Annotated in this window: 50 protein-coding genes (1 of these 50 running past the window's edge); 31 read left to right on the top strand and 19 right to left on the bottom strand. The window is 67.7% G+C overall.

Going from position 1 to position 57,207, the window contains the following annotated elements:
• Positions 1–55 precede the first annotated feature (55 nt).
• The 3 genes from MBR110_RS23065 to trhA all read left to right on the top strand — a co-directional run bounded on the left by MBR110_RS23065 (position 56) and on the right by trhA (position 3,169).
• Positions 56–2,134, top strand: coding sequence for a carbon starvation CstA family protein (locus tag MBR110_RS23065; protein WP_011881068.1), 2,079 nt, complete (start codon positions 56–58; stop codon positions 2,132–2,134).
• Positions 2,135–2,146: 12 nt separating this feature from the next.
• Positions 2,147–2,353: a YbdD/YjiX family protein gene (locus MBR110_RS23060; protein WP_011881067.1), complete on the top strand. Its 207-nt coding sequence runs from the start codon at positions 2,147–2,149 to the stop codon at positions 2,351–2,353.
• A 195-nt stretch (positions 2,354–2,548) separates the two neighbouring features.
• Positions 2,549–3,169: a PAQR family membrane homeostasis protein TrhA gene (gene trhA, locus MBR110_RS23055; protein ID WP_011881066.1), complete on the top strand. Its 621-nt coding sequence runs from the start codon at positions 2,549–2,551 to the stop codon at positions 3,167–3,169.
• Positions 3,170–3,190: 21 nt separating this feature from the next.
• On the opposite strand, the gene MBR110_RS23050 is transcribed toward trhA, so the two are convergent.
• Both MBR110_RS23050 and MBR110_RS23045 read right to left on the bottom strand, forming a co-directional pair.
• Positions 3,191–3,622, bottom strand: coding sequence for a nuclear transport factor 2 family protein (locus MBR110_RS23050; protein WP_011881065.1), 432 nt, complete (start codon positions 3,620–3,622; stop codon positions 3,191–3,193).
• Between the two features lie 93 nt (positions 3,623–3,715).
• Complete coding sequence (locus MBR110_RS23045) at positions 3,716–4,069, bottom strand: DOPA 4,5-dioxygenase family protein (protein WP_045578374.1); 354 nt, start codon at positions 4,067–4,069, stop codon at positions 3,716–3,718.
• A gap of 489 nt (positions 4,070–4,558) precedes the next feature.
• Between MBR110_RS23045 and MBR110_RS23040 the strand changes: the two genes are divergently transcribed.
• A complete protein-coding gene (locus tag MBR110_RS23040) occupies positions 4,559–4,936 on the top strand; it encodes a hypothetical protein (protein WP_011881063.1) in 378 nt (125 codons plus the stop codon).
• A gap of 225 nt (positions 4,937–5,161) precedes the next feature.
• On the opposite strand, the gene hpnH is transcribed toward MBR110_RS23040, so the two are convergent.
• Together hpnH and ispH are read right to left on the bottom strand one after the other, a co-directional pair.
• Positions 5,162–6,322 carry an adenosyl-hopene transferase HpnH gene (hpnH, locus tag MBR110_RS23035; RefSeq protein WP_011881062.1) on the bottom strand — a complete coding sequence of 387 codons (1,161 nt, stop codon included), beginning with the start codon at positions 6,320–6,322 and terminating at the stop codon, positions 5,162–5,164.
• A 12-nt stretch (positions 6,323–6,334) separates the two neighbouring features.
• Entirely contained in the window at positions 6,335–7,276 is a 942-nt protein-coding gene (gene ispH / locus MBR110_RS23030) for a 4-hydroxy-3-methylbut-2-enyl diphosphate reductase (RefSeq protein WP_011881061.1), read from the bottom strand.
• A gap of 424 nt (positions 7,277–7,700) precedes the next feature.
• Here ispH and MBR110_RS23025 point away from each other — a divergent pair, with 424 nt between their 5' ends.
• The gene (locus MBR110_RS23025) at positions 7,701–8,888 is read left to right on the top strand and encodes a glycosyltransferase (protein WP_011881060.1); all 1,188 of its coding nucleotides are present in this window, start codon (positions 7,701–7,703) and stop codon (positions 8,886–8,888) included.
• Positions 8,889–9,006: 118 nt separating this feature from the next.
• On the opposite strand, the gene MBR110_RS23020 is transcribed toward MBR110_RS23025, so the two are convergent.
• Together MBR110_RS23020 and hpnA are read right to left on the bottom strand one after the other, a co-directional pair.
• On the bottom strand, positions 9,007–10,380 hold the full coding sequence (locus MBR110_RS23020; protein ID WP_181709354.1) for a phage tail protein: 1,374 nt from the start codon (positions 10,378–10,380) through the stop codon (positions 9,007–9,009).
• 108 nt (positions 10,381–10,488) lie between these two features.
• Entirely contained in the window at positions 10,489–11,496 is a 1,008-nt protein-coding gene (gene hpnA, locus MBR110_RS23015; RefSeq protein WP_011881058.1) for a hopanoid-associated sugar epimerase, read from the bottom strand.
• Positions 11,497–11,686: 190 nt separating this feature from the next.
• Here hpnA and MBR110_RS23010 point away from each other — a divergent pair, with 190 nt between their 5' ends.
• The 3 genes from MBR110_RS23010 to MBR110_RS23000 all read left to right on the top strand — a co-directional run bounded on the left by MBR110_RS23010 (position 11,687) and on the right by MBR110_RS23000 (position 14,377).
• A complete protein-coding gene (locus MBR110_RS23010; protein ID WP_011881057.1) occupies positions 11,687–11,983 on the top strand; it encodes an acylphosphatase in 297 nt (98 codons plus the stop codon).
• 12 nt (positions 11,984–11,995) lie between these two features.
• Positions 11,996–12,895, top strand: a complete 900-nt coding sequence (gene rarD, locus MBR110_RS23005; protein WP_011881056.1) for an EamA family transporter RarD — start codon at positions 11,996–11,998, stop codon at positions 12,893–12,895.
• A 357-nt stretch (positions 12,896–13,252) separates the two neighbouring features.
• Entirely contained in the window at positions 13,253–14,377 is a 1,125-nt protein-coding gene (locus MBR110_RS23000; protein ID WP_014724181.1) for an OpgC domain-containing protein, read from the top strand.
• 72 nt (positions 14,378–14,449) lie between these two features.
• Here MBR110_RS23000 and MBR110_RS22995 read toward each other — a convergent pair whose 3' ends face one another.
• Complete coding sequence (locus tag MBR110_RS22995) at positions 14,450–14,668, bottom strand: hypothetical protein (protein ID WP_014724180.1); 219 nt, start codon at positions 14,666–14,668, stop codon at positions 14,450–14,452.
• A gap of 118 nt (positions 14,669–14,786) precedes the next feature.
• The gene (locus MBR110_RS22990; protein WP_011881053.1) at positions 14,787–16,307 is read right to left on the bottom strand and encodes a peptide MFS transporter; all 1,521 of its coding nucleotides are present in this window, start codon (positions 16,305–16,307) and stop codon (positions 14,787–14,789) included.
• Positions 16,308–16,807: 500 nt separating this feature from the next.
• Here MBR110_RS22990 and MBR110_RS22985 point away from each other — a divergent pair, with 500 nt between their 5' ends.
• From MBR110_RS22985 to MBR110_RS22955, 7 genes are all read left to right on the top strand, one after another.
• Entirely contained in the window at positions 16,808–17,389 is a 582-nt protein-coding gene (locus MBR110_RS22985) for a cupin domain-containing protein (RefSeq protein WP_011881052.1), read from the top strand.
• Between the two features lie 178 nt (positions 17,390–17,567).
• A complete protein-coding gene (locus tag MBR110_RS22980; protein ID WP_060081269.1) occupies positions 17,568–19,181 on the top strand; it encodes a peptide ABC transporter substrate-binding protein in 1,614 nt (537 codons plus the stop codon).
• A gap of 11 nt (positions 19,182–19,192) precedes the next feature.
• Complete coding sequence (locus MBR110_RS22975) at positions 19,193–20,131, top strand: ABC transporter permease subunit (RefSeq protein WP_011881050.1); 939 nt, start codon at positions 19,193–19,195, stop codon at positions 20,129–20,131.
• Positions 20,132–20,144: 13 nt separating this feature from the next.
• A complete protein-coding gene (locus tag MBR110_RS22970; RefSeq protein WP_011881049.1) occupies positions 20,145–21,047 on the top strand; it encodes an ABC transporter permease in 903 nt (300 codons plus the stop codon).
• Position 21,048: 1 nt separating this feature from the next.
• Positions 21,049–22,041: an ABC transporter ATP-binding protein gene (locus MBR110_RS22965; protein WP_011881048.1), complete on the top strand. Its 993-nt coding sequence runs from the start codon at positions 21,049–21,051 to the stop codon at positions 22,039–22,041.
• A complete protein-coding gene (locus MBR110_RS22960; RefSeq protein ID WP_045577618.1) occupies positions 22,038–23,072 on the top strand; it encodes an ABC transporter ATP-binding protein in 1,035 nt (344 codons plus the stop codon). Before MBR110_RS22965 ends, MBR110_RS22960 begins: the two co-directional genes overlap by 4 nt.
• A 159-nt stretch (positions 23,073–23,231) precedes the next feature.
• Positions 23,232–24,710 (top strand): OprD family porin, encoded by a 1,479-nt coding sequence (locus MBR110_RS22955; protein WP_014724173.1) that lies wholly within the window; start codon positions 23,232–23,234, stop codon positions 24,708–24,710.
• 70 nt (positions 24,711–24,780) lie between these two features.
• Here MBR110_RS22955 and MBR110_RS22950 read toward each other — a convergent pair whose 3' ends face one another.
• The 4 genes from MBR110_RS22950 to MBR110_RS22935 all read right to left on the bottom strand — a co-directional run bounded on the left by MBR110_RS22950 (position 24,781) and on the right by MBR110_RS22935 (position 29,447).
• Complete coding sequence (locus tag MBR110_RS22950; protein WP_011881045.1) at positions 24,781–25,773, bottom strand: DedA family protein/thiosulfate sulfurtransferase GlpE; 993 nt, start codon at positions 25,771–25,773, stop codon at positions 24,781–24,783.
• 162 nt (positions 25,774–25,935) lie between these two features.
• A complete protein-coding gene (locus MBR110_RS22945) occupies positions 25,936–26,205 on the bottom strand; it encodes a hypothetical protein (RefSeq protein WP_011881044.1) in 270 nt (89 codons plus the stop codon).
• Positions 26,206–26,440: 235 nt separating this feature from the next.
• Entirely contained in the window at positions 26,441–28,750 is a 2,310-nt protein-coding gene (locus MBR110_RS22940; protein WP_059568477.1) for a phosphocholine-specific phospholipase C, read from the bottom strand.
• Positions 28,751–29,240: 490 nt separating this feature from the next.
• Positions 29,241–29,447, bottom strand: coding sequence for a hypothetical protein (locus MBR110_RS22935; protein WP_014724170.1), 207 nt, complete (start codon positions 29,445–29,447; stop codon positions 29,241–29,243).
• A gap of 27 nt (positions 29,448–29,474) precedes the next feature.
• On the opposite strand from MBR110_RS22935, the gene MBR110_RS22930 reads away from it, so the two are divergent.
• Positions 29,475–31,076, top strand: a complete 1,602-nt coding sequence (locus tag MBR110_RS22930) for a thioredoxin family protein (protein WP_011881040.1) — start codon at positions 29,475–29,477, stop codon at positions 31,074–31,076.
• Positions 31,077–31,142: 66 nt separating this feature from the next.
• Here MBR110_RS22930 and MBR110_RS22925 read toward each other — a convergent pair whose 3' ends face one another.
• Together MBR110_RS22925 and MBR110_RS22920 are read right to left on the bottom strand one after the other, a co-directional pair.
• Positions 31,143–31,424, bottom strand: coding sequence for a DUF4148 domain-containing protein (locus MBR110_RS22925; RefSeq protein WP_011881039.1), 282 nt, complete (start codon positions 31,422–31,424; stop codon positions 31,143–31,145).
• A gap of 462 nt (positions 31,425–31,886) precedes the next feature.
• Positions 31,887–33,290 (bottom strand): GntP family permease, encoded by a 1,404-nt coding sequence (locus tag MBR110_RS22920; protein WP_011881038.1) that lies wholly within the window; start codon positions 33,288–33,290, stop codon positions 31,887–31,889.
• A 316-nt stretch (positions 33,291–33,606) separates the two neighbouring features.
• Here MBR110_RS22920 and MBR110_RS22915 point away from each other — a divergent pair, with 316 nt between their 5' ends.
• The 5 genes from MBR110_RS22915 to MBR110_RS22900 all read left to right on the top strand — a co-directional run bounded on the left by MBR110_RS22915 (position 33,607) and on the right by MBR110_RS22900 (position 39,368).
• Positions 33,607–35,091, top strand: coding sequence for a sigma-54 interaction domain-containing protein (locus MBR110_RS22915; protein ID WP_045577621.1), 1,485 nt, complete (start codon positions 33,607–33,609; stop codon positions 35,089–35,091).
• Between the two features lie 66 nt (positions 35,092–35,157).
• Positions 35,158–35,694 (top strand): BON domain-containing protein, encoded by a 537-nt coding sequence (locus MBR110_RS22910; protein ID WP_045577622.1) that lies wholly within the window; start codon positions 35,158–35,160, stop codon positions 35,692–35,694.
• Between the two features lie 61 nt (positions 35,695–35,755).
• Positions 35,756–36,040, top strand: a complete 285-nt coding sequence (locus MBR110_RS32535) for a hypothetical protein (protein ID WP_309486113.1) — start codon at positions 35,756–35,758, stop codon at positions 36,038–36,040.
• A gap of 102 nt (positions 36,041–36,142) precedes the next feature.
• Positions 36,143–36,439, top strand: coding sequence for an H-NS histone family protein (locus MBR110_RS22905; protein ID WP_011881034.1), 297 nt, complete (start codon positions 36,143–36,145; stop codon positions 36,437–36,439).
• A gap of 571 nt (positions 36,440–37,010) precedes the next feature.
• Positions 37,011–39,368, top strand: coding sequence for a GNAT family N-acetyltransferase (locus tag MBR110_RS22900; protein ID WP_034193404.1), 2,358 nt, complete (start codon positions 37,011–37,013; stop codon positions 39,366–39,368).
• A gap of 715 nt (positions 39,369–40,083) precedes the next feature.
• Here MBR110_RS22900 and MBR110_RS22895 read toward each other — a convergent pair.
• Both MBR110_RS22895 and MBR110_RS22890 read right to left on the bottom strand, forming a co-directional pair.
• On the bottom strand, positions 40,084–40,635 hold the full coding sequence (locus MBR110_RS22895; protein ID WP_011881030.1) for a hypothetical protein: 552 nt from the start codon (positions 40,633–40,635) through the stop codon (positions 40,084–40,086).
• A 404-nt stretch (positions 40,636–41,039) separates the two neighbouring features.
• Positions 41,040–41,864, bottom strand: coding sequence for an IclR family transcriptional regulator (locus MBR110_RS22890; protein ID WP_034193403.1), 825 nt, complete (start codon positions 41,862–41,864; stop codon positions 41,040–41,042).
• Between the two features lie 438 nt (positions 41,865–42,302).
• On the opposite strand from MBR110_RS22890, the gene MBR110_RS22885 reads away from it, so the two are divergent.
• A complete protein-coding gene (locus MBR110_RS22885; RefSeq protein WP_011881028.1) occupies positions 42,303–43,151 on the top strand; it encodes an ureidoglycolate lyase in 849 nt (282 codons plus the stop codon).
• A 348-nt stretch (positions 43,152–43,499) separates the two neighbouring features.
• Here MBR110_RS22885 and prpR read toward each other — a convergent pair whose 3' ends face one another.
• Positions 43,500–45,482, bottom strand: coding sequence for a propionate catabolism operon regulatory protein PrpR (gene prpR, locus MBR110_RS22880; protein ID WP_011881027.1), 1,983 nt, complete (start codon positions 45,480–45,482; stop codon positions 43,500–43,502).
• Positions 45,483–45,653: 171 nt separating this feature from the next.
• On the opposite strand from prpR, the gene prpB reads away from it, so the two are divergent.
• From prpB to MBR110_RS22840, 8 genes are all read left to right on the top strand, one after another.
• Positions 45,654–46,547 carry a methylisocitrate lyase gene (gene prpB, locus MBR110_RS22875; protein ID WP_011881026.1) on the top strand — a complete coding sequence of 298 codons (894 nt, stop codon included), beginning with the start codon at positions 45,654–45,656 and terminating at the stop codon, positions 46,545–46,547.
• A gap of 48 nt (positions 46,548–46,595) precedes the next feature.
• Positions 46,596–47,768 (top strand): bifunctional 2-methylcitrate synthase/citrate synthase, encoded by a 1,173-nt coding sequence (gene prpC / locus MBR110_RS22870; RefSeq protein WP_011881025.1) that lies wholly within the window; start codon positions 46,596–46,598, stop codon positions 47,766–47,768.
• 81 nt (positions 47,769–47,849) lie between these two features.
• The gene (gene acnD / locus MBR110_RS22865; protein ID WP_011881024.1) at positions 47,850–50,444 is read left to right on the top strand and encodes a Fe/S-dependent 2-methylisocitrate dehydratase AcnD; all 2,595 of its coding nucleotides are present in this window, start codon (positions 47,850–47,852) and stop codon (positions 50,442–50,444) included.
• Between the two features lie 26 nt (positions 50,445–50,470).
• Positions 50,471–51,661 carry a 2-methylaconitate cis-trans isomerase PrpF gene (gene prpF, locus MBR110_RS22860; RefSeq protein ID WP_059462702.1) on the top strand — a complete coding sequence of 397 codons (1,191 nt, stop codon included), beginning with the start codon at positions 50,471–50,473 and terminating at the stop codon, positions 51,659–51,661.
• Complete coding sequence (locus MBR110_RS22855; RefSeq protein WP_131929034.1) at positions 51,577–52,041, top strand: hypothetical protein; 465 nt, start codon at positions 51,577–51,579, stop codon at positions 52,039–52,041. Before prpF ends, MBR110_RS22855 begins: the two co-directional genes overlap by 85 nt.
• A 39-nt stretch (positions 52,042–52,080) precedes the next feature.
• Positions 52,081–52,530, top strand: coding sequence for a response regulator transcription factor (locus MBR110_RS22850; RefSeq protein WP_011881022.1), 450 nt, complete (start codon positions 52,081–52,083; stop codon positions 52,528–52,530).
• Positions 52,531–52,695: 165 nt separating this feature from the next.
• Positions 52,696–53,604 (top strand): hypothetical protein, encoded by a 909-nt coding sequence (locus tag MBR110_RS22845; RefSeq protein WP_011881021.1) that lies wholly within the window; start codon positions 52,696–52,698, stop codon positions 53,602–53,604.
• 289 nt (positions 53,605–53,893) lie between these two features.
• Positions 53,894–54,955 (top strand): CaiB/BaiF CoA transferase family protein, encoded by a 1,062-nt coding sequence (locus MBR110_RS22840; protein ID WP_014724158.1) that lies wholly within the window; start codon positions 53,894–53,896, stop codon positions 54,953–54,955.
• Here MBR110_RS22840 and MBR110_RS22835 read toward each other — a convergent pair.
• The gene (locus tag MBR110_RS22835; RefSeq protein WP_148278570.1) at positions 54,934–55,230 is read right to left on the bottom strand and encodes a hypothetical protein; all 297 of its coding nucleotides are present in this window, start codon (positions 55,228–55,230) and stop codon (positions 54,934–54,936) included. The two genes, MBR110_RS22840 and MBR110_RS22835, sit on opposite strands and share 22 nt — an antisense overlap.
• The gene (locus tag MBR110_RS22830) at positions 55,227–55,670 is read right to left on the bottom strand and encodes a PaaI family thioesterase (protein WP_014724157.1); all 444 of its coding nucleotides are present in this window, start codon (positions 55,668–55,670) and stop codon (positions 55,227–55,229) included. Before MBR110_RS22830 ends, MBR110_RS22835 begins: the two co-directional genes overlap by 4 nt.
• Before the next feature lie 259 nt (positions 55,671–55,929).
• On the opposite strand from MBR110_RS22830, the gene MBR110_RS22825 reads away from it, so the two are divergent.
• On the top strand, positions 55,930–57,207 hold the 5' portion of the coding sequence (locus tag MBR110_RS22825) for a methyl-accepting chemotaxis protein (RefSeq protein WP_059475311.1). The gene runs 357 nt beyond the window's last position; 1,278 of the gene's 1,635 nt are visible here — the first part of the coding sequence; its start codon is at positions 55,930–55,932; its stop codon lies off the right edge, out of view.

Here is a 57,207-nt window from a genome sequence, read left to right as displayed (position 1 = left end):
CGGTCACACCTCTCGCCGAATCCACTTAAAACCACATAGGAGACGAGGAACCGCCATGAATCGGGCTTCCAGTACCTTGCTATGGACCGCGGTCGCGCTGCTCGGCGCCTTCGCGTTCGGCACGATCGCACTTGCGCACGGCGAACGCGTCAGCGCGCTGTGGATCGTGATCGCAGCAGTCTGTGTCTATCTGATCGCATATCGCTTCTACAGCCGTTTCATCGCCAGCAAGGTGATGCAGCTCGACGGGCTGCGGATGACGCCGGCCGTCAAATACAACGACGGCCTCGACTACGTACCGACCAACAAATACGTGCTGTTCGGCCATCACTTCGCCGCGATCGCCGGCGCCGGGCCGCTCGTCGGGCCGGTGCTCGCCGCGCAGATGGGCTACACGCCGGGGATGCTGTGGATCCTGGGCGGCGTCGTGTTCGCCGGCGCGGTGCAGGACTTCATCGTGCTGTTCATCTCGACGCGTCGCGACGGCCGCTCGCTCGGCGACCTCGTCAAGATGGAGCTCGGCACGGTGCCCGGCGTGATCGCGCTGTTCGGCGCGTTCCTGATCATGGTGATCATCCTCGCGGTGCTCGCGCTGATCGTCGTGAAGGCGCTGACGAATTCGCCGTGGGGCACGTTCACCGTCGCCGCGACGATTCCGATCGCGCTGTTCATGGGCATCTACACGCGCTACATCCGCCCGGGCCGCATCGGCGAAGTGTCGATCATCGGCTTCGTGCTGCTGATGGCGTCGATCGCGTTCGGTCAGGCCGTGCACGATTCGCCGACGCTCGCCGCATGGTTCACGTTCAGCGGCACGCAGCTCACCTGGATCCTGATCGGCTACGGCTTCATCGCGTCGGTGCTGCCGGTGTGGCTGCTGCTCGCGCCGCGTGACTACCTGTCGACGTTCCTGAAGATCGGCACGATCCTCGGCCTCGCGATCGGCATCCTGGTCGTCGCGCCGGAACTGAAGATGCCGGCGCTGACGAAGTTCGTCGACGGCACCGGCCCCGTCTGGTCGGGCAATCTGTTTCCGTTCCTGTTCATCACGATCGCGTGCGGCGCGGTGTCGGGCTTCCACGCGCTGATCTCGTCGGGCACGACGCCGAAGCTGATCGACAACGAAACCAACGCGCGCTTCATCGGCTATGGCGCGATGCTGATGGAATCGTTCGTCGCGATCATGGCGCTGGTCGCCGCATGCGTGATCGAGCCGGGCGTCTACTTCGCGATGAACGCGCCGGCGGCCGTGCTCGGCTCGACGCCGGAAGCGGTTGCCAACACCGTCACGCAATGGGGCTTCGTGCTGACGCCCGACATGCTCACGCAGACGGCGAAGGCCGTCGGCGAAACGACGATCATCGCCCGCGCGGGCGGCGCACCGACGCTGGCCGTCGGCATGGCGCACATCCTGCATCAGGTGATCGGCGGCGAAGCGATGATGGCGTTCTGGTATCACTTCGCGATCCTGTTCGAGGCGCTGTTCATCCTGACGGCCGTCGATGCAGGCACGCGCGCCGGCCGCTTCATGCTGCAGGATCTGCTCGGCACGTTCCACCCGGCGCTCAAGCGCACGGAATCGCTGCCGGCGAACCTGGTCGCCACCGCGCTGTGCGTGGCCGCGTGGGGCTACTTCCTGTATCAGGGCGTGGTCGATCCGCTCGGCGGCATCAACACGCTGTGGCCGCTGTTCGGCATCTCGAACCAGATGCTCGCCGCGATCGCGCTGGTGCTCGGCACCGTCGTGCTGTTCAAGATGAAGCGTGAGCGCTACGCATGGGTGACGATCGTGCCGACCGCATGGCTGCTGATCTGCACGCTCACGGCCGGCTGGCAGAAGATCTTCGACGCGAACCCGAAGGTCAGCTTCCTCGCGCATGCGGCCAAGCTGCAGGCGTCGGTGGACCAGGGCAAGGTGCTCGCGCCGGCGAAGTCGCTCGCGCAGATGAAGCGGATCATCTTCAACGACTACGTCGATGCGGCGCTGGCCGGGCTGTTCATCTTCGTCGTCGTGGCGATCGCGGTGTACGGGCTGCTCGCCGTGCTGCGCGCGCGCCGCGAGGCGAAGCCGAGCGTGCGCGAGACGCCGTACGAGCCGATGCCGGCCGCGCAGGCGCTCGGCAGCGGACGCTGACGGGAGGCCGCGATGTTCACCGATCTCGGCAGCGACCTGCGCAGCGCGGGCCGTTACCTCGGGCAGGCGTTGCGGCTGATGGTCGGGCTGCCCGACTACGACACCTACGTCGCGCACATGCGCGACACCCATCCGGACCGCGAGCCGATGACCTACGAGGAATTCTTCCGCGAGCGTCAGAACGCGCGATACGGGTCCGGGGCAGGGAAGTGTTGCTGAACCGGGCCGGCGCAGCCGGCCGGTAGCGGTCCGTGGACGGATCCGAAAGCGCCGCGAAGCGATTCGCGGCGCTTTTTCTTTGTGCGGACGGCGCGCGCGTACCGCGTCGTTTGACCGCGTTCGGCGCCGCGCGCGCGGCCGGCCGGTATCATAGGGCTCCGCCTTTTCCGATGAATCCGCGCAGGAGAATCCGTCGTGCATGCCGGTGAGCGTTTCAACAGTATTTCCCATCTCGTCGGCGCGGTGCTGTCGATCGCAGGGCTCGTCGCACTGGTGACGATGGGCGCGCTCGACCACGACCCGTACAAGATCGTGAGCTTCAGCGTGTACGGCGCGATGCTGATCCTGCTCTACGCGATTTCGACGCTGTACCACAGCGTACGCAAGCCGCGGCTCAAGGCGATCCTGCAGAAGTGCGATCACGCGGCCATCTACCTGCTGATCGCGGGCAGCTACACGCCGTTTACGCTCGTCACGCTGCGCGGCCCGTGGGGCTGGTCGCTGTTCGGCGTGAGCTGGGGGCTCGCCGCCTTCGGCATCGCGCAGGAACTGACGCTGGGGCGGCGCACGCGCATCGTGTCGATGGTGCTGTACGTGCTGATGGGCTGGCTCGCGCTCGTCGCGATCCGTCCGCTCGTGCATGCGCTGCCGCCGGTGGGCACCGTGTGGCTCGTGGCCGGCGGCATCATCTACAGCGTGGGCATCTACTTCTTCATCAACGACGAGCGCATTCGTCACGGGCACGGCATCTGGCATCTGTTCGTGCTGGCCGGCAGCCTGTGCCAGTTCGTCAGCGTCGCGATGTATGTCGCGTGAGCGCGACCGGGACGGCGTGCGTCACGCGCGCCCGTCCGCCGGCGCCGCGCTGCGCAGCGCGTTGAACCCGGCCCAGCCCCAGTAGACGCGATGATGCGCGATCAGCTCGTCGCGCAGGTCCATCACTTCGACGAGATCGACCTGATCGCCGTCCGGCGTGGCGCGCGGATATTCCCAGATCAGTTGGCGTCCGTTCGAAAAGAACTGGCCCGTGCGGTACCAGCGTCCAAGCCGGCTTCGCGGATCGCGCAGGCCGGCCGCGAAGAATGCGGCGATCGCCGTCTTGCCGTGGAGCACGCCTGACCCGTGCTCGGGCAGCGTGACGACGATCAGCGGCGTTTCGAGTATCGCGTCGGGCGCATACAGCGCCATCAGCGCGTCGAGGTCGCGCGCGACGACGGCGGCGTGCCAGTCGTGATGGATGCGCTGCGCGTGGGTATCGGTATCGGTCATCGCGGGCTGCTTCAGGTGTGGATAACGACGCGACTGTACCGATCCGCCGCCGCCGGATGTTTCACCGCGAGCCGAAACGTCGATGCGCCGCGCTCAGCCGGCCAGCGCTTCGAGGTTCAGCGAATGCGAGTGGCCGATCCACACCGCGCTGTCGCGATGGTCGCGCAGTTCGTCGTCGGTGTTCGGGTGTAGCAGGATGTCGAGCTTGCCGTGATTGAGCACGAGCCACGGCACGATCTCGTCGAAGCGCGCGGCACCGAACGCGATCTGGTACGACCACGCGGGATGCGGGCCGACGAGACGTTCATGAAAGCGGCCGAGCTCGACGCTCGCGCCGAACCGCTCGTCGATGACGGCGCGCAGCGCCCACGCGGCGTCGCGGCTCGCGGCGTCGAAGTAGACGTGGGCATGCCAGCTGACGATGGCGGCGGGGTCGATGATGGCCATGGTAGTGCTCGGGAAATGAATGCGCGCAGAGGTTGCGGGATGCGACCGGTGCGCAATTATCGCGCGACCTCGCCGCGCGGGTATCGTCGCCGCGCGCCGATTCGGCCCGGAAGATTGTCACGCATCAGACGCGGCGCGTTCGCTCGCTGAGGCGTTGCGCGGGCGTGCCGGTGCATCCGGCATCGCGCCGTCGCATACCGCACCGGCCCACCGGCGGAGGCAATCTCCACCGCAATAGATCGTTTCGGAAACTGCAAGAGCGCTCTGCGCGCCGGTTCGCAGTTCCGCGAAGACGCGATCATGTCATTGAACGCATTAAGGAAATGAGGGCCGGGCGGCAGCGGTAAGCGGCGTGGCGCGCGCTTCGATTTCGCCGCCGAAAATGTCCATTGCGAAATCGGCTATTCAAGCGCACGGCCGTGCGCAATACGATTATCGGGCCGCATCGACACCGATGATCGATGCGTACGCAACCATCTGGAGGCCAATATGCGATCCCTCGTTTCCCTTGCTGCTCTGTCCGTCACGCTTGCCGCGGTGCCGGCCGCGAGCTTTGCTCAATCCGTCAACACCGCGTGGCAGCCGAACGTCGTGCCGCTGACGTGGTCTGCGGCGCGTGCCGAGACCGACGTGCAATTGCAGCAGATGGCGCGCGCTGGCTTTTCGGCAACGATGGCCGGCAACCAGAACTATCCGCAGGCGATGCAGCGCGCGCTCGAACGCGTGAAGAACCCGGTGCCCGACCGCTCGCGCGAAGAGAAGATGGCGATGGAAGCGCGCGCCGCCAGCGCCGCGCGCAGCGGCCATCCGGTGCAGGCGTTCTTCGTGAAGACCGCGTACTACCTGAAGGGCGAGAACACGTTCTGACGCGCGCGGCGTGCGGCGTGCGGCGAGCGCCCAGCCCCCAGCGCCATTCAGCGGCCCGCTATGCGCCGCCGCGGCGCACGGGTCGGCGCTGCCGTCAGCGTGATGTGCCGCAGCGGCGCGTCGCCGCCGCGAGCATGCAAAAAAACGAGGGCGCCCCGGAGCAATCCGGGGCGCCCTCGTCGTGCGGGCGATGCGGGCCGGGCCCGCGTCGTTGCGAGCCGCTCGTCAGGCCGCCGTTGCCGGCTTCGCCGGCTTCTGCAGCTTGCCCTTGCCGGCGCGCTGGATTTCCTCGAGCTTGATCTCGACGTGGCGCGAGAACACGTACTCGGCCGGGCGCTGCTTCGCGATCGAGATGTCCGGCGCGAACGGGCCGTCCGTCTTGATGCCCTTCTGGCTGACGCGCAGCGCCTTCAGCGGATGCGCGATCGTGTCCATCACGGCGGTCGCTTCGAAGCCGCAGTGGACCATGCAGTCCGCGCACTTCTCGTAGTTGCCGACGCCGTAGTTGTCCCAGTTGGTGTCTTCCATCAGTTCCTTGAAGGTCTTCACGTAACCTTCGCCGACCAGATAGCACGGCTTCTGCCAGCCGAACACGGTACGCGCGGGGTTGCCCCACGGCGTGCACTTGTACGTCTGGTTGCCGGCCAGGAAGTCGAGGAACAGCGACGACTGGCTGAACGACCAGCGCTTGCCGCCTTCGCCGCGCTTCAGGATTTCGCGGAACAGGTTCTTCGTCTTGTCGCGGTTCAGGAAGTGCTGCTGATCCGGCGCGCGCTCGTATGCGTAGCCCGGCGACACGGTGATGCCGTCGACGCCGATCGGCCCCAGCGTATCGAAGAACTTCGCGACGCGCTCGGGGATCGCGTCGTTGAACAGCGTGCAGTTGATGTTCACGCGGAAGCCGCGGCGCTTCGCTTCCTTGATCGCCGCGACCGCCTTCTCGTACACGCCGTCCTGCGACACGGAATGGTCGTGCATCTCCTTGTCGCCGTCGAGGTGGACCGACCAGACGAAGTACGGATTCGGCTGGTAGTCGTCCATCTTCTTTTCCATCAGGAGCGCGTTCGTGCACAGGTACACGAATTTCTTGCGCTTCATGATGCCCTTGACGATTTCCGGCATCTCCTTGTGGAGCAGCGGCTCGCCGCCGGCGATCGACACGATCGGCGCGCCGCATTCGTCGACGGCGTGCAGGCATTCCTCGACCGACAGGCGCTGGTTCAGGATCGGGTCCGGATAGTCGATCTTGCCGCAGCCGTTACAGGCGAGGTTGCAGCGGAACAGCGGCTCGAGCATCAGCGCGAGCGGGTAGCGTTTGTTGCCGGACAGGTGTTGGCGCATGATGTATGCGCCGACGCGGACTTGCTGGAGCAGCGGAATAGACAAGAGTTGTCCTCCTTAAACTTCGCGGGCGACAGCTTGCATGAGCTTCGCCGGCAACTTGAACTCGACTTTTTCTTCACGGCCCGCCATCGTCGTGACATCGACGGGCCCCAGCGCGCGCAGCGCGCCGATCACATCCTCGACCATCTCTTCGGGCGCCGAGGCGCCGGCCGTCAGGCCGACCGTCTGCACGCCCGCGAACCATTCGGCCTTCACTTCCGAGCCGTCGGCGACCAGGTAGCTCGGCACGCCGCTTTCGGTGCCGATCTCGCGCAGCCGGTTCGAGTTCGAACTGTTCGTCGCCCCGACCACCAGCAGCACGTCGACCTGGGTGCTCAACTCGCGCACGGCGGCCTGGCGGTTCTGCGTCGCGTAGCAGATGTCGCGCGTGTCCGGGCCGACGATGTCGGTGAACCGGCGCTGCAGCGCTTCGATGATGCCGCGCGTGTCGTCGACCGACAGAGTGGTCTGCGTCACGTACGCGACCGGCGTATCGACCGGCAGCGTCAGCGTATCGACTTCGGCCTCGCTCTGCACGAGCACCACTTCGGCCGGGATCTGGCCGATCGTGCCTTCGACTTCCGGATGGCCCGCATGGCCGATCAGGATCAGACGACGGCCCGCCGCGACGTACTGGCGGCCCTGCACGTGCACCTTCGTGACGAGCGGGCAGGTGGCGTCGAGCACGTCGAGGCCGCGCGTTTCCGCGTCGCGTTCGACGGTCTGGGCGACACCGTGCGCGCTGAAGATCGCCACAGCGCCGTGCGGCACCTCGTCGAGTTCCTCAACGAACCGTGCCCCTTTATTACGCAGATTTTCGACGACATGCCGGTTATGCACGATCTCGTGACGCACATAGACCGGCGCGCCGTGCTGTTGCAGCGCGCGATCGACGATCTCGATCGCACGGACAACCCCCGCGCAAAAGCCGCGGGGCTGGGCAAGGATGACTCGCATAAGTGAGCGAACTCCGACGACAGACGCCGGGGTTCGAGGAGCTGGCACAGCTCGCTCGCCCCGGCTTGATGTTATGAAGGCAGGAAACGAACCGGCCAGGCCAGGCCCCGGAACCCCGAATTAATCGCGCATTTTAACCCTATCGCGCCGTCCTTGCTCTGGTGCCGTGTCGGCCGTGTTGCATCGGCCGCGAAGCCGCGTCGGCACTCGCGCGCGCGGAACCCGGTAAACTGCGCGGTTTCGCGGGCGGCCTGTCGGGCAGCCCGCCGTCGCGCTCATTTCAAGGCCATTCGATGACCGTCGATTCTCTTGCATATTGCCCTGCCGCCGGTGCGGTCATGGGTCGTTCAAATCCCGCTCCGGCTGCGCCCGGTCGGGCCGGCATGGCGGCCCGCCGCCCGGGCCTGCCGCAGGAGGCCCGCCGATGATGCTTGCAATTGCCTTTCTGGTGTCCGCGCTGTCGCTGGTGATCTGGCTCGTGCTGCTGGTCGCGCGCGGCGGCTTCTGGCGCGCGCGGCCCGCGCGGGTGCTGCCGCCCGAGGCGCGCGGCGCGGCCGCGGCCGCCGGCTGGCCGGCCGTCGTCGCGGTGGTGCCGGCGCGCAACGAGGCCGACGTGATCGCGCAGGCGGCGACGTCGCTGCTCGAGCAGGATTACCCGGGCGAGTTCCATCTGATCATCGTCGACGACCACAGCGACGACGGCACCGCCGACGCCGCCCGCGCCGCCGCGCTGGCGATCAACCGCGCGGAGCGCTTGACGGTGTTGAGCGCCAAGCCGCTGCCGTCCGGCTGGTCGGGCAAGGTTTGGGCGCAGTCGCAGGGCATCGCCGCGGTGCGCACGCTGGGCCTGCCGGCCGACTATCTGCTGCTGACGGACGCCGACATCGGCCATCCGCGCGACGCGGTCGCGCAGCTCGTCACGCGTGCGCAGGCCGAGCAGCGCGATCTGGTGTCGCTGATGGTGCGGCTGCGTTGCGATTCGTTCTGGGAGAAGGCGCTGATCCCGGCGTTCGTGTTCTTCTTCGCGAAGCTCTATCCGTTCTCATGGATCAACGATCCGCGCAACCGGACGGCCGGCGCCGCGGGCGGCTGCATGCTGGTCAAGCGCAGCGCGCTGGAGGAGGCGGGCGGCATCGAATCGATCCGCGGCGCGCTGATCGACGACTGCAGCCTCGCCGCGCAGATCAAGCATCGCGGCAGCGGCCGGCATCCGATCCGGCTCGATCTGGCCGAGCGCAGCGTGTCGCTGCGCCCGTACGACAGCTGGCGCGACATCTGGAACATGATCGCGCGCACGGCGTTCACGCAGCTCCACTATTCGCCGCTGCTGCTCGCGGGCACGCTGCTCGGGATGACGATCATCTACCTCGTGCCGCCCGTGGTCGCGCTCGCATACGGTGCGCGCGCGTGGCCGGCATGGCTCGCGTGGGCGTCGATGTGCACCGCGTATGCGCCGATGCTGCGCTACTACCGGCGCTCGCCGCTGTGGGCGCCCGCGCTGCCGCTGGTCGCGCTGTTCTACGTCGGTGCGACGTTCGCATCCGCATGGCGTTACTGGCGCGGCAAGGGCGGGCAGTGGAAGGCGCGCGTGCAGGCGCCGGTGGAGCGCTGAACGGCGCCCGCGCACGCCGGCCGGTCGCCGGTTCGTCGCACAGCAAAAAGCCCGATCGGCGTGCAGCCGATCGGGCTTTGTCGTTTGGCGCGAAGGGATTTGGCGCGGCCGCGCCCGCTTACCGCTGGGTCAGCAGCATGTACATCTGGATCACGACGTCCGGCGAGAACGTGAACGGCACCCAGCCGTAGCCGGTGTGGCGCGTGACCAGCAGGCGGTCGCCGTTCGACTGCTTCTGCACGACCATCATCGGATTCTTGGTCGTCACGAAGCGCCAGCCGGCCGGGATGCCCGCCGGCGGTTCCGGCTGCATCGACGCGCGCGCGTGCGCGAGCTCCTCGATCAGCTGGCCGACCTGCTCCGGGTGCAGCGTGATCGACTGGCCGTTGACGGTCAACGTCAGCTCGTTCTGCGACGGGCGCGCGATGTGCAGCGTCGCCTTGTCCGCAGGCGGGTTCGCTGCATCGACGGCCGGCTCGGCGGCGGGCGCCGCGATGACGGCGGTGCCCGCATCGGCCTCGGCAGCCGGCGCTTCATCGGCGCGCGGCGCCGGGGCCGGCTCGCCGACCGCTTCGGCGGCATCGGGCTGCGCGGCCGGCTCGGTTGCCGCTGCCGTCGCTGCCGCCGTCGCGGCGTCCTTCACGACGGCTTCGACCAGCGCTTCGGCCTCGGCCACCGCCTTCGCGTGCCGCTCGGCGGCCGCTTCGGCCTGCGCGATCGCGTCGGCGTGGCGCTGCTTGACCGCTTCGGCTTCCGCGATCGCATCCGCGTGGCGTTGCGCGGCGGCTTCGGCTTGCGCGATGGCTTCGGTGTGACGCTGCGTGATCGCGTCGGCCTGCGCGGCTGCCTCGGTGTGGCGCCGGGCGGCGGCTTCCGCTTGCGCGATTGCCTCGGTATGACGTCGCGCGAGCGCCTCGGCCTCGGCGATCGCGGCCGCGTGACGCTGCGTCGCTGCTTCGGCTTCGGCGGTCGCGTCCGCATGGCGCTTCGCGGCGGCTTCGGCCTCCGCGGCGGCGAGCGCGTGGCGCTGGGCGGCCGCGTCGGCTTCGGTCGCGGCTGCGTGGTGACGTTGCGCGGCCGCCTCGGCTTCGGCGATAGCGGCGGCATGGCGTTGCGACGCGGCTTCGGCGTCCGCGTGGCGCTGGGCGAGCGCTTCGGTCAGCGCGGTGGCTTCGGCGTGCCGCTGAACCGCCGCGTCGGCTTGCGCGGCGGCTTCGGTGTGACGCAGGGCGGCGGCTTCCGCCGCTTCGGTGGCGGCCGCGTGGCGCTGCTGCGCGGCTTGCGCATCGGCGGCGGCCGTCGTGTGGCGCTGTGCGGCGGCCTGGGCTTCCGCTTCCGCGGCGGCGTGACGTGCGGCCGCGGCCTGCGCCTCGGCCGCCGCGGCGCGCGCGAACGCTTCGGCGCTGCGTGCCGCCTGCTGCGCGGCGTGGTGATCGTGGAGGAGCCGATCGACGCCGGCGTTCAGCGAATCGATCTGATCGTTCAGGTTCATGCGTGTCTTCTCTGCGTAAGACCCGCGATTTTAACCGCTGCGCCGGTGCCGGTCCGCCGGTGGCGTGTAACAAAGTGCGCAAAGCGGCGTGTTGCACGCCGCTTTGTGCTACTTCAGATAGCCGGCCGAGCCGAACCAGTCGAGCGCGTCGCGCAGCCCTTCGCGGTACGGCCGCGCGCGGTAGCCCAGCTCGCGCTCGGCCTTCGCCGACGTGAAGTACATCTTGTTCTTCGACATCCGCAGCCCGTCGACGGTCACGAAAGGCTCCTTCTTCGTGAACTTCGCGACGGCCTCCGCGCCGAGCGCGAGCGGGTACAGCGGCCAGCGCGGCAGCGCGATCGTCGGCGCCTTGCGGCCGGTCATCCCGGCGATGTCGGCGAGCATCTGCTGCAGCGGCAGGTTCTCGCCGCCGAGGATGTAGCGCTCGCCGATCCGGCCGCGCTCGAGCGCGAGGAAGTGGCCGTGCGCGACGTCGTCGACGTGCACCAGGTTCAGGCCCGTATCGACGAACGCCGGAATCTTGCCGAGCGCCGCTTCGACGATGATGCGGCCGGTCGGCGTGGGCTTCACGTCGCGCGGGCCGATCGGCGTCGACGGGTTCACGATCACGGCCGGCAACCCTTCGTCGGCGATCATCCGCTCGACCGCGCGCTCGGCCAGCACCTTGCTGCGCTTGTACACGCCGATCGCCTGCTCGGCGGTGAGCGGCCGGTTCTCGTCGGACGGATCGCCGGCGCTCGTGACCTTCAGCGTCGCGACGCTGCTGGTGTACACGATGCGCTCCACGCCGGCGGCGCGCGCCGCGCGCATCGTCGCGACGGCGCCTTCCAGGTTCGCGCGTTCGATCTCGTGCGGGTCGGGCGCCCACAGCCGGTAGTCGGCCGCCACGTGCAGCAGGTAGCGCACGCCGCTCAGCGCGGCGCGCATCGACGCCTCGTCGCGCATGTCGCCGGTGACGATTTCGGCGTCGAGGTTCGCGACGTTGGTGCGCGGGCTGGTCGGGCGCACCAGCACGCGCACCGCATAGCCCTTCTGCTGCGCGATGCGCGCGACGGCCGAGCCGACGAAACCGGACGCGCCGGTGACGAGAACGAGATCGCGGGAGGTATCAGTCATGCGTTTCCTTCGGGGCCGCGCGAGCGCGCGGCGGTTGTGCGTCGGCGAGATTGTACGTGGTCGGCGCGCGCGGCGACGCGACCGCCGCGCATGCACCGCGCACCCACCGCGCACCCCGGCCGCGTGCGTGTGGGAAGCGCCCGACGCGACTACAATGCCGGGCTTGAATGCACCAAGGGAGCGCGCCGCGATGAGCCGAAATGAACTGGACGAACGAATCGAGACCTACTACGTGCGGGTGCGCGGCGTCGTGCAGGGCGTCGGCTTCCGTCACGCGACGGTGCGCGAGGCGCATGCGCTGAAGCTGCGCGGCTGGGTCGCGAATCTCGAGGACGGCAGCGTCGAGGCGATGATCCAGGGCCCCGGCGCGCAGATCGACCGGATGCTCGCCTGGCTGCGCCACGGGCCGCCGGCCGCGCGCGTGACCGAGGTGACGTTCGAGGAGCGCCACGTCGAACGGCGCTTCGAGCGCTTCCAGCAGCAGTAAGGCGAACCCGACATGACGGGGTATCCGGAAGCCGGGCGCGGCATTGCGCTGTCGGTGACGGCGTCGACGCTGTTTGCGCTGATGTCCGTCTACGCGAAACTGCTGGCGCCGCTCACCGGCCTCGACATCTTCGCGTGGCGGATCCTGTGGACCGCGCCCGGTGCGCTCGCGCTGATCGCGTTGCGCGGCCGCTGGCCCGCGCTCGTCGAGCTCGCGCGGCGCAGCGTGCGCGACTGGCGCCTGCTGATCGCGCTGCCGGTCAGCGCCGCGCTGCTCGGCGTGCAGCTGTGGCTGTTCCTGTGGGCGCCGTTGCACGGCCGCATGCTCGAGGTGTCGCTCGGCTATTTCCTGCTGCCGCTGACGATGGTGCTGGTCGGCCGCTTCTACTATCACGAGCGGCTCGATCCGCTGCAATGGGCGGCCGTCGCATGCGCGGCGCTCGGCGTCGCGCACGAAGTGTGGGCGACGCGCGCATTCGCGTGGCCGACGCTCGTCGTGGCGCTCGGCTATCCGCCGTACTTCGTGCTGCGCCGGCGGATCAACGCCGATTCGCTCGCCGCGTTCGCGCTCGAGATCGCGCTGCTGTGCCCGGTCGCGCTCGCGATGGTGTCGGCGAGCGCGACGCCGGTCGGCCGCCATCCGCTGGTGTGGGCCGCGCTGCTGCCGGGGCTCGGCGTGCTCAGCACACTCGCGCTGGCGAGCTACCTGAAGGCGAGCCGGATGCTGCCGATGGCGCTGTTCGGCATCCTCGGCTACGTCGAGCCCGTGCTGCTCGTTGCGGTGTCGCTGCTGCTGCTTGGCGAGACGCTGAACGCGTCGCAACTGGCGACGTACGCGCCGATCTGGGCCGCCGTCGCGCTGACCGCATGGCACAGCGCGATGCTGATGCGGCGTCTGCCGATGCGCGGCTGAGGGCGTTCGGCGCGCGCCCGCGTCGTGCGCCGCACCTGCTCCGACGCCCGTTGCCGTCCGCGAGCTGACAGCGCGCCGACATCGAGCTGGCGGCTCCGCCAGCTTCGCAGCGCCTGCGTCGCGGCTGTAATCGAACAGAAGATGCCGTTGCATTTTGTTACTTAGGGTATTCCCGCGACGGCCACTAGACTGGGTTCACCGTCTTCTCTTCGTATGCGGTTTTCCCATGAACGGTCATCTCCTTGCCTCGCCGGCCAGGCTGGCACGCCGCGGGCATACGCGCGGCGCCGCCGATCGCACCAGCCGCCTCGTTCCCTCTGCCGGCGCATGCCGCGCCTACGCGTCGCAGGTGTGCTCATGTCGGTGAGCGCGCCGCTCGTGTCCGCGGGGCTGCCGGCGCGCAGCGGCCGCCTGATCGAAGTCGACTTCTTCCGCGGCATCGTGCTGCTGATGATCGTCGTCGACCATATCGGCGCGAGCGTCCTGTCGCGCGTCACGCTCCACGCGTTCGCGCTCTGCGATGCGGCCGAAGTGTTCGTGTTCCTCGGCGGCTTCGCGACCGCGAGCGCGTACGGCGCGATTGCGGACCGGCACGGCCCGCGCGCCGCGCAGCGCCGCTTCGTGCGCCGCGCGATGCAGATCTACCGGGCGTTTCTCGCGACCTCGACGCTGATGCTGATCGTCTCGGCCGTGCTCGACCATTACGGGATCGACGCGCCGAACCTCGCGCTCGACGACGTCAGCGTGATGCTCGCGTCGCCGCTCACCGGCGCGGCCGAGCTGCTCACCTTCCAGCGCCAGCCGTATCTCGCGTCGGTGCTGCCGATGTACGTGCTGTTCGCGCTCGCGTCGCCGGTGCTGGTGCCGTTCGCGCGCCGCCATCCGTGGCTCACGGTCGCGTTCAGCGTCGCATCGTGGGGCGCGGCCGGCTGGCTCGGCCCCGAACTGCTGGATACCGATTCGTTTCGCTGGAGCTTCAACCCGTTCGCGTGGCAGCTGATGTTCGTGGCCGGCGTGCTCGCGCGCTGCCAGCCGTTCTACCGGCGCGTCGCGCTCGGACGCTGGGGCGCCGCGGCGACCGGCGTCGCGTGCGCGATCGTGCTCGGCTGTGCGAGCTACAAGCTGTTCTCGGGGCTGCCCGCACCGGAAGGGCTGCTCAAGCGCGACCTCGCGTTGTCGCGCGTCGTCAGCTTCGCGGCGATCGCATGGCTGATGGCCGATTGCGTGCGGCGCGGCTGGATCGAGCGGCTCGCGCGCGCGGTGCGGCCGGTAGTGGCGGTCGGCCGGCGCGGGCTCGTCTGCTTCGTCGCGGGCGCCGCCATTTCGCTCGTCATCGATTCGCTGCTGCATCCGGTCGCGAACGGCGCGCAACTGCGCCATCTCGGCGTGGGCCTCGCGGCCGACGCGTGCGCGGTGGGGCTGATGATGGCCGTGGCCGGTTCGGGGGCGTGGTTCGCGCGCCGGCGCGGGGCCGTGGCGTAGAGTGCGCGATGGGGCGTGGCGCTGCGCTGCGGTGAATGCGGGAGCGCAATCGGCGCAGCGCACCGAATGCGGTCAGTGCGCGGAGCCGATGCGCGAGCGCGGCACGGCAGGCGTGTCGTCGGTTTCGGCTTCAGGTGCGGCGTCGTCGCGCGCTTCGGACTTCGGGTCGTCCTGCTGCGCCAGCACCGCATCTGCTTCGGCTGCGGCCCGGGCGGCGCGCAGCGCGGTGCAGCGTTGCGCGTGCCGGATGTCCGACAGTATCCGCAACAGCCGAGTCGTTTTGCCTTTCATGATCCTCTCCCGCCGGTGCGCATCGTGTGAGCCGACGCGCCGTTGCAACCAGTGTAGGACGTGCCGGCCGCGCCGGCGGGAGAATGTGGCGCGCATGCCGCACGCCGAGGGATAGTACTTACTGCGCCGACGCCATCGCCTGCGCCTGCGCGTCCTGTTCGTCGCGGCGTTCGTCCGCGCAGCGCTGATGCTGACGCGACAGCCGGTTCATCATCGGCAGCAGCAGCAGCGCGAGCAGCATGCCGATCGCGGCGAGCCAGCCGAGCTTCTCGAACAGCGACAGGTACAGCGGCAGCGATTCGGTCGCCGGCAGCTCGTGCGACGGCATCTGCGCGAAGTTCGCGACGACGCTGCCGAGATACTGCGACACGCCCGTCGCGACGAAATACGCGCCCATCATGAAGCCGCTCATGCGCGCCGGCACGTAGCGCGCGATCATCGCGAGGCCGAGGCCGCTCACCAGCAGTTCGCCGAGCGAGTAGAGGCCGTAGCCCCACACCATGAACCACGACGACACGCGGCCGTCCACCGCGTAGCGGCCGCTGATCGTGAACACCAGATAGCCGGCGGCCACCGCGCCGAAGCCGAGCGCGTACTTCGCCGCGACCGGCAGGTCGCCGCCGCGCTTCGACACCGCGTTGTAGATCCACACGAGCACCGGGCTCAGCAGCATGATCCAGATCGGGTTCAGCGCCTGGAACTGCGCGGCGCTCCACGTGAACAGCGTCGTGCCGAACAGCATGAAACGCGGATCGACGTTGCGCAGCGCGAACAGCGTCAGCGACGTCGACATCTGCACGTAGAAGATGAAGAACAGGATCACCTGGCCGATCAGCACGAGCGCGGCGATCAGCCCCGCGCGCTCGGAGCGCTCCGACTTCGCGATCATGTACGCGAAGATCGCGAGGATCGCGAACGCCGCCGCCCACACGCTCGCCACCGCGAGCTGCTTGTGCTGCAGCACGTACAGCGTGAGCAGCGCGAGCGCGACGCCGCCGGCCGCCACCGCGCCGAGGCGCTTCCAGCGGATCGGCGCGTCGTCGGGCTGCGAGCCGACGTGCGCGAGCGTGCGGTGCATCAGCATGAAGTTCAGGATCGCGAGCAGCATGCCGGCGCCGCAGACCGCGAATGCGGTGTGCCAGCCCCAGTGATCCTTGATCCACGGCGTCGCGAGCATCGACACGGTCGAACCGATGTTGACGGCCATGTAGTAGATCGTGAACGCGCTGTCGATGCGCGCGTCGTCGCCTTCGTAGATGCGGCGCACGAGGTTCGCCGCGTTCGCCTTGAACAGCCCGTTGCCGACGACGATCACGCCGAGCGACGCGTACATGTAGGCGAGCGCGTCGTTCGGCATCGCGAGCATCAGGTAGCCGGCGCACAGCACGGCCGCGCCGATGATCATCGTGCGACGTGCGCCGAGCACCTTGTCGCCGATCCAGCCGCCGATCGACGGCGACGCATAGACGAGCGCGGTGAACGCGCCCCAGGTGAGGTTCGCGTGGCTGTCGGTGAAGCCGAGCCGGTCGACCATGAAGAGGACCAGGAGCGCGGCCATCCCGTAGTAGCCGAAGCGCTCCCACATTTCGATGAGAAAGACCGTCGTGAACGATCGGGTCTGTGAAACAGGTGCGTGCATGATCAATCTCGTTTTGATACGGACGACGCGGATCGCGCGTCGCTGGGGTCGAACTGGCGCCGCCGCACGAGGCCGGGTAGGCCGTGCAGCGGCGATGAAGCAGCCGGGCGGGTCAGCCCGGGCCGGGGCCGGACGCCGCCCGGGCGGGCGGCGCGCGGCCTCGACCGGCGCACGCGTTGTAACGTTTGCCGGTCCGGTGCGTCGGGTCTGCGCCACTCAGGGAAACTCCCGATATGGCAGCAGCTTTCAGGAAGATTTGTCTCATTATTTACTTGTAAGACTTGCGCCCGTTCTCCGCAAATTCCCGGAGAGCCGCTCGCAGCTTGCCTGTGAAGCCGGCGAGTCTGGCAAGATAGCGCGTTGTTTTCGCGCGCTTCGGTCCCTGTTTAGCGCACCGGGCTCAACACCGAAGACGCGTGCGAACCCGAAGACTAAGCCAAATCGATCTAACTTAGTTACTTTCCATCAAACAATTTTTGACGACCACTTTTCGGCCTGCTATGGTTCCCCCCACTGAAAACCCGCGGTCAGTTGACGCACCCGCTGCGCTGGGCAGCAAGATTCGCGCGTTGCGCCAACGACTCAAGCGCACGCTCGACGACACCGCTACCGCCGCGGGGATTTCGAAGCCGTTCCTGTCTCAAGTCGAACGCGGGCTCGCGTCGCCGTCGCTGACGTCGCTGGCCGGTATCGCGCAGGCGCTCGGCGTGACGGTGCAGTACTTCGTGGATACGCCGAGCGAGGAGCGCTCGGTGTGCAGAGGCGAGCAGTTGCGCTTCTTCGGATTCGCCGATTCGGCGAACCTGTTCGCGAGGCTGACCAACGTGACCGAAGGGCGTCAGCTCGAGGCGATCCTCGTGCGGATGCCGCCGGGGCAGAAACGGTCGGAAGTGACGACGCATGCGGGAGAGGAATTCCTGTATGTGATTGAAGGGGAAGTGTCGCTGACGCTGGAAGGCAAGACCTTCGTCCTGCAGGCCGGCGACAGTTCGCACTACCAGTCGACGGTTCCGCACAGCTGGGTCAACACCGCGAAGGTGGAGTCGGTGGTGGTCTGGGTCGGTACGCCGCGGCTGTTCTAACGCACAGGTATTCCTTCGTTGCTTCGACGGGATGCCTGTCGAAAGAAACTTAAGGAATACTGAAATGCAAAACGGGAATCACGGGCCTCCTCGATCGCTGCACCCGTCAGCGTCTCACGCGTAAGCCGCGGCATCCGCCGCGCCACGCTCGCCGAACAACTTTCTCAAGACTGCCACGATGAAATCCTTGCATGCCATATCGGCCGTGCTGGCCGCGCTCGCCCTGACGGTGCCCGCCGCCCACGCCGTGACCGTTCCGTCGAACGTCGCGCTCGCTCCTCAACAGGACCTGACGCGCCAGGTGCCCGCCGAAGTCGAATCGCTCGACCCGGCGCACATCGAGTCGTGGACCGGCAACACGATCGGGCTCGACCTGTTCGAAGGGCTGGCTCGCATCGACGCCGCCGGCCAGGTCGTGCCGGGCGTCGCGCAGTCGTGGGAGCGCAAGACGCCGCAGACCTGGCTGTTCAAGCTGCGTCACGACGCGAAGTGGAGCAACGGCCAGCCGGTGACGGCGGCGGATTTCGTCTATTCGTGGCAGCGGCTCGCCGATCCGAAGACGGGCTCGAAGTACACGATCCTGGTCGAATTCATCAAGAACGCGAAGGACATCATCGGCGGCAAGGCCGCGCCGGCGACGCTCGGCGTGCGCGCGGCCGATCCGTACACGCTCGAGGTGACGACCGACGTGCCGGTCGCGTTCTTCCCCGAGCTGACCGCGATGGCGCCGCTCGCGCCGGTGAACAAGGACACCGTCGCGAAGTTCGGCGACGCGTGGACGCGTCCGGGCAACCTGGTCAGCAACGGCGCGTACCAGCTCGTCGACTGGCAGCCGAACAACCGCATCGTGATCACCAAGGACGCGAAGTACTGGAACGCGCCGAAGGTCGTGATCAACAAGGTCACCTACCTGCCGATCGAAAGCGACGAGACCGCGATGCGCATGTATCAGGCCGGCCAGATCGACTACAGCTATTCGATTCCGTCGGGCATCTTCCAGCAGGTGAACAAGCAGTTCGGCGGCGAGCTGCGCCAGGGCCTGCAGCTGGCGACGTATTACTACTACCTGAACAACAGCGACGCGGTGCTGAAGGACAAGCGCGTGCGCCTCGCGCTGTCGATGGTGATCGATCGCGACCTGCTCACGTCGAAGCTCACGCAGGCCGGCGAGAAGCCGATGTACGGGCTGATGCCGAACGGCACGAAGGGCGTGCGCCCGTATACGCCGGACTGGGCGTCGTGGCCGATGGCCAAGCGCGTCGCGGCCGCCAGGGACCTGCTGAAGCAGGCCGGCTACTCCGACGCGAAGCCGCTGTCGTTCACGCTCACCTACAACACCAACGACCTGCACAAGAAGGTGGCGCTGTTCGCCGCGTCGGAATGGCGCACGAAGCTCGGGATCAACACGAAGCTCGAGAACGTCGAGTTCAAGGTGCTGATGAAGCAACGGCATGACGGCAAGGTGCAGATCGCGCGCGACGGCTGGTTCGCCGACTACAACGACGCGATGACGTTCTTCGACCTGATCCGCTGCGGCAGCGCGCAGAACACCGTCGGCTACTGCAACAAGCAGGTGGACGCGCTGGTCGACGAAGGCAACCAGAAGCTCGACGACGCCACGCGCACCGCGCTGCTCACGCAGGCGCACGACCTGGCGCTGAGCGACACGCCGATGGTGCCGCTGTTCCAGTACTCGGCCGACCGGCTCGTGAAGTCGTACGTGGGCGGCTACTCGCTGAAGAACGTGATCGACATGCGCGCTTCGCAGGACATGTACCTGATCAAGCACTGAGCGGAGCGATCATGCTGGCCTATGCACTGAGACGCACGTTGTGGGCGGTGCCGACGATCCTCGCCGTCATCACCGTCTGCTACCTGCTGTTGCACTTCACGCCCGGCGGCCCGTTCGATACGGAGAAGCAGCTGTCCGCGGCGACGCTCGCGAACCTGAATGCGAAGTACCACCTCGACGCGCCGCTGTGGAAGCAGTACCTGCTGTATCTCGGCTCGCTGCTGCACGGCGATCTCGGCCCGTCGTTCCGTTACGTCGACTGGTCGGTGAACGATCTCGTGAAGAAGGCGCTGCCCGTGAGTCTCGGCGTAGGCGGCGTGTCGATCCCGATCTCGATCGTGATCGGCGTGCTGCTCGGCACCGTCGCGGCCGTGCGCCGCGACAGCGTGATCGACCGCTTCGTGATGCTGCTCGGCAACTTCGGCAACGTCGTGCCGCCGTTCGTGCTCGGCCCGGTGCTGGTGTGGATCTTCGCGATCCTGCTGAAGACGTCGGCCGGCAACGGCTGGCTGCCGGCCGGCGGCTGGGGCGACGGCGGCTGGCAGTACCGGCTGCTGCCGATCGTGCTGCTGACCTTCATCAACGTGTCGCTGCTCGCCCGCGTGATGCGCGGCTCGATGATCGAGACGCTGTCGAGCAACTACATCCGCACCGCGCGCGCGAAGGGCCTGCCCGGCTCGACGATCGTGCTGCGCCATGCGCTCAAGCCCGCGCTGATGCCGGTCGTGTCGCTGTTCGGCACCGTGTGCATCACGTCGATCACGGCGGCCGTCGTCACCGAATCGGTGTTCTCGCTGCCGGGCCTCGGGCAACTCGTCGTGAACGGCGCGATCAACCGCGACTACACGCTGGTGCTCGGCCTCGTCGTGCTGACGACCGTCTTCGCCGTGCTGTTCAACCTGCTGGTCGACCTCGCGTACGCGTGGCTCGATCCGCGCATCCGTTACTGAGCGAGGCACTGCGATGACTCCGACCACTCCCGCCGTCGGCCTGCCCGTGCAGACCGACTCGCCGCCGCGTTCGCGCTCGCCGCTGGCGCTCGCGTTCGCGCGCTTCCTCCACAACCGCGCGGCGGTGTTCAGCCTGGTGCTGCTCGCGCTCGTCACGCTCGCCTGTTTCGTCGGCCCGTGGCTGCTCGCGGCCGATCCGGCCGCGAGCGACTGGAGCTCGATCAGCCTGCCGCCGACCTGGGCGAACCAGCACTGGTTCGGCACCGACGAGCTCGGCCGCGACCTGCTCGTGCGCACGCTGATCGGCGGCCGCGTGTCGATCGAGGTCGGCCTGCTCGGCACGCTGGTGTCCGGTCTGTTCGGCGTCGCGTGGGGCGCGACGGCCGGCTTCGCGGGCGGCCGGGTCGACTCCGCGATGATGCGCGTCGTCGACATGATGTATGCGATCCCGTACCTGCTGATCGCGATCCTGATGATGACGCTGTTCGGCCGTTCGTTCCTGCTCGTCGTGCTGACCATCAGCGCGTTCTCGTGGATCGACATGGCGCGCGTCGTGCGCGGCCAGACGCTGTCGCTGCGCAATCGCGAGTTCGTCGATGCGGCGCGCGCGATCGGCGTGTCGCCGACCTCGATCGTGCGGCGTCACATCGTGCCGAACCTGCTCGGCGTGGTGGTCGTGTACGCGACGGTGTCGGTGCCGAGCATCGTGCTGACCGAATCGGTGCTGTCGTTCCTCGGGCTCGGCGTCCAGGAGCCGATGACGAGCTGGGGCGTGCTGATCCAGGACGGCGCGCAGAAACTGGAATCGATGCCGTGGCTGCTGCTGGCCCCGGCCGTCATGCTGTGCGTGACGCTCTACTGCGTGAACTTCGTTGGCGACGGCCTGCGTGACGCGCTCGACCCGAAGGATCGCTGAGATGTCAGTGTTGCTTGAAGTAGAAAACCTCGGCGTGCGCTTCTCGCGCAAGGATGCCGCGCCGATCGACGCCGTGAACGGCGTGTCGTTCTCGCTGGAAGCCGGCAAGACGCTCGGCATCGTCGGCGAATCGGGCTCGGGCAAGAGCCAGACCGTGATGGCGCTGCTCGGGTTGCTGGCCGCCAACGGCACGACGACGGGCGCCGCGCGTTACCGCGGCGACGATCTGCTCGCGATGGACACGCGCGCGCTGAACGCGGTGCGCGGCGACCGCATCGCGATGATCTTCCAGGATCCGATGACGTCGCTGAACCCGTTCCTGACGATCGAGCGGCAGATGACCGAGACGCTGCAGCTGCATCGCAAGCTGTCGCGCAAGGACGCGACGCGACGCGCGATCGACGCGCTCGAAGCGGTGCGGATTCCGGACGCCGCGCGCCGCATCCGCATGTATCCGCACGAGTTCTCCGGCGGCATGCGTCAGCGCGTGATGATCGCGATGGCGCTGCTGTCCGAGCCGGAGATCCTGATCGCCGACGAGCCGACCACCGCGCTCGACGTGACCGTGCAGGCGCAGATCATCGACCTGCTGCGCGAGCTGAACCGCGAGCGCGGCACGGCGATCGTGCTGATCACGCACGACATGGGCGTGGTCGCCGGCCTCGCGGACGACGTGATGGTGATGTATGCGGGCCGCACCGTCGAATACGCGCCGGCCGATGCGATCTTCGCGGCGCCGTCGCATCCGTACACGATCGGCCTGCTGAACGCGCTGCCGCGGCTGACCGACGCCGTCGACGCGCCGCTCGTCGCGATCCCCGGCAATCCGCCGATGCCCGGCACCGCGCCGGCCGGCTGCGCCTTCGCGCAACGCTGCACGTACGCGCAGGAGCGCTGTGCCGCCGCGCGCCCCGCGCTCGAAACCTACGGCGCGGCGGGTGCGCTGCGCGCGTGCCACCGGCCGCTGGCCGATCTGACGGGAGGTCTGCGATGAGCGCCGCTGAAAGCCGCCATGCCGGCGCAAAGGAGACGACGAGCGACACGCTGCTGTCCGTCGACGATCTGAAGGTGCATTTCCGTGTGCCGCTGGGCGGCTATCCGTGGTCGCCGAAGGGCACGCTGCGCGCGGTCGACGGCGTGTCGTTCGACGTGAAGCGCGGCGAGACGGTCGGGCTCGTCGGCGAGTCGGGCTGCGGGAAGTCTACGCTCGCGCGCGCGCTGGTCGGCCTCGTGCCGATGACGGCCGGCACCGTGCGCTGGCGCGGCCAGGCCGTCGCGCCCGATCACCTGCGCGGCACCGCGATGCGTCGCGAAGTGCAGATGATCTTCCAGGATCCGCTCGCGTCGCTCGATCCGCGCATGACGATCGAGCAGATCGTCGCGGAGCCGCTCGTCACGCACCACGCGGGCCTCGGGCGCGCGGAAGTGCGCCGGCGCGTGATCACGATGCTCGAGCGCGTCGGTCTGAACGCGCATCACCTGCTGCGCTATCCGCACGAATTCTCCGGCGGACAGTGCCAGCGCATCGGCATCGCGCGCGCGCTGATCGGCGAGCCGAAGCTCGTGATCTGCGACGAGCCCGTGTCGGCGCTCGACGTGTCGATCCAGGCGCAGATCGTGAACCTGCTGCGCGATCTGCAGCGCGATCTGTCGCTGTCGTATCTGTTCGTCGCGCACGACCTGGCGGTGGTGAAGGCCATCAGCCGGCGCGTGCTCGTGATGTATCTCGGCCGTGTGATGGAGTTCGGCACGCGGCACGACGTGTACGGCGTGCCGCAGCACCCGTACACGAAGGCGCTGCTGGACGCGGCGCCGACGCCGGAGCCGGCGCGCGAGCGTGCTCGCCGTCCGATGCTGTTGACGGGCGAGATGCCGTCGCCGCTGAATCCGCCGTCCGGCTGCGCGTTTCGCACGCGCTGTCCGGTCGCGATCGACGCATGCGCGCAGGACGTGCCGCAGCCGGAAGTCCGGCCCGGCTCGGCGGCGCGCGTCGCGTGCATCCGGGCGGGCGTCGCGGCGGCGTGATGTGACGCAGCAAACACAACGATGCAGGTCAACAGGGGTAAGGGCGGCGCGAACGATCTTCGTGCGGCGGGTACAGGCGCGTCCGTAGCCGGGCACGCCGGGGGGCCGGAAGCGGACCGCAACCGGCATGGACGACTTCAACACAAGACGAGAATGACGATGAACAAGCAAAAGAAGATCGGGACGGCATCGAAGATGCTGCTTGCATGGGGCTTGCCCGCGCTCGCCGGCGTCACGCTGGGCGGTGTCGCGCGCGCCGACGACGCGGCGCCTGCGCCGCTGACCGTCGCCCAGGCCACGCCGAGCGCCGGGGCCGGCGCCGGCGCGTCGGTTGCGCAGGCAACGACGCCGAACGCCATTGTCAACGCCGAGGCGACCCAGGCCGTCACGCCGCCCGACGAACCGTCTGCCCAGTCGAAATCGAACGGCTTCATCGCCGACAGCCATCTGAACTTCCTGTTCCGCAACTACTCGGACGTGCTCGACAGCAAGGGCGGCCCGCACCGCCACGCGTGGGTCCAGGGCGTGATGGCGAACTTCGAGTCGGGCTACACGACGGGCCTGATCGGCTTCGGCGTGGACGCATCGGTGTATGCGGCGCTGAAGCTCGACGGCGGCGCGGGCGCCGGCAGCATGGTGCACATCGCGAAGGGCGGCGGCGGCGGCAACCAGCTCGCATGGGCCTATCCGGGCATCTACGACGTGAAGGCGCGCATCTCGAACACGGTGATCAAGTACGGTCTGCAGGCCGTCGACAACCCGTTCATGGAGCAGCACGACAACCGCGCGCTGCCGCCGACCTTCCTCGGCGCGACGATCGTCAGCAACGAATTCAAGAACGTGATGCTCGAGGCCGGCAGCTTCACGAAGAACGACGCGCGCGGTCACACCACGCTCACGAACCTGACGACCCAATACGGCGGCACGCGCGTGAACCGCCTGACTTACGTCGGCGGTACTTGGGACTACTCGCCGAATGGCGAAGTCGCGCTGTACGCGAACCAGGCCGACGACGTGTGGCATCAGTACTACGCATCGGTGAAGCACAGCATCGGCAGCGCGGACACCATCAAGTGGACGGGCTTCGGCAACGTCTATTCGACGCACGACACCGGCGACGCGCTGCAGGGCAAGATCGACAACAACGCGTACAGCCTGTCGCTCGCGGCGCAGCACGGGCCGCACGAGCTGCTGCTCGGCTATCAGCAGATCCTCGGCGACCAGTTCTTCGACTACCTGAACGAAACCAACGGCATCTTCCTGACCAACTCGATGGACGTCGACTACAACGCGCCGCACGAAAAGTCGCTGCAGCTGCGCTACACGTTCTACGGCAAGGAAGCGGGGCTGCCGGGCTTCAAGGCGATGATCTGGGGCGTGACGGGCTGGGGCGCGGACGGCAGCGCAGGCGCCGCGAACGATCCGAGCAAGTCGAGCATCTACTGGAGCAACGGTGCGCCGGTGCAGGGCCGTCACCACGAGTTCGGCTTCATCCCGTCGTACACGTTCCAGAGCGGCAAGCTGAAGGACACGAAGGTCACGTTCATCGCGATGTGGCACAACGGTTCGGCCCATTACTCGGACGCGACGAACCGCGAGTATCGCCTCGTGGTGAACCTGCCGCTGCACGCGTTCTGACCGGATGGCGGCCGCGGCGAACGTCGCGGCCGTTTCTCTTGTGAGAGGGCGGCCTGCCGCCGAAGGACGATCAGGCGGGCTTGTGCAATCCGGCGATCGGATCGTTCGCGGCCGGTGTCTCTTCGAGCAGCGACGCGAGTTCGCGGCCCGTGTCGCGCCACGCGTCGAGGCCGCCGCGCAGCGGCAGCGCATCGGTGAAGCCGGCGTCGAGCAGACGCCGCGCCATCAGCGCGGCCGTCACTTCGTTCGGGCACGAGCAGTACACGACGAACTTCTGCGTGAGCGGATAGCGGGCGACGATGTCGTCGATGTGCCGTTCGTCCGCGAACTGCGCGCCCGGGATCGTGAACGGATCGAGCTTGCGGTGCTCGGCCGAGCGGACGTCGAGCACCACCGGCGCGGATGGATCGCGCAGCAGCCGCTCCAGCTCGTCGACGCCGATGCGCGCGCTCGCGAGCTGCCGGATCAGCGCGCGGCGGCGCATCCAGCGCACGGCCGCATAGAGCGCGAGCAGTGCGACGATCACCAGCAGCACCGCGCGGCCGAGCCGGCTCGCGCCGGCGAACAGCCAGTCGATCTGGCGGTAGAACACGAGCCCCGCGCCGAGCGCGACGATGGTCCACAATGCGGCGCCCAGCGCGTCGTAGCCGGCGAACGTGCGATAGCGCGTGCCGAGCGCGCCGGCCATCGGCACCGATACCAGCGACAGGCCGGGAATGAAGCGTGCTACCGCGAGCACGCGCACGCCGTAGCGGCCGAAGAAACGTTCGGTTTTCCTCACGCAGGAATCGCGCGACAGCGACAGCCGGCAGATCGTCTTCAGCGTCGCGCCGCCGTAGCGGCGACCGGCGACGTACCACACGGTGTCGCCGATCAGCGCGCCGAGCACCGACAGCGCGAGCACCGTCACGACCTGCGAGCCGATCATCGCCGGATGCATGGCGGCCATCGCGCCGAACAGCACGAGCGTCGGCATCGCCGGCACCGGCAGACCGATGGCCGCCGCGAGCACGTTGGCGAACACGAGAAGCGGCCCGTACTGGGCGACGAGGTCACGGAGCATGGCGGCTGCCCGAAAAGGAGCGCGCAGACGACGCGCGGATGCGCCGATTATCGGCCATTTTCAAGCCGACGGCGGGAGAACGACGAAGCGCGCCGAACGGCGCTGCGGACAGGCGGAACGGACGCGGTGAGCCGGCGCGTGGCACGCGGCTCACCGTGGAGATCAGGACGACGTGCGGGCGAGAGAGACGGCGCCGTGATTCTCGCCGGGCAGCTCGGCGCCGTGCGAGCGGATCGCCGCGATCAGTTCGGCCGGCGTGATTTCGTAGCGGACCTCGCGATGAATGCCGGGCTTGCGTTCGTCGATCTCGATCAGCAGCACGCTCTTGCCGTCGGCAGTCGATTCGAGCCGCAGCGAGCGCAATTCGCGGCCGTCGGCCGGGTCGTGTTCGGTGAGCAGGGTCATTGCCCCGGATGAGCCGGTAGTGCGCATCGAACCTATCCTCGTGTCGTGTGTGCGTGGTTGGCGAAGATGTCGTTGTTGAATGCAGCTTGATGGAGTTTAACGCGAACGGGCCGCGACACGGAGCATTTTCGTGGGCGTGAAATGAGGGCTGCACCACCGATCCCTCTGATGTTTGAGCCGCGCGGGGCGGGCGTTCCGGCCGGCTCCGGGCCCGCCGCGCGCGGCGCCCGGCCGGTCTACGCGGCCGGGCGCACCGCTGCCGTCAGAAGCGCTCGGGCAGCCCCATCGCCGGATCGCTGACCGAGTGACGGCCCGTCTCGACGCGGCCGGCCACGCGGCGCGCGAAGCTCGGGTCGCTGTCGGCGGTGACGACGAAGTCGTACCAGTGGCCCGTCGAGTCGAGCTTCCAGTGCAGTTCGTGCTGCGCGCCGCCGTGTACCGCGACGGTCCACGTCGTGCCCGCATCGGCGCCGCGGTCGTGATCGTCGCTTGCGCCGTGGCCGGACAGCGGGCCGTACGCCTGGTTCGATTTGACCGTGAAGCGCACGGTGTCGCCGCCGTCGTTGCGCAGCCGCAGATGCAGGTTGCCGCTCGCGCCCGCGTAGCCGACCCGGATCTCCGGGTGCGGCGCGCGTGCGCCGGCAAGCTGCGCGAGATCGCCGGTGAAGCGGCGGTGATAGCCGTTCGGGCCGAGCACCCAGAGGTCATATTTACCGGCGTCGTCGGCGCGTGCGGCCCAGTCGCCGCGCAGCGCCTTGCCCGGCTCGACGACGTAGCGGCGCGGCACGCGGTCGAGGTGCAGCTTGTCGTAGACATGGAACACCGCCGCCGCCCGGCCGGTATTCGCGAACTTCAGCGTGACGGTGCCGTTGCCGCCATCGACGTGCGCGCTCGCATGCAGCTCGTACGGCAACGCGCGCGACGGACGCACGCCCACGGCCTGCGCCGGCAGCGACGGCGTGGCGGGCGGCGTGATCTTCGGCGCGGCCTGTTGGGCTGCGCTCAGCGCATCGGCGGCGCTTTTCGTCGTGCGGCCCGCGAGCGTCGGCAGCGGTTCGTCGTTCGGCGTGCGGAAGTTGAACGCGCTGGTCAGGTCGCCGCACACCGCGCGGCGATAGGCGCTGATCTGCGGCTCGACCACGCCGAAGCGTTTTTCGAGGAAAAGCAGCGTCGACGTATGGTCGAACACCTGCGAGTTGACCCAGCCGCCGCGACTCCACGGCGACACGACCCACATCGGCACGCGCGGGCCGGGGCCGTACGGGCGGCCGTCGGCCGCGGGCTGGCTCGAGGTGGCCGGTGCGAAGTCGTGGTATTCGACCGCGACGTCGGCTGCCGCGAGCGTATGGCCGCCGGCGAGCGAGCCGTCGGCGTTGCGCGACGGCACGGCCGGCGACGGCATGTGGTCGAAGAAGCCGTCGTTCTCGTCGTAGTTGACGAGCAGCACCGTCTTGCTCCACACCTCCGGGTTAGCGGTCAGCGCGTCGAGCACGGCCTGCACGTACCACGCGCCCTGCGCGGGGCTCGACGGCCCCGGATGCTCGCTGTACGCCGACGGCGGAATGATCCACGACACTTCGGGCAGCTTGCCGGTGCGGATGTCGTCGCGCAGCGTTTCGAGAAAACCGTACGGCATCGTGTTGCCGAAGCCTTTCGCGAGCGGGCTCAACGCGTCGTCGATCGTCGGATCGTAGAACGCGCCGGCCGCCGTCACCGGCTGCGTGATGTCCGTCGACGCAACGTACGCCGGCCGGCGTGCGGCCGGCATCTGCTCGATGGCCGCGCGCCAGTGGCGAAAGCTCATCATCTCGTTGCAGCCGAAGTTGTCGATCAGGCTCTGGTAGACCTTCCAGCTCACGCCGGCGTGCTGCAGCCGGTCCGCGTAGGTCGTCCACGTCCAGCCCTGGCTCGACGGGCCGATGTCGTTGCCGCCGTTGAACTGGTTGTTCAGTGCGGCGACCTTCACGCGGCTGCCGTCGGCCGGGCTGACGCCGTTCGGGCCGTTGGTGCCGCTCCAGTAGAACAGCCGGTTCGCGATCGTGCCGGTGTGCATCCCGCAGTGGTAGTGGTCGCACAGCGTGAACGCATCGGCGAGCGCGCGCTGGAACGGCACTTCGGCCGCATCGTAATAGCCCATCGACAGCGGCGTCTTCGCGTCGGGCCAGCGGTTCATGCGGCCGTGATCCCAGGCGGCCTGCGCGTCGGCCCACGTGTGCGGCGTGCCGCCCGCGCGCTGCGCGTTGCCCTGGCTCGCATCGAGGTGGTACGGCGTGATGGTCGCCGCGGGCGTCGCCTTCGTGTAGGTCTGGTGGAACACGTCGCGGCCGTTCGGCGACGGCACCGCGAAGCGATCGCCGTAACCGCGCACGCCCTTGAACGTGCCGAAGTAACCGTCGAACCCGCGGTTCTCCATCATCAGCAGCACGACGTGCTTCACGTCGTTGATCGTCCCCGATTCATGGAAGGCGGGAATCGCGAGCGCGCGGCGAATGCTCGGCGGAAACGCGGTCAGCGCGGCGCCGGCGAGGCCGGCAGTGGCCGTCTGCTGAAGGAATTTACGGCGTGAGGTCATGGCGTTCTGGTCCTGTGATGGCGGGAGCGAGAGTGACGTCGGTGGGGTGCGCGCGGGCGTCGTCCGGGCGCGGACGGGTCGCGATGCGGGTGCGATGGCGCGCATCGGGCCATGCCGCGATTCCGCTTGCCGCGCGCTCGTGATGCGCGGTGCGGAGAGCAGTCTAGGGAGCGCAGATGACGTCGCCATGATGCGGAAATGACATGACGCTCCGTGTGATGGAAGTTGCGGGTGCAACGAGATGGCGGACGTGCGTTACGGTGTCTCGATGGAAGGAAGTTACCGATCCTGCGGTCGCGAGACGGCAGAAATTTCCGATTCGATGCGGGCTTCTTGACGCGATGTCGTTGCGCATGCAACGTATGCGATGGCCTTTGGTCGATGTTTCACTGTCGTGAACGACGATGTGCTGCGCGTGGTGGTGGCTGCTGCTCGGTGACACTTCTTTGACGATCGCGCGTGTCATATGCATTCAACGATTCGTTGGTTTTCAACCGATCGCGGCAATCGTATCGTCGACAAATTTGCCGACCGTCGCGACGGGCATCGTCGTGCGATGAACGATGGATGCGATCGTCCGCGGCGCTTCGTGAAGCGACGGCGTAGCGATATGTGCCGCCGGTTCCGGCACGTGCGGCGCCGCCCGATGCGTTCGGTCGTTTCGCCGTGCTTGTTTTCGCTGCGTGGCTTTGCGCAACCGTCTCTTTCCATGGAAGCCGACTCGATGAAAACCGTACTCCGGAACCTGACCGCCGCCTGCCTGATCGTTGTGACCGGCGCAGCGCTTGCCGTCGACACGCCGCAGCGCGTGGCCGTCGCGGGTGCGCCGAGCGGCGATGCGCATCTGCCGCCCGGCATCGCATGGCAGCAGGGCGACGTCGACGCGGCCTTCGCGCTCGCGAAGCGCACCGGCAAGCCGCTGCTGCTGTACTGGGGCGCGGTGTGGTGCCCGTCGTGCAACCAGGTGAAGTCGACCGTCTTCAGTCAGCAGGCGTTCAAGACGCGCTCGTCGTTGTTCGTGCCGGTGTATCTCGACGGCGATACCGAAAGCGCGCAGAAGCTCGGCGAGCGCTTCAAGGTGCACGGCTATCCGACGATGATCCTGTTTCGGCCCGACGGCACCGAGGTGACGCGGCTGCCGGGCGAAGCCGATCTCGACCGCTACATGCAGGCGCTGTCGCTGGGGATGACGGCCACCCATCCGGTGCGGCAGACGCTCGCGACCGCGCTGAACGAGGGCGCGGCGCTGACGCCGTCCGAATGGCATCTGCTCGCCGATTATTCGTGGGATACCGACGGTGCGCTGCCGGTGCCGCCCGACCGTGTGGCCGTGACGCTGCAGACGCTGTCGCAGCGTGCGCGCGCGGCCGGCGCGACGGCGGACGCCGCGCGTTTCGCGCTGAAGGCGGCGGTGGTCGCGGCGTCGGACGATCCCGCGCAGGCCGGCGCGCTCGACAAGGCCGCGCTCGCCGATGCGCTGCGCGACGTGCTGCGCGATCCGCCGCTCGCGCGTGCGGATTCCGACGTACTCGTCGCGGCGCCGGCCCGCGTGGTCGCGTACCTCGGCGGCGAGCCCGCGCAGCGCACGAAGCTGCGCGGTGCTTACGACGCTGCGCTCGCACGGCTGTCGACGGACGCCACGCTGTCGGCGATCGACCGGCTGATGGCGCTGCATGGCCGCGTGCTGCTCGCGCGCGGCGACGCACGCGACGGCACGCGGCTCGACACGGCCGCGCCCGCGCTGCTCACCGCTGCGCGCAAGCAGATCGCGGCCTCGGTGCAGGGCGCGGCGAACGCGTACGAGCGGCAGGCGCTCGTCAGCGAAGCGGCCGACACGTTGACCGACGCCGGGCTGTACGACGAATCGGACGCGCTGCTGAAGGCCGAGCTGCCGCGTTCGTCGACGCCGTATTACTTCATGTCGGGACTGGCCGCGAACGCGAAGGCGCGCGGCGACAAGGCGGCGGCGCTGGACTGGTATCGAAAGGCGTACGACGCGGCGAGCGGATCGGCGACGAAATTGCGCTGGGGCGCGACCTATTTCGCGAATGCGGTCGCGCTGGCGCCGGACGATTCGGCGCGGATCGAAGGGATCGCCGCGAGCGTGCTCGCGCAGGCGTCCGGCACGCGCGATGCGTTTTACGGTGCGAACCTGCGGGCGCTGACCAAGGTCGTTACGCAGCTGAAGCGCTGGCGTAGCGACGGCGCGCACGATGCATCGGTCCGGTCGGTCGTGAAGCAGTTCGACGGCGTATGCGCAAAGCTGCCGGCAGGTGATCCGCAGGCGGCGGCGTGCGCGAAACTGCTTCAGCCGGTGAAGGCCTGAGGCTGCGGGCCTGAGGCCGCGATGACGCGCGGCTGGGCGTGCCGGCCGCGTGGTCGCCGCGATTGCTCAGTGGCTGGTTTCGGACGACGGGCTGCCGTCGCTGCCGTACCCGGCATGCTGCTCGCGCGCGATCTTCGCTTCTGCTGAAACGATGCTGGCGGGATAGAACCAGTCGCTCGGCTGGAAGCCGGCTTGCTTCAGCGCTTTCACTTCGGCCCGGACCTGCGCGCGCGTGAGCGGCGGGTTCGATTGAGCTTGCGCCTGGGCTTGGACTTCGGCCTGCGCTTGTGCTGCGAGCGGCGCGGATGCGGCTACCGCGATGACGATTGCGGGAAACAGGCGCTTCATGATCGTGAACCTCGATGTGTGCGGCTGGCTGCCAAGCCTGCAAACGATTTCGTCTGATATGGCGGCAACGGGTGAACCCAGTGTAGGCCGCGCTGCCCGTGGGAAAAATGCGATTGCTCCCAATGCAGTTTTTTGCTGGCGACAACAATGGGCGGGTTGGTTCGGACGAAAGCGGGTGGTGGTGTGCTTGGTGGGCATGCGGGACGGGCGGGATGATCGTTTGCGTCGTGCTGATGATGACAGCGGTGCCCGGCACACCGGGCAATGGCCGCGAAGACGGCGGAAGGCGGGAACGTAAGGCGGAAACGTAGGAAAGCGGGGGGGCAGCGCAGTCCGCACGGCCGGCATCTGCGGCGCCATCAAGCGCTCGATCACGCGCGACGCCGAGCTTGCCGGCCGCGTCGCCACGGCCGACACGAGCCGGGCGGCGCGCGTCTGAACGCCGCCGCCCGATGCTGACGCTTACACGAGGCCCGTGGTGTAGTACACGGCGATCACGAAGAACACCGCGAGTGTCTTGATCACCGTGACCGCGAAGATGTCGCGATACGATTCGCGGTGCGTGAGGCCCGTGACGGCCAGCAGCGTGATGACCGCGCCGTTGTGCGGCAGCGTGTCCATGCCGCCGCTTGCCATCGCGACGACCCGGTGCAGCACTTCCAGCGGAATGTTGGCGGCCTGTGCGCCCTTGATGAACAGGTCCGACATCGCGGCGAGCGCGATGCTCATGCCGCCCGACGCCGAACCGGTGATGCCGGCGAGCGAGCTGACCGACACGGCCGCGTTGACGAGCGGGTTCGGGATGCTCTTGAGCGCATCGCTGACGACCAGGAAGCCCGGCAGCGCGGCAATCACGCCGCCGAAGCCGTATTCGGACGCGGTGTTCATCGCCGCGAGCAGCGCGCCGCCGACGGCGGCCTTCGACCCGACCGCAAAGCGCCCGCTCACGCGCTTGAACGCGGTCAGGATCACCAGCACGATGCCGAGCAGCAATGCGGCCTCGACCGACCAGATCGCGACGACCGTCTTGATCGACGTCGTGACGGGCGCATGCACGCCGGGCAGCACGTCCGGCGCGACCGTGTACGACGCGGCGCCGTACCACTGCGGGATCAGCTTCGTGAACGCGAAGTTCGAAACGCCGACGAGGATCAGCGGCAGGATCGCCAGCGCCGGATGCGGCAGCGCAGTTGCTTCGACGCGTTCCGGCTCGTTCACGAGCGACGTGCCGTAGCCTTCGCCCTTCGCCATCGCCGAGCGGCGGCGCCATTCGAGATACGTGAGGCCCACGACGATGATGAACAGCGAGCCGATCGTGCCGAGCGCAGGCGCGGCCCACGCGGTCGTCTTGAAGAACGTGGTCGGGATGATGTTCTGGATTTGCGGCGTGCCGGGCAGCGAATCCATCGTGAACGAGAACGCGCCGAGCGCGATCGCGCCGGGCATCAGCCGTTTCGGAATGTTGCTCTGGCGATAGAGTTCGGCCGCGAACGGATAGACGGCGAACACCACGACGAACAGCGACACGCCGCCATAGGTGAGCAGCGCACACACCACGACGATCACCGCATTGGCACGCGAGCGGCCGATGTAGCGGATCGCCGCATGGACGATCGACTCGGAGAACCCGGACAGTTCGATCACCTTGCCGAATACGGCGCCGAGCATGAACACCGGGAAATAGAGTTTGACGAAGCCGACCATCTTCTCCATGAATATGCCGGAGAAGACCGGGGCGACGGCGGCCGGTTCGGTCAGCAGGACCGCGCCGAGCGCGGCGATCGGCGCGAACAGGATCACGCTGTAGCCGCGATAGGCGGCGAACATCAGGAACGCCAGCGCGGCGAGGACGATCACGAAAGACAAGGGAGTCTCCTAATGGCTTTGGTTTGTTTTCGATCGCGGGACGCGCCGCGGACCGGCTCGGGGTCGTGCAGGTTTCGTGCCATCGGCCGGAGTGCGCCGCCGGGCGGGCGCCCGGCGCAGGCCGGCGGGCCCGCGCCGGCCAATGTCTGAAGATTCTACATAAAACGTCTCGCTCCGGAGACGATGTCCTGCCCGCCGACGCGCGCCAAACGGGGCAGGGCTTTCCCGGACAACGCATTCCGGCAGGTCTCCGAAATGAGATACTGCGTCTCGCTTTGGAGACAGCCGGCCAACGATACATGGAGACGACGACACGATGATGAACGACCTGGCCCGCCTGCCCATCAATTTTGGCGACGTGCTGCGCCGCGCCGCCGAGTCGCTGTTCCGCACGTTCGAGGATTCCAGTGCGGGCACGGTGGTGGTCGATCGCGACGCGCGCGTCGTCTGGATGAACGAGCGGTATGCGGCGCGCTTCGGCTTCGCGGATCCGCAGCAGGCGATCGGCCTCGACTGCGAAGCCGTGATTCCGAATAGTTTGATGCGCGAGGTGGTGTCGACCGGCCAGCCGATTCTGCTGGACATCATGGAGACCGGCCGCGAGCCGCTCGTCGTCACGCGCCTGCCGTTGAAGAACGAGGCGGGCGAGACGGTCGGCGCGATCGGCTTTGCGCTGTTCGATCAACTGAAGACGCTCACGCCGATCTTTTCGCGCTACGCGCAGCTTCAACAGCAGCTGATCGCGACGCAGCGTTCGCTCGCGCAGGCGCGCCGTGCCAAGTACACCTTTGCGAGCTTCGTCGGCACGAGCGCGGCGAGCCTCGAGACCAAGCGGCAGGCACGGCGCGCGGCGCAGGTCGATTCGCCGGTGCTGCTGCTCGGCGAGACGGGCACCGGCAAGGAACTGCTCGCGCATGCGATCCACGCGGCGTCGGCGCGTGCGTTGCAACCGCTCGTGACGGTGAACGTCGCGGCGATCCCCGACACGCTGCTCGAAACCGAGTTCTTTGGCGCGGCGCCCGGTGCGTATACGGGCGCCGATCGCAAGGGGCGCGTCGGCAAGTTCGAGCTGGCAGATCGCGGCACACTGTTTCTCGACGAGATCGGCGACATGCCGTTGCCGCTGCAGGGGAAGCTGCTGCGGGTGTTGCAGGACAAGGAGTTCGAACCGGTCGGCTCGAACCGGATCGTGCGCGCCGATGTGCGGATCATCGCCGCGACCTCCGCCGATCTGCCGGCGCTCGTCGAGGCCGGCCGCTTTCGCGCCGACCTCTATTACCGCCTCAATGTGCTGACGATTCATGCGCCGCCGCTGCGCGAGCGCGCATCCGACATCGCGGCGCTCGTCTACGCGACGCTCGAGGAACTGGCTGCGCAGCATGGCCGCGCCGCGCATTGCGAACTGACCGACGACGCGCTGCGGATGCTGTGCGCGTATCCGTGGCCGGGCAACGTGCGCGAGCTGCGCAACACGCTCGAGCGCGCACTGATGCTGTCGGACCGTTCGGTGATCGATGCGGCCGCGCTCGCGTCGTTCCTCGGTCCGGTGCGCATGACGGCGGACGGCGTGCCGGCGGGCACGCTGGTTGCGCCGCTGGCGGGCCGGAGCACCACCGATGCCGCGGGCGCCGACGCTGCGCCGTTGGCTTCGTACGCCGACGCATTGGCCGCCTGGGAGCGCCAGTTCCTGACCGACGCCCTTGCGGCGTGCGACGGGAAGGTAACCGAAGCCGCTGCACGAATCGGCATCGGCCGCGCGACGCTGTACAAGAAGATGACGGCGCTCGGAATCGACCGGTGACGACGTAAGCCTGAAGCGAACGGGCTGGCAGCGCGGCGCCCGTGACGCGCCGGGCAGGAGGCAACGATGAAGCGAATCCGTATCGCAGCATGGCTCGCCGCATTGGTGACGGCGTCTTCCTTCGCGCAGTCCGATGCGGAAATACCGGCCGCGCGGCGCAACTGGTACAACGATCCGTTCGTTGCACTGTCGCAGGACTACGCGGAATGTCCGCTGCCGCTCGGCCCGTGGATGACGCACGCCGAGATGGAGGACGACGCGCATTATCGCGTCGAGCGCGGCACCACCTGCTGGCTCGCCCATCGCTGCACGAAGCCGAACTCCTATATGTACGACGAGCCGATTGCCGCGGCGGCGAAAGCGCATTTTTCGGGCAGCGAGCGCCTGCGCGGCACGAGCCTGTGGATCACCGTGCAGCGGCGCTTCATATATGTCGAAGGATGTGCCGAAGCCGCCTTCGACCGGCAAGCGCTGGCACGCGAACTCGGTGCGCTTCCCGACGTCGAGCAGGTGTTCGTTCGCATCACCGACGATCCGCACCGGGCTTTGCCGTACAGGACGCGCGCCCGTCCCGACCGGGCGCCGGACCGGACGCCCGACTGAACACGGGGTAACGACGCATGGCATACTCGCGGCATTAAAAAATTGGTTGACGGAAAGAACAATGAAACACATGCTTGCGTCGGTCTGTCGGTGGCCTGGAACGCATTGGCGTCAGGCTGGATTGTTGGTCCTGGTTACGGGGCTCGGCGGGTGCGGAGGCGGGGCGCCGTTGTTCACGGCGGACGGACGCCCGACTACGCAGGTGCAATGCACCGGCAGCGACTGGAGCAATTGCACGGACAATGCCCGAGCCATCTGCAGCGGGGAATTCGACGTTCTCCAGCAATCGACCGATGACGCTGTGCGAAATCTTCTCTTCGCATGCAAGAAGAAAGGCGATTATTGAGCCCGATACGATCGCACGATGGGACGTAATCGGGTAAAGCGCTTTTCTATTCGCTTGGAGTCGGCTATTTTTCATGAATAACACTCACGGAGTCCCATCCATATGGCGACCTACAGGCAACTGACTGCGCAACTCGAAAGACTTCAGCAAAAGATCGACAAGGAACGCGAAAAGGCGATTGCCGATGCAATTGCCGCCATTCGGGCGAAAATCGAGGAATTCGACATTACGCCGGAAGAGCTCGGTTTCCTCCCGGCCGGCAAGCGCGCCGCCGCGAAGCCGAAGCGCGCGTTGCCGCCGAAGTACCTGAATCCGAAGACGGGCGAAACGTGGAGCGGCCGCGGCCGTGCGCCGGCTTGGCTCGGCAAGAACCGCGCGCGTTTCCTGATCAAGGACTGATTCCCGGAAATCCTCACCTTTCGTGCGGTCACTGACGGTGCGAGCGGCCCCACGGCCCTCGCACCGTTTTGTTTTTGGGCCGCCGACGCGCGATTCGGCATCGCGTATCGAACGGCAACTCCCCGCGATTAAAAGAGCGCGTTTCACACATTCGTCGCGATTGCCGTGGATTTGGCGGCGAATTGCGGTAAACGAGCGCGTAATTCGCGTCGCAAGGCGCACGGCCATTTGCGATCTTCGCGGTGCTGACGTGCAGCGCGCACGCATCACCGCTCGCGCATTGCGCCGCCTCGCGATAGGGCTCCCGAATCTGCTCACCATGGCTCCTGTAAATCCTCACCTCTGACGGATGCGCCGCGCCGTCGCGTGTCGCCCACTGCGCTCGTTGCAATGTGTGAATGCGTCGAGTGCAAGCGCATGTTGCCGGCCTTGATGCGCATCGCACAGTCGGCCGATCGGCATATAGGCAGCCGCATCCGGTTCGCCTATGCTTGGAGTTCGCGTCGCCCGGCGCGTGGCCATTCGGGCCGTGCACCGGCCGGGCCGTCTTTCGTTACCGTATGGAGTCGATGTGACCGTTCGCCATCTCGATGCGTTGTTTCAGCCCAAGTCCGTTGCGGTCGTCGGCGCATCGTCGCGCGCGGGCAGTGTCGGCGCGATGGTATGGGCGCGCGTGCTCGACGGCGGGTTCGAAGGGCCCGTGTGGCCCGTCAATCCGAAGTACCGAGAGCTCGGCGGGCACACTGTGATCGGCGATGTCGAGCGGCTCCCCGCGCCGCCGTCGGTCGCCGTGATCTGCACGCCGCCCGCCACGTGGGCCGGCATCGTGCATAAGCTCGGCGAACTGGGTACACGTGCGGCGGTGATCGTCGGCGATGCACGAACCGACGCCGATCGCGCCGCACTCGACCGGGCGCTCAAGGCCGCGAAGCCGTTCGTGCTCCGTATCGTCGGGCCCGGCAGTCTCGGCGTGCTGTCGCCCGCGCGGCATGCACATTTCGGCGCACCGGCCTATACGGCGCGCTCGGGCGGCGTCGCGTGGGTGTCGCAATCGAACGCGCTGACCAATGCGGTGCTCGGTTGGGCCAACGCGCGCGGGCTCGGCTTCTCGCATGTCGTCGCGCTCGGCAGCGAGGCCGACGTCGATGCCGGCGACGTGCTCGACTACCTCGCCAGCGATCCCGGCACGCGCGCCATCCTGCTCGAACTCGATACCGTGTGCGCCGCGCGCAAGTTCATGTCGGCGGCGCGCGCGGCCGCGCGCAACAAGCCGGTGCTCGCGCTGCGTACCGGGCGCGGCGATCCGGGCGACGCACTGTATACGGCGGCTTTCCAGCGCGCCGGGATGGTCCGCGTCGATGCGCTCGACGATCTGCTCGACGAGATCGAGACGCTCGGCGTCGGGCGCGTCACCGCGCGCGGCGCGGCAACCCTCGTGACCAGCGATGCGGGCGTCGCGAAACTCGCGGTCGATGCGGTCGCGCAGGTGCGCGACGTGCTGGCCAACTGGCCGGAAGCGGTGACGTCGGCGGTGTCGGCCGCGCTGCCGCACGTTGCGGTGCCCGGCAACCCGCTCACGCTGGGCGACGACGCGCGTCCCGAGCATTTCGGCGCGGCCGTCAAGGCGCTCGCGCCCTACTCGCAAACGGGCACGCTGTTCGTCGTCCATTCGACGTCTCACAGCGCGCCGGCCGAGGCCGTTGCGCGCACGTTGATCGAAGCGCGGCAGCATGCGCATCGCGGCATCCTCGCGTGCTTCTTCGGTGCGGTCGATGCGGCGACGCGCGACGCGCTGCACGCAAATGGCATCCCGGTGCACACGACGCCGCAGCGGCTCGCGCGCGCCTATGCGCGGCTGGTCGACTACAACCTCGGCCGTGAACTGCTGATGCAGACGCCCGAAGGTACGCCACTGCAACCGGCCGAGCGTGTCGCGTCCGCGCAGGCTGACGCACGCCGCATGGTCGAAGCCGGCGAACACGAGCTGGCCGGCGAAGCGGCGCTGCATTGGCTGTCACGCTTTGGCTTGCATGGCGAGCCGGACGAGCCGTCGGCCGGCGCGAAGGTCGTCGACGTGACGATCGAGATGTACGACGATTCGAATTTCGGCCCGGTGTTCCGCTATGCGGTGCCGCCGGCCGACGGCGTATCGGCGCCGCTCGTTGTGTACGGGTTGCCGCCGCTGAATACGGTTCTTGCGCGCGCGGTGATGGAGCGTTCGCCGTATGCCCGCCGCGCTCCGGTCGAGCCCACGCTGGGCGCGCTGACGGCGCTGTCGCAGGCCGTGTGCGACGTGCGCGAGGTCGTCGCGATGTCGGTCACGCTGCGCGTGCTGTCTGACCGCACGTATGTGGTTGCGCCGCGCATCACGCTCGCGGCCGGGCGCAGCAGGCTCGCGATCATGCCGTATCCGCGTCACCTTGAGCAGACGCTCGAATGGCGCGGCGAAACGGTGACCATCCGTCCGATTCGTCCTGAAGACGAGGACGCGCACAAGGAGCTGCTCGGCGCGATGACGCCGGACGATCTGCGGATGCGCTTCTTCGGCGCGGTACGCAGCTTCGACCATTCGCAGGTCGCGCGCATGACGCAGATCGACTACGACCGCGAGATGGCTTTCATCGTGGCGCTCACCGACGCATCGGGCCGGTCGCATACGCTCGCGGTGGCGCGCGCGGTTGCCGATCCCGACAACGAGACGGCCGAGTTCGCGATCGCGGTGCGGCCCGATCAGAAGGGCAAGGGGCTCGGGCGGCTGATGATGATGCGCATCATCGAATACGCACGGTCGCGCGGCACCGCGTGGATGGTGGGCGAGGCGCTGCGCGAGAACACGGCGATGATCTCGCTCGCGAAGTCGTGCGGGTTCGCGGTGTCGCCGACGGAGGAGCCTGGCGTGGTCGGATTCAAGATGAAGCTGCAACCGTAGTCGCGAGGCGTCGAGTGTCGAAAAGTATGTGGGTATCGCGTGCAGTTGGCACCGGCGCGTGCGATGTCGGCCATGCGTGCGTCGTCGGTGCGGCGGTTCGTCTGGGCGAATGTTCTCGGCTGTGGCGATCGGAACGAGCATGGGAGCCGTTTCGGTGGCTCGCCCCCAAAACAAGGCAGAACGCACCGGGGTTTTCGTTTCGACGATGGTGTGTGCCGAATCTATAGGCGAGTGCGGTATCCCGGTGATTTTCGCGGCGTATCGGTGCGCACGTGCTGCATGTCGCATGCATCTCCAGCCTGAAAAAACTCAAAGGTGAGGCTTTACGGGAGCCTTCACGTGAGCTTTTCCGGGAGACGCTTGGTGAGTCGATACGGGAGCTGTCGGTGAGCCTTCCCGGGAACTGGCGGTGAGCCCTTTCAGGAAGGCCTGGTGAGGCTTTTCGGGAGTGAATGGAGAGCGTCTGTGCGAGGTGCCGGAGAGGACGTTCGGACCGCCGGATTGGTGCCGCCAGTGGCTTGAGGTGAGCGTTTTCGGGAGGCTGAAGTGAGTCTTTTCGGGACCTTGAGCGACCAGCGCTCGGGCTGACGCGGCGCCGGCAGGTACCGGTGCCGCGCCGATGCGGCCGCGTGCGATGTGTGCGTCGCATGCGCCGCGAAGCGTGCCAATGCGCTGCGCGCTTCCGCGATTGCACGCAGCGGGCGGGCGACTGCCCTTACACGGCGAGCTTGGTCGCCGCGTCGCTCACCTGGTCGCGCGTGATCGCGAGTTCGTCGAGGTGGGCGTCCGCATAGACGCCGCCGGTTTCGCGCTCGAGGCGAGCAATCGTCAGCGCGCAGCGCGCAGTGTCCTTCGGCATCGCGATGAAGCGCTTGACCGACTCGCCGGACGTGAACGCGTCGAACAGCGCGGCTCGCACGTCGTCGGGGAGCGTCTTGGTCCATTGGTACGGCTTGCCGTTGAACGTGATCGACGGCGGCAGCGTCCGTTCCTTCTTGGTGGCCGTGATGAGGCCGTAGGTGCGCGCGGCCTCGCCGATCTGCTCGGGCGAGAAGAGTTCGTCGGGCGTGATGTCGAACTGCTCGATATAGCTTTCGATCGCCAGCATCGCCGCGGCGCGATCGTCGCGCTTCTTCTGCGCGCGCGCGACGATGTCGCGCAGTTCGTCCGCTTCGTCGGGCGTGATCGTGAAGCTTGCCTGCTTCTGCTGAAGTTCGGAGAAACGCTGGAATTCTTGATCGTTCAGAAGTTTGGCCATGACATTCATCGGATACGGAGGCCGCAACTGCCGGCCGCCGTCGTTTTTGAGAGGGCCGTTATTCTAGCGTAGCGCCGGACGCGCAGTACTTGCGCGTCCGGGAACGATCGTCCGAATGCTGGCGGGAACAGGCGCCGTATCGCCGTGCATCGTATCGGCGCGGCTCGCCCGGTCGAACCGGCGAACGCCCGAACGCCCGAACGCCCGAACGACCGAACGCCCGAACGACCGAACGACCGAACGACCGAACGCCCGAACGCCCGAACGCCCGAACGCCCGAACGCCCGAACGCCCGAACGACCGAACGACCGAACGACCGAACGACCGCTCAACCGCTCAACCGCTCAACCGCTCAACCGCTCAACCGCTCAACCGCTCACTCCACCCACCGCCCTTTACGCCGTCCCCCCCATTCACCGACTCCCCGCCCGCCACATCGACAACTGACCGGCCGTCTCCCGCAGCCTTGCCGCGACCGCGTCAGCCGACGGCGCCGTGTGCGCATCGATCCGGCGCATGTACGGACAGGTCAGCACGGCGATCGAATGACCCGACGGGCCGACGATCGGTGCGCTCAGATCGGTGACGCCATACGCCTGGCGGCTGTCCTGCCGCAAGTAGCCGGACTGCCGAATGGCGTGACATACCTGCGCGAGCTCCTGTTCGTCGATCGGCGCTTCGCCCTTGACCTTGCGATGCTCGGCCAGCATGTGCGCGCGCTGCTCGGTACTCTGGAACGACAGCATCACGCGTCCCGACGCCGTATCGGCCAGCGCGATGCGCGAGCCGAGCCGCACCGACACACACCACGGCCCGGGGCCGTCGACCTGCGCGATCACGAGCAGGTTGCCGTGATCGTAGACGGTCAGATGGCACGACTGTTCGGCTGCGTCAGCGAATCGATGCATCAGCGGCAACGCCTCCGCGATCAGCCGACTCATAGGTGGATGCCGGTGTGCAAGTGCGAACAGCTTCAGACTCAGCGTGTAGCGGTCGCCGCCGCTCGAGCGCATCACGTAGCGGCGCGCGACGAGCCGCTCGAGCATCCGGTAGATCTCGCTCGCGTTGCGGCCAAGTTCCCTCGTGATTTCGGTGCGGGTCAATCCTTCCTTTTGTTCCGACAGGAGCTCGAGAATGTCGAGGCCCTTGTCGAGCGCAGGCGCGCGATAGCGGTCGGCTGCGCCCGTCGACTCCAGTGCGTCGCTGTTGGAGAGCGGGTTGTCAGTAGTTAGCGTCATGTGTAGGAAGTCAGGGAGTTGCCGATCGGTGGGCGACGCACGCTGGCGGACGTGCACGCGGCGTCGCGAAGCCGCGCGCGGATATGACTGCCATCCGCGCGAGCCCGACAACATTCAGTGTGCGATGCAGCGTGTTTTTTACCGATCGTTATCGGGCATGAACGGCTCAGGTGCCGTTCGCGATGACAGGGTCATAAGAAATACTGGATATTCATCTTTCAGCGTCGAAGGACGCGAGAGGCGGCCGCCATGCCGACCGCGTCGGCGTATCCGCCGCTGCAACGTAATCTCTGCGGTCGCACCAATAGTCGGTATCCGTCGCGCGCCATTCCACCGCCAGCCGCCGATGGTACAAAGAGCGGCGGGTCATCGATGGTGCGCACGCGCGTCGTCGTCGGCCGGTATCCTGTCACATTCGCCACCAAGAGGTTCAGCACGATGAAACTGCTTCGCTACGGCCCGCCCGGCCAGGAAAAGCCCGGTATTCTCGACGCGCAAGGCCGGATTCGCGACCTGTCCGCGCATGTGCCGGATCTGGCCGGCGACGCGCTGTCCGACGCCGCGCTCGCGCGCCTGCGTGCGCTGGACCCGGCCGCGCTGCCGCTCGTCGCGGGCCAGCCGCGCATCGGGGCGTGCGTCGCGCGCGTCGGCAAGTTCATCGCGATCGGGCTGAACTATGCGGATCATGCGGCCGAAGCCGGCATGGCCGTCCCGAAGGAGCCGGTGGTGTTCGGCAAGTGGACGAGTTCGATCTGCGGCCCGAACGACGACATCGAAATCCCGAAGGGTTCGGTCAAGACCGACTGGGAAGTCGAACTGGGCGTCGTGATCGGCGCAACCTGCAAGGACGTCGACGAAGCGCGCGCGCTCGACTACGTCGCCGGCTATTGCGTGGTCAACGACGTGTCCGAGCGCGAGTGGCAACTCGAGCGCGGCGGTCAGTGGGACAAGGGCAAAGGCTTCGACACGTTCGGGCCGATCGGGCCGTGGCTCGTCACGCGCGACGAAGTGCCCGATCCGCAACGCCTCGACCTGTGGCTGGAGGTCGACGGACACCGCTATCAGAACGGCAACACGCGCACGATGGTGTTCACCGTCGCGCAACTGGTCGCGTATCTGTCGACCTGCATGACGCTGCAGCCGGGCGACGTGATCACGACCGGCACGCCGCCGGGCGTCGGCATGGGCATCAAGCCGTCGCCGGTGTTCCTGAAGGCCGGCCAGACGCTGCGCCTCGGCATCGAAGGGCTCGGCGAGCAACTGCAGCACACGCGCAACGCACGGTAGCGGTCGGCGCGTGGGGCGCTGCGTGAACGGCGAATGCCGAATTCGCAGTGCCCAGCGCCCATTGCCCGCTGAACGTCTACCGCCGCGTGCCGTCCGCGAAGCGTCGAATATCGAGGACTGAACGTCGATCGTCGAATGCCGGCCGCTGACGGTTGCCGCTCAACCTCGACCGCTGGCCACCGACTGCAGAACACGGTTGCAGAACGCCGCCCGCCGACATCAATTCATCGGCGCCCTGAAGAACAGAACAGCCGCCCCGGCCGGAATTCATCGCGCTTCAACGCCCCGACCCCACAACCCGCGCCCGCATCCGGCCGCTACAGCACCGCGATCCCCCACATCCCCGCCTCACTTACCCGAGAGCTTGCGCCACAGCGTCGTCTTGCTGATCCCGAGCATCGCGCACGCGCGATCGCGATCGCCGCCGCACGCATCCAGCACCGCGCGAATCTCGTCGGCTTCCGCGCGACGGCGGCGCGCGTGCAGGGTGCGCGCATCGTCGTCGTCCGCGGCCTCGACCGGCGCCGCGAACAGCTCGGGCGCGATCGCCCGCAGCGCGTCCGGCGCGAGCGCCGGGCACGCGGCGGTCAGATCGTTCTCGTCGGCTTCCTCGGCTAGTTCCACCGCGATCCGCTCGATCACGTTCTGCAGCTCGCGCACGTTGCCGGGCCATCGATAGCGCGCGAGCGTCGATTGCGTCGCGCCGAGCACGCGCAGCGCGTCGCCGGGCTCGCGCATGCGCTCGGCGAGCCGCGGCTCGCGCTGCGCGGCCTGTACGAGCAGCGTCGCCGCAAGAGCCGGGATGTCGGCCGCGCGCTCGCGCAGCGGCGGCAGGCCCACGTTCAGGATGTTGAGCCGGTAATACAGATCCGCGCGGAACGTGCCGGCTTCGACGGCCGCCAGCAACGGCCGGTGCGTCGCGGCGATCACGCGCACGTCGATCCGGATCGGCTCGGTCGAGCCGAGGCGGATCACCTCGCGCTCCTGCAGCACCCGCAGCAGCCGGCTTTGCAGCGACGGCGGCATCTCGCCGATTTCGTCCAGAAACAGCGTGCCGCGGTGCGCGGCCTCGAACAGCCCCGTCTTGCCGCCGCGCCGCGCGCCGGTGAACGCGCCTTCCTCGTAACCGAACAGCTCGCTTTCGAGCAGCGCCTCCGGAAACGCGCCGCAGTTGACCGCGACGAATGGGTAATTGCGCCGCGCCGACAGCGCATGCAGGCTCTGCGCGATCATCTCCTTGCCGGTGCCGCTTTCGCCGAGCACCAGCACGGTCGCGTCGGATTTCGCGTAGCGGCGCACGAGGTCGCGCACGCGCGCCATCGGCGCGGACGCGCCGATCACGTCGTCGAGCGTGTAGCGCGCCGCGAACTGCTGCGTGTTCGGCTGCGAACGCAGCGCGCGGTCGAGCCGCTCCACCGCGCGCGACTCCTGGAACGTCAGCACGCTGCCGGACGTCACGCCGCGATCGACGAGCGGCCCGCGATGCACGACGTATCTCACGCCGCGCACGGTCGCGAGCGCATCGCCGTCTTCGCCGCGTAGCGTGCGCAGCTCCGGCCTGAGATCGACGAGCGCGCGGCCGACGGCCGCCGCGGGTTCGACTCCGAGCGCCGACGCGAGCCGCTCGTTGATCGCCTCGACCCGCCCGCGCGCATCGAGCGCGACGACGCCGTCGCGCAGATGCTGCAGCAGGTTGTCGAGCCGCTGCCGGCGAAACGCCTCGGCGTGGGTTGCATACGCGACTTCGAGCGCGGTCTCGACCGCCTGACGCACCGACGCGTGCGAATACAGGAATACCGCGCCCATGCCCGCGCTCGCCGCCAGATCGGTGACGAGGCCGGGGCCGACGATCGTCTCGATGCCGCGGTCGTGCAGGTCGTGCACGCACGCCTCCGCTTCCTGCGCGGACTGATATGACGCAAACTGCACGTCGAGCCCGTACGCGGCGACGAAGCGGCGCACTTCGGGCGGCGTCTCGCCGGCGCTGACGAGCGCAATGCGGGTCGCGTCCCGACGCGCGCGCGCGAGCGCCTGCATCACGTCGAAGCCGGTCGGCGACACGACCACCACCGGCACCTGCGCGCGCGTTTTCAGGAAGCCGCCGTTCGAGCCGGCCGCGACGATCACGTCGGGCCGCGCGGTGCCGGCCTCGGCGATCGCGCTCAGCGCGTCTTCGTACGCGCGCGTGACGATGCGCACGTCGGCGCGTTCGTCGAATTCGCCGGCGATCTCGCGGAACAGGTCGCGCAGCCGGCTGATGCCCATCGCCCAGATGCGTGGGCGCACCGCGCGGTCGGTCGGGCCGGCGGGCGTGGTCGAGGAGAGGTCCATGACGATCGATTATGCGCGTGGCATTTCATTTTTGAAACACAAAGGCGCTGAAATGAAATCGACCGATGAATCGTGCCGCGCGCCGCTTGCTTAAGAATCAGTGGGTTAGCGGTGGAATGGTGCGCTGGCCCGGTCCTTGCTGTTAATGGGCATTCCTTCAGGAGGCCGTTCATGAGCAACACGCATCTTCAAAGCGCCGGCGCGAAGTTTCGCGCGGCAGTCGCGGCCGAGCAGCCGCTGCAGGTGGTCGGCGCGATCACCGCATACGCGGCCAAGATGGCGCAGGCCGTCGGCTTCAAGGCCGTCTACCTGTCGGGCGGCGGCGTCGCGGCGAATTCGCTCGGGATCCCCGACCTGGGCATCAGCACGATGGAAGACGTGCTGATCGACGCCAACCGGATCACCAACGCGACCGACCTGCCGCTGCTCGTCGACATCGACACGGGCTGGGGCGGCGCGTTCAACATCGCGCGCACGGTGCGCTCGTTCATCAAGGCCGGCGTCGCAGCCGTGCATCTCGAGGACCAGGTCGGCCAGAAGCGCTGCGGCCACCGTCCGGGCAAGGAAGTCGTGCCGGTCGAGGAAATGGTCGATCGCGTGAAGGCCGCAGTCGACGCGCGCACCGACGACCAGTTCGTGATCATGGCGCGCACCGACGCTGCCGCGGCGGAAGGGATCGACGCGGCGATCGAGCGTGCGGTTGCGTACGTCGAAGCCGGCGCCGACATGATCTTCCCGGAAGCGATGAAGACGCTCGACGACTATCGCCGCTTCAAGGCCGCCGTGAAGGTGCCGATCCTCGCGAACCTGACCGAATTCGGCTCGACGCCGCTGTTCACGCTCGACGAGCTGCGCGAAGCGAACGTCGACATCGCGCTGTACTGCTGCGGCGCGTATCGCGCGATGAACAAGGCGGCGCTGAACTTCTACGAGACGCTGCGCCGCGACGGCACGCAGAAGGCTGCCGTGCCGACGATGCAGACGCGCGCCGAGCTGTACGACTTCCTCGGCTATCACGAATACGAGCAGAAGCTCGACCAATTGTTCGCGCAGGGCAAGAAGTAACGCGGCCCGCGCGACCCGACACACGCATCCCCATTGGAGAATGTAAACATGAGTGAGACGAAAGACGCAGCAGCACCGGCCGCAGCAGGCGGATTCAAGCCGAAGAAGTCGGTGGCGCTGTCCGGCGTGACGGCCGGCAACACCGCGCTGTGCACGGTCGGCCGGACCGGCAACGACCTGCACTACCGCGGCTACGACATTCTCGACGTCGCCGAATCGTGCGACTTCGAGGAAATCGCGCACCTGCTGGTACACGGCACGCTGCCGAACCTGACCGAGCTGGCTGCGTACAAGACCAAGCTGCGCGCGCTGCGCGGGCTGCCGAACGCGCTGAAGGCCGCGCTCGAGCAGATTCCGGCGTCGGCGCACCCGATGGACGTGATGCGCACCGGCGTATCGGTGCTCGGCACCGTGCTGCCGGAGAAGGACGATCACAACCTGCCGGGCGCGCGCGACATCGCCGATCGCCTGATGGCGTCGCTCGGCTCGATGCTGCTGTACTGGTATCACTTCTCGCACAACGGCAAGCGCATCGAGACGGAAACCGACGACGACTCGATCGGCGGCCACTTCCTGCACCTGCTGCACGGCAAGGCGCCGTCGAAGTCGTGGGTCGAAGCGATGCACACGTCGCTGATCCTGTACGCGGAGCACGAGTTCAACGCATCGACGTTCACCGGCCGCGTGATCGCGGGCACCGGCTCGGACATCTACTCGGCGATCACCGGCGCGATCGGCGCGCTGCGCGGCCCGAAGCACGGCGGCGCGAACGAGGTCGCATACGACATCCAGAGCCGCTACGACTCGCCTGACGAAGCCGAACTGGACATCCGCCGCCGCGTCGAGAACAAGGAAGTCGTGATCGGCTTCGGCCATCCGGTCTACACGATCTCCGATCCGCGCAACAAGGTGATCAAGGGCGTCGCGCACAAGCTGTCGAAGGAAGCGGGCGACCTGAAGCTGTACAACATCGCCGAGCGCCTCGAGTCCGTGATGTGGGACGCGAAGAAGATGTTCCCGAACCTCGACTGGTTCAGCGCCGTGTCGTATCACCTGATGGGTGTGCCGACCGCGATGTTCACGCCGCTGTTCGTGATCTCGCGCACGTCCGGCTGGAGCGCGCACATCATCGAGCAGCGCATCGACAACAAGATCATCCGCCCGAGCGCGAACTACACCGGTCCGGAAGATCTGCAGTTCGTGCCGATCGACAAGCGCTGACATGCCGCCGCGCGCGCCGGCGTCCGCGATGCGGGCGTCCGGCGCGCGCGCAACGTTTCATCCCGAATTCCGCCCCACATCATGAATACCGCCTACCGCAAACCTCTGCCCGGCACGTCGCTCGACTACTTCGACGCGCGCGCCGCGATCGACGCGATCGCCCCCGGCGCCTACGACACGCTGCCGTACACGTCGCGCGTGCTCGCCGAAAACCTCGTGCGCCGCTGCGACCCGGCGATCCTCGCCGATTCGCTGAAGCAGATCATCGAGCGCAAGCGCGAGCGCGACTTCCCGTGGTTCCCGGCGCGCGTGGTGTGCCATGACATCCTCGGCCAGACGGCGCTCGTCGACCTCGCGGGCCTGCGCGACGCGATCGCCGAGCGCGGCGGCGACCCGGCGAAGGTGAACCCGGTCGTGCCCGTGCAACTGATCGTCGACCACTCGCTCGCCGTCGAATGCGGCGGCTTCGATCCCGACGCGTTCGCGAAGAACCGCGCGATCGAGGATCGTCGCAACGAGGACCGCTTCCACTTCATCGAGTGGACCAAGAAGTCGTTCGAGAACGTCGACGTGATCCCGCCGGGCAACGGCATCATGCACCAGATCAACCTGGAGAAGATGTCGCCGGTGATCCAGGTGCAGGACGGCATCGCCTATCCGGACACCTGCGTCGGCACCGACAGCCACACGCCGCACGTCGACGCGCTCGGCGTGATCGCGATCGGCGTGGGCGGCCTCGAGGCGGAGAACGTGATGCTGGGCCGCGCGTCGTGGATGCGCCTGCCCGACATCGTCGGCGTCGAGCTGACCGGCAAGCGTCAGCCCGGCATCACCGCGACCGACGTCGTGCTCGCGCTGACCGAGTTCCTGCGCAAGGAAAAGGTGGTGGGCGCCTATCTGGAATTCCGTGGCGCTGGCGCGGCGAGCCTCACGCTCGGCGATCGCGCGACGATCTCGAACATGGCGCCGGAATACGGCGCGACGGCCGCGATGTTCTTCATCGACGGTCAGACCACCGACTATCTGCGCCTCACCGGCCGCAGCGACGAACAGGTCAAGCTGGTCGAGACGTACGCGAAGGCGGCCGGGCTGTGGGCCGACACGCTCGCGCATGCGCAGTACGAGCGCACGCTGACGTTCGATCTGTCGAGCGTCGTGCGCAACATGGCCGGCCCGTCGAACCCGCACAAGCGTCTGCCGACCTCCGACCTCGCCGCGCGCGGCATCGCCGGCCAGTGGGAAGAGAAGCCGGGCGAGATGCCGGACGGCGCGGTCATCATCGCGGCCATCACGAGCTGCACGAACACCAGCAACCCGCGCAACGTGATCGCGGCCGCGCTGCTCGCGCGCAATGCGAACGCGCGCGGCCTCACGCGCAAGCCGTGGGTGAAGAGCTCGCTCGCGCCCGGCTCGAAGGCGGTCGAGCTGTATCTGAAGGAAGCGAACCTGCTGCCGGAACTCGAGAAGCTCGGCTTCGGCATCGTCGCGTTCGCATGCACGACCTGCAACGGGATGTCGGGCGCGCTCGATCCGAAGATCCAGCAGGAGATCGTCGATCGCGACCTGTACGCGACCGCCGTGCTGTCCGGCAACCGCAATTTCGACGGCCGCATCCATCCGTATGCGAAGCAGGCGTTCCTCGCGTCGCCGCCGCTCGTCGTCGCGTATGCGATCGCCGGCACGATCCGCTTCGACATCGAGAAGGACGCGCTCGGCCACGACGCGCACGGCAAGCCCGTCACGCTGAAGGACATCTGGCCGACCGACGAGGAGATCGACGCGATCGTCGCATCGAGCGTGAAGCCCGAGCAGTTCCGTAAGGTCTACGAGCCGATGTTCGCGCGCACGGCCGACGCAGGCGAGCGTGCCGCGCCGCTGTACGAGTGGCGGCCGCAGAGCACCTACATTCGTCGTCCGCCGTACTGGGAAGGGGCGCTGGCCGGCGAGCGTACGCTCAAGGGCATGCGGCCGCTCGCGGTGCTCGGCGACAACATCACGACCGACCACCTGTCGCCGTCGAACGCGATTCTCGCGACCAGCGCGGCCGGCGAGTACCTCACCAAGATGGGCCTGCCGGAAGAAGACTTCAATTCCTACGCGACGCACCGGGGAGACCACCTGACCGCGCAGCGCGCGACCTTCGCGAACCCGACGCTCGTCAACGAGATGGCGGTCGTCGACGGCGCGGTGAAGAAAGGCTCGCTCGCCCGCGTTGAACCTGACGGCAAGGTCATGCGGATGTGGGAAGCGATCGAGACGTACATGAACCGCAAGCAGCCGCTGATCGTGATCGCGGGCGCCGACTACGGCCAGGGCTCGTCGCGCGACTGGGCGGCCAAGGGCGTGCGGCTCGCGGGCGTCGAGGCGATCGTCGCCGAAGGGTTCGAGCGGATTCACCGCACGAACCTGATCGGGATGGGCGTGCTGCCGCTGGAGTTCAAGCCCGGCACGAACCGCAAGACGCTCGGCATCGACGGCACCGAAACGTTCGACGTGATCGGCGCACGCACGCCGCGCGCCGACCTGACGCTCGTGATTCATCGTCGCGACGGCGAGCGCGTCGAGGTGCCCGTCACGTGCCGGCTCGACACGGCGGAAGAAGTGTCGATCTACGACGCGGGCGGCGTGCTGCAGCGTTTCGCGCAGGACTTCCTCGAATCGTCGCAAGCGGCTTGAGCCGGACACACAGGGATAACCGAGACATGGCTCACATTCCTCAAATCAGGATTCCCGCGACCTATCTTCGCGGCGGCACGAGCAAGGGCGTGTTCTTCCGGCTGCAGGATCTGCCGGAGGCCGCGCAGGCGCCCGGCGCCGCGCGCGACGCGCTGCTGCTGCGCGTGATCGGCAGCCCCGATCCGTACGGCAAGCAGATCGACGGGATGGGCGGCGCGACGTCGTCCACCAGCAAGACGGTGATCGTGTCGAAGAGCACGCGGCCCGGCCACGACGTCGACTATCTGTTCGGGCAGGTCTCGATCGACAAGGCGTTCGTCGACTGGACCGGCAACTGCGGCAACCTGTCCGCGGCCGTCGGCCCGTTCGCGATCAGCGGCGGGCTCGTCGATGCGGCGCGCGTGCCGCGCGACGGCATCGCGACCGTGCGGATTTGGCAGGCGAACATCGGCAAGACGATCGTCGCGCATGTGCCGATCACGAACGGCGCGGTGCAGGAGACCGGCGACTTCGAGCTGGACGGCGTCACGTTCCCGGCCGCCGAGGTGCAGCTGGAGTTCATGGACCCGGCCGCCGAGGAAGACGGCGCGGGCGGGTCGATGTTCCCGACCGGCAATCTCGTCGACGATCTGGTCGTGCCGGGCATCGGCACGCTGAAGGCGACGATGATCAACGCGGGCATTCCGACGATCTTCGTCGACGCCGAAGCGATCGGCTATACGGGCACCGAGCTGCAGGACGCGATCAACGGCGATCCGAAGGCGCTCGAGAAGTTCGAGACGATCCGTGCGCACGGCGCGTTGCGCATGGGCCTGATCGACACACTCGACGAGATCGCGACGCGCCAGCACACGCCGAAGATCGCCTTCGTCGCGAAGCCGGCCGACTACGTCGCATCGAGCGGCAAGCGCGTGAACGCGGGCGATGTCGACCTGCTGGTGCGCGCGATGTCGATGGGCAAGCTGCATCACGCGATGATGGGCACGGCGGCGGTCGCGATCGGCACGGCCGCGGCGATTCCGGGCACGCTCGTGAACCTCGCCGCAGGCGGCGGCGAACGCACCGCGGTGCGCTTCGGGCATCCGTCGGGCACGCTGCGCGTCGGCGCGGAGGCGCGCTTCGAGAACGGCGAATGGACCGTCACCAAGGCGATCATGAGCCGCAGCGCGCGCGTGCTGATGGAAGGCTGGGTGCGCGTGCCGGGCGACGCGTTTTAAGCGTCGTCGCTGCGCCCCGCGAGGGGCGGGCGAACTGCGACTTGCCCGCTTTGCCCGGCGGTATGCCGGGCGAAGCGGGCCGCCTGCCCGTCATGGGCAGGCCATTGCGCGATGCGGCGCGGCGCGCAATCGCGATATTCCACGATGTTTCGATTCGAAAGAAAATTCCGGTCGTCGATGGCTGGATAATAAAAATATCCAGATCGTGGAAACGATTCGAATTCATGCGCCGGATATGTGCTGCAATTTCGGTTTTCCGGGTATCGAATGATCCGGATCAATGCGTATTGAAATTGTGGGCCGTGAACCGCGTTATATGCGACGCTCTGCCGGAAATTTCGATCACAAATACCGCGGCCGACGCCTTCGCATTCGATTGACCACACCTACCCGGCGGCGAAAACCAGCCGACCGGGGCGATGGAATCGAATTCTGCTCTCACGCCGCGAGAGAAAGAAGTCGTGGATCTGCTGCGTCGCGGATTCAGCAACAAGGCCATTGCCGCTCATCTCGGCGTCGGACTCGATACCGCGCGGCGCCACGTGAGCCGCGTCAAGCAGAAGACTGGCGTCCGATCCGTCATCGCGTTGCCGGGCGGCGATTTGCCCGACCACCCCGGATGGCTCGAGCGCCTGGATCTGGGCGGCGTCCATCTGAGCCCGGCCGAATCCCGCGTGCTGCGACTGCTGTGTCATGGACGCGGCAGCAAGGACATCGCGCGCTTGCTGCAAATCAGCCCCCGTACCGTCGACAAGCATCGCGAGCATTTACTCGATAAATTTTCGTGCAAATCGACGCGTCAACTGGTCGCGTGGATCGCCGGTCAATACGCGAAATGTGGCATGGCGAATTCCTCGGGAGAATCCTAATCTGCATCCATGCGCTGCAGATACAAATAAATGAATTGATCGGTCAATAATTTTTAAATTGGAAATTGTTCGATTCGTCAATAAATAAGGCGTTTGTTTTTGTGCGTGACGCTCGCCGCGTGCGGAAGATTCATTTTTAGCGAGCTTATCCGAGGGAATTACAAAATGAGCATCCTGAAAGTTTGCCGTTGGCCGAAAGTGGGTAGCACCTGGGACGTCATTACCGAGGGGACCGGGGAGCTGAAGAAGAAGGTCGGGGATACGTTCTCCGTGACCGGCGTGAAAAAGGAAAGCCTGAGAACCGAAAACACGTACTACGTGTACCAGGGCAGCCATGTCGACCAGGGGCAGAAGGTCGTGTGCAAGAGCCTCAGCTCGACCGGCAACGTGGCGGAGTTCCAGGTGCAGGCGCAGCTGTTCCAGGCGGAGGAGTACGCCGTGCTGGCCCAGTCGTTCCAGAACGTGCTGGCTGCCGTGACCAAGACCGTCGCGATCGGCATCGGTCCGAAGGACTTCGCGACGCTCAAGCAGGCTGGCTACAACCTGTGCTTCGCGAAGAAGGTCGGCGACGCGGCGTACAACGTCGTGTGGCGCGCATCGTTCGAGTACCTCGAGGACAACGAGTTCTCCTGGACGCCGATCTACCAGATCTTCGGCACGAACCGCTATCAGGACGGCATTACCGTCAAGGCGTCGACCAAGAAGGTCTCTATCGGCCTCGGCGAGATCGTCACGCTCGACAAGTACGGCCAGTTCGGCTCGCCGTCGACCGGCGGCGACCCGACCGCGATCAACATGGAGAACGACTACGGCGAGATCCATCCGGGCATTTGCCAGCTGAGTACGGGTATCGACGGCGAGGCCGTCAGCACGCCGATCTACGCCGCGCCCGAAGTGATGGTCTCCGGCGAAGCGTCGTTCACCCCGATCGAGAAGGTGCTCGTGTGGTTCGAGCAGAACATCGAGACGTCGACGATCTTCTCGCGGGCGCGGTCGCGCAGCATCGAGATCGACCTCACGAATACCAATTCGACGGGGCGAGTCTACGAAGGCGGGCAATGGAAAACGCCGTGATGCTGCCGTGAGCGGACGCGTCGTCAGCCGTTACGTCGAGATCGATATGTCCGACGTGTCGACGGCGGCACGCATCTACCAGGGGCAGTGCTGGATCGTTCCCTGACGGCACAGGCCGGCGTCGTGGCGCCGGCCTTTTCGTTTGTGGTTCGCTGCGCCGTATCGCGCCGCGCGTTCGCATCGGACGCCTTCCACGCACGAAAGCGCGTCAGAATACGCATACCCGGCGCACACGTCTGCCTGCCGCGCGCGCCTCCATTTGCTTCGAGCCCATCCCCACGAGGTCGCCATGCCATTGAACGCGCCGCTTGCCGGCATCCATATCGTCGAATTCGAAGGTCTCGGCCCCGGCCCGCTCGCCGGCTGGATGCTCGCGGGGATGGGCGCGCGCATCACGCTGATCGCGCGCCCGGCCGGACGCAGCAGCGCGCCCGATGCACTGCGGGCGCGCGACGGCGACTTGCTGCGCGAAGGCAAGACGATCGTCGAACTCGATCTGAAGAGCGCGGCGGGCCGCGACGCGGCGCTCGCACTGATTGCGCAGGCCGACGCGCTCATCGAAGGGCTGCGGCCGGGCGTGATGGAGCGCCTCGGCCTCGGGCCCGACGACTGCGCGCGCCGCAACCCCGCGCTCGTGTATGGACGCATGACCGGCTGGGGCCAGGACGGGCCGCTCGCGACCGCGGCCGGACACGATCTGAACTACGTGGCGCTGACGGGCCTGCTGTCGTTGTCCGCGCCGCGCGAAGGCCGGCCGGGCGTGCCGCCGACGGTGGTCGGCGACGCGGGCGGTGCGCTCGGCCTTGCGTTCGGCATCGTCTGCGCGCTGCTCGACGTGCGCGCCGGCGGCGCGGGGCGCGTGGTCGACGGTGCGATCGTCGACATCGTCTCGATGCTCGGCTCGCTCGCGCTGTGGGCGCGGGCGAACGGGCAGCTCGACGGCGCGCAGCCGAGCCTGTTCCACGACGCGCCGTTCTACGACGTCTATCGCTGCGCGGACGGCGCATGCGTGACGATCGGCGCGCTCGAGCCGCCGTTCTACGCATTGCTCGTGGAGCGCCTGGGGCTGACGGACGTCGATCCGGCGTCGCAATACGATCGCGCGCGCTGGCCTGCGCTGAAGGCGCGTTTCGCGGAGGTGTTCGCACGCGAGCCGTCCGCGCACTGGCGCGCGCTGCTCGAAGGGACGGACGCGTGCTTCGCGCCGGTGCTCAGCGTGGCCGAAGCCGCGACGCATCCGCACAACGTGGCGCGGGCGATCTATCGCACCGATTCGAACGGCGACATTCGCGCGCGCGTCGCGCCGCGGTTTCTGCCGTTGACGGACGATCAAGCGAACGGGCCCGTATAAGCACCGATGCGCGGTAGGCAACGCGGGGCGTCAAGGCCGAGCTGGTTGAGCTTTGAACTCGATTCGTCGAGCGGTTCGGCGAGCCTCGCCGTATTCCTCCGGCTACGCTGCATGTCCATCCGCACCGCTACAACATCACGTTGCGCAGCGTGGGCGATCGACTGATCTGCGAAATGTGCGATGCCGTCGACCTTGCCGCGACGAAGCGATAAACGTTGACTGCGCACGTCTCCGGCGGCCGACCACGCAAGCAACCGCACCCCGAACCAATTCAAGCCGTTTCCGCCACCGCCTCGGGCATCTTCCCGTCGCCGACACGATTGATCGTGCCTTGCGCGATCGCGACGAGCCGCTCGTGATCGCCGTCGATGACGTACACGTGACACTGGCAGGTCGCCTGATGCCGGCCCGCGTAGACGACCTGCGCGCGCGCGACGAGCGTGCCGTTCACGGCCGGCCGCAGGTAATTGATCTTGTACTCGGCGGTGATCACGCGGGGCCCGAGCACGAGTGCGCCGGCGAACGTCAGCGCATTGTCGGCCAGATAGCCCATCACGCCGCCGTGCACGAAACCGTGCTGCTGCCGCAGCTCGTCGCGCACGGGCAGGCACAGCGACACCTCGTTGTCGCCGATATGCATCAGCTCCGTGCCCAGCAGCATGCTGAACGGTTGCGCGCGCAATGCGCCGCGCGCGTGGTCCGTGATGTCCGTCATCGACTTGCCTCGCAATGCGTGTCCGCTTGCGCTGAACTCTAGGAAGGGGGCTGCGGATAAGCAAGGAAATTCGTCCGCATTGCGCGCAAATACCGGTGCGATGCGACGCGATTATTGCGTCGAATGCGTGCGAAGCCGTCGGCGGCGGCCGATTCGGCGGAAATCGTGCGCGGCGCTGCGCGGCGGCCTAAAGTCCGACGCCGAAATGCCGCTAATGCCGGGGCATTGCTCCATCCTCCGCTTCCAGGAATCTTCCCCCATGTTCGGAAAAATCAAGCTCGCGTCGGGTCTGCTCGGCGTGCTGACCGTGTTTTGCCTCTTTCTATTCGCGATCGAGGCGCTCGGGTTCTGGGCGCTGACGTCGACGCGCAGCGGCGTCGACGATCTGTCGAACGTCGCGATCGCGCAGGTCGACGCGGCGAGCCAGGCGACCGAGCGGCTGCTCGACGCGCGCGTGAACCTGTCGCGTGCGGGCACGCGGATGGTGCGCGGCGGCCCCAAGCCCGACGACATCATCAGTCATGCCAGCGCGTCGCTCGCCGAAGCGGACAGCGCATTCGCGCGTCTCGCGGCCGCGCCGCCGGTCGACGACACCAACCGCGCGCGCGTCGCGGCGCTCACCGAGCGCTATCGCGCGCTGCGCGGCGCGCTCGGCGAACTCGTGCAGTTCCTCGACGCCGGCAACATCCAGGCGTTTCTCGACCAGCCGACGCAAGGCTTCCAGGACGCCTACATCGCGGAACTGCATCGCTTCGCGGACTACGGCGGCGCGTCGAGCCGCACGGCGCTCGCCACGATCGATGGCGGGATGCAATGGTTCAAGTGGGTCGGCATCGTGTTGCTGGTCGCGATGCTCGCGGCGAGTGCCGCCATCTACGGGGGCGCGCGGCGCGCGGTGGTCGCGCCGCTCGACGAAGCCGGTCGCCATTTCGAGCGGATCGCGCAAGGGCGGCTCGACGAAACCGTGCGCGCGGGCGGCGTGTTCGAGATCGACCGGATGCTGCGCGGCCTCGCCGCGATGCAGGCGAGCATCGCCGACACCGTGCGCACCGTGCGCCACGCGTCGGATGCGATCCACGTCGGCGCGGGCGAGATCGCTGGCGGCAACGCCGACCTGTCCGCGCGCACCGGCACGCAGGCCGCGTCGCTCGAGGAAACCGCGGCGAGCATGGAGGAGCTGACCGCGACCGTCCGTCAGAACACGGACAGCGCACGCGCGGCCAGCGCGCTGGCCGACGCGGCGCTCGACGCGACGCGCCAGGGCGGCAGCGTGGTCGACAGCGTGATCGACCGGATGCGCGGGATCGCGCACAGTTCGGGGCGCATCGCGGAAATCATCTCGGTGATCGACGGCATCGCATTCCAGACCAACATCCTCGCGCTGAACGCGGCGGTCGAAGCGGCGCGCGCGGGCGAGCAGGGCCGCGGCTTCGCGGTGGTCGCGGGCGAAGTGCGCTCGCTCGCGCAGCGCAGCGCGCAATCGGCGAAGGAGATCAAGGCGCTGATCGAGGAATCGGTCGCGCAGATCGACGGCGGC

Origin of the sequence: Burkholderia sp. MBR-1, from assembly GCF_013822785.1 — a bacterium.
Taxonomy (GTDB): domain Bacteria; phylum Pseudomonadota; class Gammaproteobacteria; order Burkholderiales; family Burkholderiaceae; genus Burkholderia; species Burkholderia vietnamiensis.
This window is presented reverse-complemented; position numbering and strand designations above follow the sequence as displayed.

Bases quoted from the DNA above. Each gene is read 5' to 3' on its own strand.
- MBR110_RS22940 (WP_059568477.1), bottom strand. From the start codon at position 28,750: ATGACCTCACGCCGTAAATTCCTTCAGCAGACGGCCACTGCCGGCCTC.
- MBR110_RS22970 (WP_011881049.1), top strand. From the start codon at position 20,145: ATGACTCCGACCACTCCCGCCGTCGGCCTGCCCGTGCAGACCGACTCG.
- MBR110_RS22980 (WP_060081269.1), top strand. From the start codon at position 17,568: ATGAAATCCTTGCATGCCATATCGGCCGTGCTGGCCGCGCTCGCCCTG.
- MBR110_RS23065 (WP_011881068.1), top strand. From the start codon at position 56: ATGAATCGGGCTTCCAGTACCTTGCTATGGACCGCGGTCGCGCTGCTC.
- prpR (WP_011881027.1), bottom strand. From the start codon at position 45,482: ATGGACCTCTCCTCGACCACGCCCGCCGGCCCGACCGACCGCGCGGTG.
- MBR110_RS22895 (WP_011881030.1), bottom strand. From the start codon at position 40,635: ATGAATGTCATGGCCAAACTTCTGAACGATCAAGAATTCCAGCGTTTC.
- MBR110_RS22995 (WP_014724180.1), bottom strand. From the start codon at position 14,668: ATGAAAGGCAAAACGACTCGGCTGTTGCGGATACTGTCGGACATCCGG.
- MBR110_RS23000 (WP_014724181.1), top strand. From the start codon at position 13,253: ATGTCGGTGAGCGCGCCGCTCGTGTCCGCGGGGCTGCCGGCGCGCAGC.
- MBR110_RS22960 (WP_045577618.1), top strand. From the start codon at position 22,038: ATGAGCGCCGCTGAAAGCCGCCATGCCGGCGCAAAGGAGACGACGAGC.
- MBR110_RS23020 (WP_181709354.1), bottom strand. From the start codon at position 10,380: ATGAACCTGAACGATCAGATCGATTCGCTGAACGCCGGCGTCGATCGG.
- prpF (WP_059462702.1), top strand. From the start codon at position 50,471: ATGGCTCACATTCCTCAAATCAGGATTCCCGCGACCTATCTTCGCGGC.
- MBR110_RS23045 (WP_045578374.1), bottom strand. From the start codon at position 4,069: ATGGCCATCATCGACCCCGCCGCCATCGTCAGCTGGCATGCCCACGTC.
- MBR110_RS22925 (WP_011881039.1), bottom strand. From the start codon at position 31,424: ATGAAGCGCCTGTTTCCCGCAATCGTCATCGCGGTAGCCGCATCCGCG.
- MBR110_RS22855 (WP_131929034.1), top strand. From the start codon at position 51,577: ATGGACCGTCACCAAGGCGATCATGAGCCGCAGCGCGCGCGTGCTGAT.
- prpB (WP_011881026.1), top strand. From the start codon at position 45,654: ATGAGCAACACGCATCTTCAAAGCGCCGGCGCGAAGTTTCGCGCGGCA.
- MBR110_RS23040 (WP_011881063.1), top strand. From the start codon at position 4,559: ATGCGATCCCTCGTTTCCCTTGCTGCTCTGTCCGTCACGCTTGCCGCG.
- MBR110_RS23050 (WP_011881065.1), bottom strand. From the start codon at position 3,622: ATGACCGATACCGATACCCACGCGCAGCGCATCCATCACGACTGGCAC.
- MBR110_RS22965 (WP_011881048.1), top strand. From the start codon at position 21,049: ATGTCAGTGTTGCTTGAAGTAGAAAACCTCGGCGTGCGCTTCTCGCGC.
- prpC (WP_011881025.1), top strand. From the start codon at position 46,596: ATGAGTGAGACGAAAGACGCAGCAGCACCGGCCGCAGCAGGCGGATTC.
- hpnA (WP_011881058.1), bottom strand. From the start codon at position 11,496: ATGACTGATACCTCCCGCGATCTCGTTCTCGTCACCGGCGCGTCCGGT.
- MBR110_RS22950 (WP_011881045.1), bottom strand. From the start codon at position 25,773: ATGCTCCGTGACCTCGTCGCCCAGTACGGGCCGCTTCTCGTGTTCGCC.
- MBR110_RS22985 (WP_011881052.1), top strand. From the start codon at position 16,808: ATGGTTCCCCCCACTGAAAACCCGCGGTCAGTTGACGCACCCGCTGCG.
- MBR110_RS22945 (WP_011881044.1), bottom strand. From the start codon at position 26,205: ATGCGCACTACCGGCTCATCCGGGGCAATGACCCTGCTCACCGAACAC.
- MBR110_RS22955 (WP_014724173.1), top strand. From the start codon at position 23,232: ATGAACAAGCAAAAGAAGATCGGGACGGCATCGAAGATGCTGCTTGCA.
- MBR110_RS32535 (WP_309486113.1), top strand. From the start codon at position 35,756: ATGAAACACATGCTTGCGTCGGTCTGTCGGTGGCCTGGAACGCATTGG.
- MBR110_RS22845 (WP_011881021.1), top strand. From the start codon at position 52,696: ATGAGCATCCTGAAAGTTTGCCGTTGGCCGAAAGTGGGTAGCACCTGG.
- MBR110_RS22990 (WP_011881053.1), bottom strand. From the start codon at position 16,307: ATGCACGCACCTGTTTCACAGACCCGATCGTTCACGACGGTCTTTCTC.
- MBR110_RS22915 (WP_045577621.1), top strand. From the start codon at position 33,607: ATGATGAACGACCTGGCCCGCCTGCCCATCAATTTTGGCGACGTGCTG.
- acnD (WP_011881024.1), top strand. From the start codon at position 47,850: ATGAATACCGCCTACCGCAAACCTCTGCCCGGCACGTCGCTCGACTAC.
- MBR110_RS22905 (WP_011881034.1), top strand. From the start codon at position 36,143: ATGGCGACCTACAGGCAACTGACTGCGCAACTCGAAAGACTTCAGCAA.
- MBR110_RS22840 (WP_014724158.1), top strand. From the start codon at position 53,894: ATGCCATTGAACGCGCCGCTTGCCGGCATCCATATCGTCGAATTCGAA.
- MBR110_RS22930 (WP_011881040.1), top strand. From the start codon at position 29,475: ATGAAAACCGTACTCCGGAACCTGACCGCCGCCTGCCTGATCGTTGTG.
- MBR110_RS22850 (WP_011881022.1), top strand. From the start codon at position 52,081: ATGGAATCGAATTCTGCTCTCACGCCGCGAGAGAAAGAAGTCGTGGAT.
- MBR110_RS22830 (WP_014724157.1), bottom strand. From the start codon at position 55,670: ATGACGGACATCACGGACCACGCGCGCGGCGCATTGCGCGCGCAACCG.
- MBR110_RS22885 (WP_011881028.1), top strand. From the start codon at position 42,303: ATGAAACTGCTTCGCTACGGCCCGCCCGGCCAGGAAAAGCCCGGTATT.
- MBR110_RS22910 (WP_045577622.1), top strand. From the start codon at position 35,158: ATGAAGCGAATCCGTATCGCAGCATGGCTCGCCGCATTGGTGACGGCG.
- MBR110_RS23025 (WP_011881060.1), top strand. From the start codon at position 7,701: ATGATGCTTGCAATTGCCTTTCTGGTGTCCGCGCTGTCGCTGGTGATC.
- rarD (WP_011881056.1), top strand. From the start codon at position 11,996: ATGACGGGGTATCCGGAAGCCGGGCGCGGCATTGCGCTGTCGGTGACG.
- MBR110_RS22890 (WP_034193403.1), bottom strand. From the start codon at position 41,864: ATGACGCTAACTACTGACAACCCGCTCTCCAACAGCGACGCACTGGAG.
- ispH (WP_011881061.1), bottom strand. From the start codon at position 7,276: ATGCGAGTCATCCTTGCCCAGCCCCGCGGCTTTTGCGCGGGGGTTGTC.
- MBR110_RS23060 (WP_011881067.1), top strand. From the start codon at position 2,147: ATGTTCACCGATCTCGGCAGCGACCTGCGCAGCGCGGGCCGTTACCTC.
- MBR110_RS23010 (WP_011881057.1), top strand. From the start codon at position 11,687: ATGAGCCGAAATGAACTGGACGAACGAATCGAGACCTACTACGTGCGG.
- MBR110_RS22975 (WP_011881050.1), top strand. From the start codon at position 19,193: ATGCTGGCCTATGCACTGAGACGCACGTTGTGGGCGGTGCCGACGATC.